The sequence below is a fragment of the Clostridium sp. AM22-11AC genome (assembly GCF_003473545.1).
Classification (GTDB): domain Bacteria; phylum Bacillota; class Clostridia; order Lachnospirales; family Lachnospiraceae; genus Enterocloster.
Window position 1 is genome coordinate 1 of the sequence record NZ_QUCM01000012.1, and the last position, 57,671, is coordinate 57,671.

Annotated in this window: 46 protein-coding genes; 12 read left to right on the plus strand and 34 right to left on the minus strand. The window is 44.4% G+C overall.

Translation table 11 applies throughout. The features are described 5' to 3' along the window. Positions 1-419: FGGY-family carbohydrate kinase (locus DW251_RS11205; RefSeq protein ID WP_243034933.1), on the plus strand; the 419-nt coding region annotated here is incomplete at its 5' end. 65 nt (positions 420-484) lie between these two features. Here DW251_RS11205 and DW251_RS11210 read toward each other — a convergent pair. Continuing rightward, positions 485-1,294 carry a hypothetical protein gene (locus DW251_RS11210; protein ID WP_021868867.1) on the minus strand — a complete coding sequence of 270 codons (810 nt, stop codon included), beginning with the start codon at positions 1,292-1,294 and terminating at the stop codon, positions 485-487. 11 nt (positions 1,295-1,305) lie between these two features. Beyond that, the gene (locus tag DW251_RS11215) at positions 1,306-1,854 is read right to left on the minus strand and encodes a helix-turn-helix domain-containing protein (RefSeq protein ID WP_021868868.1); all 549 of its coding nucleotides are present in this window, start codon (positions 1,852-1,854) and stop codon (positions 1,306-1,308) included. Positions 1,855-2,138: 284 nt separating this feature from the next. On the opposite strand from DW251_RS11215, the gene DW251_RS11220 reads away from it, so the two are divergent. The 3 genes from DW251_RS11220 to DW251_RS11230 all read left to right on the plus strand — a co-directional run bounded on the left by DW251_RS11220 (position 2,139) and on the right by DW251_RS11230 (position 4,520). Then, positions 2,139-2,714 carry a VTT domain-containing protein gene (locus DW251_RS11220; protein ID WP_243034934.1) on the plus strand — a complete coding sequence of 192 codons (576 nt, stop codon included), beginning with the start codon at positions 2,139-2,141 and terminating at the stop codon, positions 2,712-2,714. A gap of 151 nt (positions 2,715-2,865) precedes the next feature. Beyond that, on the plus strand, positions 2,866-3,504 hold the full coding sequence (locus DW251_RS11225; RefSeq protein ID WP_021868870.1) for a metal-dependent hydrolase: 639 nt from the start codon (positions 2,866-2,868) through the stop codon (positions 3,502-3,504). A 155-nt stretch (positions 3,505-3,659) separates the two neighbouring features. Further along, positions 3,660-4,520, plus strand: a complete 861-nt coding sequence (locus DW251_RS11230; protein WP_021868871.1) for a phosphoribosylaminoimidazolesuccinocarboxamide synthase — start codon at positions 3,660-3,662, stop codon at positions 4,518-4,520. Positions 4,521-4,640: 120 nt separating this feature from the next. Here DW251_RS11230 and DW251_RS11235 read toward each other — a convergent pair whose 3' ends face one another. From DW251_RS11235 to DW251_RS11280, 11 genes are all read right to left on the minus strand, one after another. Continuing rightward, positions 4,641-5,726 carry a hypothetical protein gene (locus tag DW251_RS11235; protein WP_021868872.1) on the minus strand — a complete coding sequence of 362 codons (1,086 nt, stop codon included), beginning with the start codon at positions 5,724-5,726 and terminating at the stop codon, positions 4,641-4,643. Positions 5,727-5,756: 30 nt separating this feature from the next. Beyond that, positions 5,757-7,400, minus strand: coding sequence for an AAA family ATPase (locus DW251_RS11240; RefSeq protein ID WP_021868873.1), 1,644 nt, complete (start codon positions 7,398-7,400; stop codon positions 5,757-5,759). 8 nt (positions 7,401-7,408) lie between these two features. After that, entirely contained in the window at positions 7,409-8,695 is a 1,287-nt protein-coding gene (locus tag DW251_RS11245) for a restriction endonuclease subunit S (RefSeq protein ID WP_118301184.1), read from the minus strand. Positions 8,696-8,697: 2 nt separating this feature from the next. Continuing rightward, positions 8,698-10,086, minus strand: a complete 1,389-nt coding sequence (locus tag DW251_RS11250; protein WP_118301186.1) for an N-6 DNA methylase — start codon at positions 10,084-10,086, stop codon at positions 8,698-8,700. A gap of 277 nt (positions 10,087-10,363) precedes the next feature. Next, positions 10,364-11,434 (minus strand): BMP family protein, encoded by a 1,071-nt coding sequence (locus tag DW251_RS11255; RefSeq protein WP_118301188.1) that lies wholly within the window; start codon positions 11,432-11,434, stop codon positions 10,364-10,366. Between the two features lie 50 nt (positions 11,435-11,484). After that, entirely contained in the window at positions 11,485-12,426 is a 942-nt protein-coding gene (locus DW251_RS11260; protein ID WP_021868636.1) for an ABC transporter permease, read from the minus strand. Beyond that, the gene (locus DW251_RS11265; protein WP_118301190.1) at positions 12,426-13,487 is read right to left on the minus strand and encodes an ABC transporter permease; all 1,062 of its coding nucleotides are present in this window, start codon (positions 13,485-13,487) and stop codon (positions 12,426-12,428) included. The genes DW251_RS11260 and DW251_RS11265 overlap by 1 nt, the downstream gene beginning before the upstream one ends. Before the next feature lie 4 nt (positions 13,488-13,491). Next, the gene (locus DW251_RS18315) at positions 13,492-13,959 is read right to left on the minus strand and encodes a hypothetical protein (protein ID WP_243034936.1); all 468 of its coding nucleotides are present in this window, start codon (positions 13,957-13,959) and stop codon (positions 13,492-13,494) included. Further along, positions 13,956-15,008 (minus strand): ATP-binding cassette domain-containing protein, encoded by a 1,053-nt coding sequence (locus DW251_RS11270; RefSeq protein ID WP_243034937.1) that lies wholly within the window; start codon positions 15,006-15,008, stop codon positions 13,956-13,958. Before DW251_RS11270 ends, DW251_RS18315 begins: the two co-directional genes overlap by 4 nt. 241 nt (positions 15,009-15,249) lie before the next feature. Next, positions 15,250-17,172, minus strand: a complete 1,923-nt coding sequence (locus tag DW251_RS11275; RefSeq protein WP_118301191.1) for a diguanylate cyclase — start codon at positions 17,170-17,172, stop codon at positions 15,250-15,252. A gap of 172 nt (positions 17,173-17,344) precedes the next feature. Further along, a complete protein-coding gene (locus DW251_RS11280; RefSeq protein WP_118301192.1) occupies positions 17,345-18,217 on the minus strand; it encodes a LysR family transcriptional regulator in 873 nt (290 codons plus the stop codon). Between the two features lie 140 nt (positions 18,218-18,357). On the opposite strand from DW251_RS11280, the gene DW251_RS11285 reads away from it, so the two are divergent. Further along, positions 18,358-19,746, plus strand: coding sequence for a sodium-dependent transporter (locus tag DW251_RS11285; RefSeq protein WP_118301193.1), 1,389 nt, complete (start codon positions 18,358-18,360; stop codon positions 19,744-19,746). A 92-nt stretch (positions 19,747-19,838) separates the two neighbouring features. On the opposite strand, the gene DW251_RS11290 is transcribed toward DW251_RS11285, so the two are convergent. Continuing rightward, positions 19,839-20,663, minus strand: a complete 825-nt coding sequence (locus DW251_RS11290; protein WP_182433609.1) for a Cof-type HAD-IIB family hydrolase — start codon at positions 20,661-20,663, stop codon at positions 19,839-19,841. Between the two features lie 561 nt (positions 20,664-21,224). Here DW251_RS11290 and DW251_RS11295 point away from each other — a divergent pair. The 7 genes from DW251_RS11295 (at position 21,225) to DW251_RS11325 (ending at position 28,668) form a co-directional block, all read left to right on the plus strand. Next, complete coding sequence (locus DW251_RS11295) at positions 21,225-23,732, plus strand: PRD domain-containing protein (protein ID WP_118301195.1); 2,508 nt, start codon at positions 21,225-21,227, stop codon at positions 23,730-23,732. A gap of 9 nt (positions 23,733-23,741) precedes the next feature. Beyond that, a complete protein-coding gene (locus DW251_RS11300) occupies positions 23,742-24,227 on the plus strand; it encodes a PTS sugar transporter subunit IIB (protein WP_021868644.1) in 486 nt (161 codons plus the stop codon). 17 nt (positions 24,228-24,244) lie between these two features. Next, positions 24,245-25,015 (plus strand): PTS sugar transporter subunit IIC, encoded by a 771-nt coding sequence (locus tag DW251_RS11305; RefSeq protein ID WP_021868645.1) that lies wholly within the window; start codon positions 24,245-24,247, stop codon positions 25,013-25,015. Further along, positions 25,008-25,829 carry a PTS system mannose/fructose/sorbose family transporter subunit IID gene (locus tag DW251_RS11310; protein ID WP_021868646.1) on the plus strand — a complete coding sequence of 274 codons (822 nt, stop codon included), beginning with the start codon at positions 25,008-25,010 and terminating at the stop codon, positions 25,827-25,829. Before DW251_RS11305 ends, DW251_RS11310 begins: the two co-directional genes overlap by 8 nt. Before the next feature lie 124 nt (positions 25,830-25,953). Then, complete coding sequence (locus DW251_RS11315; RefSeq protein ID WP_021868647.1) at positions 25,954-27,177, plus strand: hypothetical protein; 1,224 nt, start codon at positions 25,954-25,956, stop codon at positions 27,175-27,177. Positions 27,178-27,241: 64 nt separating this feature from the next. Continuing rightward, complete coding sequence (locus tag DW251_RS11320) at positions 27,242-27,649, plus strand: hypothetical protein (RefSeq protein WP_021868648.1); 408 nt, start codon at positions 27,242-27,244, stop codon at positions 27,647-27,649. A 176-nt stretch (positions 27,650-27,825) separates the two neighbouring features. Then, entirely contained in the window at positions 27,826-28,668 is an 843-nt protein-coding gene (locus DW251_RS11325) for a YoaK family protein (RefSeq protein ID WP_021868649.1), read from the plus strand. Positions 28,669-28,751: 83 nt separating this feature from the next. Here the strand turns inward: DW251_RS11325 and DW251_RS11330 are convergent, their stop codons facing one another. The 20 genes from DW251_RS11330 to metK all read right to left on the minus strand — a co-directional run bounded on the left by DW251_RS11330 (position 28,752) and on the right by metK (position 57,505). Then, positions 28,752-30,644, minus strand: coding sequence for a proline-rich domain-containing protein (locus DW251_RS11330; protein ID WP_147352229.1), 1,893 nt, complete (start codon positions 30,642-30,644; stop codon positions 28,752-28,754). A 53-nt stretch (positions 30,645-30,697) separates the two neighbouring features. After that, complete coding sequence (locus DW251_RS11335; RefSeq protein ID WP_118301197.1) at positions 30,698-31,702, minus strand: hypothetical protein; 1,005 nt, start codon at positions 31,700-31,702, stop codon at positions 30,698-30,700. 350 nt (positions 31,703-32,052) lie between these two features. Continuing rightward, positions 32,053-33,453 (minus strand): sucrose phosphorylase, encoded by a 1,401-nt coding sequence (gene gtfA / locus DW251_RS11340; protein WP_118301198.1) that lies wholly within the window; start codon positions 33,451-33,453, stop codon positions 32,053-32,055. Between the two features lie 33 nt (positions 33,454-33,486). Further along, positions 33,487-34,992 carry a serine hydrolase gene (locus DW251_RS11345; RefSeq protein ID WP_182433610.1) on the minus strand — a complete coding sequence of 502 codons (1,506 nt, stop codon included), beginning with the start codon at positions 34,990-34,992 and terminating at the stop codon, positions 33,487-33,489. 47 nt (positions 34,993-35,039) lie between these two features. Further along, positions 35,040-35,936, minus strand: a complete 897-nt coding sequence (locus tag DW251_RS11350) for a carbohydrate ABC transporter permease (protein WP_118301200.1) — start codon at positions 35,934-35,936, stop codon at positions 35,040-35,042. Between the two features lie 17 nt (positions 35,937-35,953). Then, the gene (locus DW251_RS11355; protein ID WP_347474659.1) at positions 35,954-36,658 is read right to left on the minus strand and encodes an ABC transporter permease subunit; all 705 of its coding nucleotides are present in this window, start codon (positions 36,656-36,658) and stop codon (positions 35,954-35,956) included. Positions 36,659-36,887: 229 nt separating this feature from the next. Beyond that, on the minus strand, positions 36,888-38,441 hold the full coding sequence (locus DW251_RS11360; RefSeq protein WP_118301201.1) for an ABC transporter substrate-binding protein: 1,554 nt from the start codon (positions 38,439-38,441) through the stop codon (positions 36,888-36,890). Between the two features lie 94 nt (positions 38,442-38,535). Beyond that, complete coding sequence (locus DW251_RS11365) at positions 38,536-40,128, minus strand: helix-turn-helix domain-containing protein (RefSeq protein WP_118301202.1); 1,593 nt, start codon at positions 40,126-40,128, stop codon at positions 38,536-38,538. Beyond that, a complete protein-coding gene (locus tag DW251_RS11370) occupies positions 40,106-41,845 on the minus strand; it encodes a histidine kinase (protein WP_118301203.1) in 1,740 nt (579 codons plus the stop codon). Before DW251_RS11370 ends, DW251_RS11365 begins: the two co-directional genes overlap by 23 nt. Before the next feature lie 143 nt (positions 41,846-41,988). Then, positions 41,989-42,828, minus strand: coding sequence for a formate/nitrite transporter family protein (locus DW251_RS11375; protein WP_118301204.1), 840 nt, complete (start codon positions 42,826-42,828; stop codon positions 41,989-41,991). Between the two features lie 423 nt (positions 42,829-43,251). Next, positions 43,252-43,953, minus strand: a complete 702-nt coding sequence (locus DW251_RS11380; RefSeq protein ID WP_021870194.1) for a response regulator transcription factor — start codon at positions 43,951-43,953, stop codon at positions 43,252-43,254. Then, complete coding sequence (locus DW251_RS11385; RefSeq protein ID WP_118301205.1) at positions 43,946-45,919, minus strand: DUF4118 domain-containing protein; 1,974 nt, start codon at positions 45,917-45,919, stop codon at positions 43,946-43,948. Before DW251_RS11385 ends, DW251_RS11380 begins: the two co-directional genes overlap by 8 nt. A gap of 86 nt (positions 45,920-46,005) precedes the next feature. Beyond that, a complete protein-coding gene (locus tag DW251_RS11390) occupies positions 46,006-46,653 on the minus strand; it encodes a TrkA family potassium uptake protein (RefSeq protein WP_021870192.1) in 648 nt (215 codons plus the stop codon). Between the two features lie 78 nt (positions 46,654-46,731). Next, complete coding sequence (locus DW251_RS11395; RefSeq protein ID WP_021870191.1) at positions 46,732-48,075, minus strand: potassium transporter TrkG; 1,344 nt, start codon at positions 48,073-48,075, stop codon at positions 46,732-46,734. Positions 48,076-48,200: 125 nt separating this feature from the next. Next, positions 48,201-49,031, minus strand: a complete 831-nt coding sequence (locus DW251_RS11400) for an AraC family transcriptional regulator (RefSeq protein ID WP_118301206.1) — start codon at positions 49,029-49,031, stop codon at positions 48,201-48,203. Positions 49,032-49,334: 303 nt separating this feature from the next. Continuing rightward, a complete protein-coding gene (locus DW251_RS11405) occupies positions 49,335-50,264 on the minus strand; it encodes an AEC family transporter (protein WP_118301207.1) in 930 nt (309 codons plus the stop codon). 102 nt (positions 50,265-50,366) lie between these two features. Continuing rightward, the gene (gene gdhA, locus DW251_RS11410) at positions 50,367-51,701 is read right to left on the minus strand and encodes an NADP-specific glutamate dehydrogenase (protein WP_021870188.1); all 1,335 of its coding nucleotides are present in this window, start codon (positions 51,699-51,701) and stop codon (positions 50,367-50,369) included. A gap of 191 nt (positions 51,702-51,892) precedes the next feature. Further along, positions 51,893-52,894, minus strand: coding sequence for an adenosine deaminase (gene add, locus DW251_RS11415; protein WP_118301208.1), 1,002 nt, complete (start codon positions 52,892-52,894; stop codon positions 51,893-51,895). A 251-nt stretch (positions 52,895-53,145) separates the two neighbouring features. Continuing rightward, positions 53,146-55,758: a bifunctional acetaldehyde-CoA/alcohol dehydrogenase gene (gene adhE / locus DW251_RS11420; protein WP_021870186.1), complete on the minus strand. Its 2,613-nt coding sequence runs from the start codon at positions 55,756-55,758 to the stop codon at positions 53,146-53,148. A gap of 550 nt (positions 55,759-56,308) precedes the next feature. Then, entirely contained in the window at positions 56,309-57,505 is a 1,197-nt protein-coding gene (gene metK, locus DW251_RS11430; RefSeq protein ID WP_021870185.1) for a methionine adenosyltransferase, read from the minus strand. Positions 57,506-57,671: the final 166 nt, after the last annotated feature.

Genomic DNA, 57,671 nt, shown 5'->3' on the forward strand with positions numbered 1-57,671 from the left:
CTTTCCTTGGCTTAAGCCAGGATACCTCTGCCACAGACATGGCTGGAAGCGTATTAGAGGGGGTGGCATTTTCCATCCGACACGGCTTAGAGCTGTTTAACGCTCCGGCGGTAAAGCTTTCCATCATCGGCGGCGGAGCCAGAGAACTTGCCTGGTGCCAGATCTTAAGCAATGTAATGGGCCTTCCCGTCCACGTCTACAAAGACCCGGACCTACTGCCCGCACTTGCCATTGCATCAAGCGTTTTCCTGGCCGAAAACATTATCCCGGATTACCAGTCCTTTATCCATGTATTAGAGGAAAAAGGCGGCTGCACCGTACTGGAACCGGACCCGGATGCTGTAAAAGCCTATAAACCTGTTTATGAGAAATATAAGACCATTTATCCTATGATACGTGAGTTTTATCATGAGGTGTAATCAAACCTCCCGGTATATCTTAATTTAGAAGATATGCCGGGAGATTTTTAGTCAGTTGCGATTTACTACATTTTTAAATATGCGTATTTATCAATCTGTCGATGCAGGATCGTCTGTACACGTTCCCGCACCTCATCTGAATATCCCTTTGCCTGTTCCAACAACTGATCCACATCCCGCTTTGTAAAGAAAAACTTTAAATTGCATCCATACAAGTGTTCCGAAACATCTAACTGCTCATCAAAATCAGTACTCACCGTTTTTGCCCAAACAGTTTCCATAAGATCAAAAGTATCTTCTCCTAATGGATAATCCAGTATTGTATCCGACAGCAGCCCGCCTCCATTATCAAAGATCGGGCAATATTTAAACATTCCTGCTCCATTCATTAAAACAGCAATATTATGGGTATGTCTGTCCTCATTTAGGAAAATTGCATCGATTGTAAGTAATTTATTCAGATAAATGCCAAATCCTCTTAAACCAGTCATCCGCTCTACCTGTTCTTCCAGAAACCGCAACCTCTGCTCTGCATCATCCATCTTCCAAAGCATTTGGTTCAAACTATTTCCATACATTTTTTGAAACAACCGCTCCAAAGTTATGATCTGCCAGTCCTCTGATAAAAAAGTACGGCTTTTTACTCCCTGATAGACCTGACGCTTATACTTAATTTCTTCCAGATCATATCGCACAAACTCTTCTGGTTTTAATGTAGATTTTATCAGTAAATGAGAGATCATATACTCTGCCAACCCTTCATATCCAGTATAATCCGCTTTATACCAAATTCCTGCATTTTCCCATTTCAACTGATTTCCTTTTGAGGACTGACGGTCCTGCATTCGTTCATTTTGTTCAAATAACTCAATCATCGCCATTCCTCCTATCGCTCGATCCTGATCCAAAAATCGTCCTCTGCCATTCTTCCCTCTGTTTTCTGAATGATCAGGTATGGATCATAAAATGGGATTCCAAGATCTCTTAACACCAGTTTCATCTTATCTCTCGTTCTAGGGAAGCATCTTGATTCCAAAAATTCATTATAATCCTCAATGGTTGGATTTTCCTTGATCCCAAATGCCCTAAACTGGATATTATCTACATAATTACGAATGTGAACAATTTTTTGCATTTCATCCACATCAATCAGGGTACATGGCGTATCCTTATACATGTACCATATACGAACCGGCAGTTCTCTGGGTGGGATCATAAGTGTCTGTATATATTCCGCATCCCGGTCCAATAACTTCATCAAAAGCGCCATAGGACCTTTCGTAACAGTCCCTTCACGCTCCAGACGTTCCACAGTCGGCTTGGAGCAACCCAACAGTCCCGCAAAATCTCTCTGGGTCAAGCCTAATTTTTTGCGCAGCATTTTTACCTCTTCTGCGCTCACTGTTTCTTTTATTGCAAACTTTTTTTCATCCATATTCGCCCTTCTCCACACCTTTATCTCTATTTTTATTATAGTATTATTTTTCCTTGTTTCAATAAAAATAATCATTTTGATGATTTTTTATTGGTATTTTGTCATCAATATGATGACTTTTAATTTTGTAATACGGGATTATACCATTTTTAAGCTTATGTTCAAACTTCCTTCACAATTATTCTATATTGTGATTTAATAGCCACTGAACGAACCGCCTGCAAAAGCAGGCAGTGGAACGCGTAAGCACGGGGTTCGTGGGTAATACAAAGGAGGTCTTAACAGTGAAAGCATCTGTTTTATATAAATGGCTGACTTACAGCGCTATTGCCATCAGCATCCTTTTGTGTCTGTTTATGCTCCAGGCAGGGCTTAAAGGCAATTTCCGGTCTGTTGATGCATTTCAGGCTTACATACGTGGGTTTGGGCTGTTTGCGCCTTTTGTGTTTGTGTTTATACAGGCGTTTCAGGTAGTTGTGCCGGTGCTGCCGGGATTTATCGGCTGCGTAGCCGGTGCTTTGCTTTTTGGCAGTGTATGCGGATTTGTTTATAATTATGTGGGGATCTGCGCCGGCTCGATCATCGCATTTTTCCTTGCAAAACATTTTGGTATCCCCCTGGTGCAGGCCATGTTTCCATCCAAAAAATATAATGTATGGACAGAGCGGATCAAGAGAGCCAGAAGCTATGATGTGCTTTTCGCTCTTTCCATTCTTTTGCCATTGGCACCGGATGACTACTTATGCTACTTTTCCGGCCTTATTAATATGTCAGTGAAGAAATTTGTCCTTATCATCCTTCTGGCAAAACCATGGTGTATCCTGTTTTACAGTTTCGGCACAGGAATGCTCATACAATAAATATTGATTATGATAACAACACATTACTTACATAATGATTCTTAAGAGAAATGTCATTTGATTTTCAGGCATAGATAGGATACAATCGAAGATATCCCAAAAATTGGGGATAATTGTAAATAAAACACTTAGATAAGGATCCTATTTTAACATGCTTGGAAGAACACATTTTTTCATTGGTATATCTGCTGCTTTGGCAGTGATGCAGCCCTCCTCCATGCCTACTTTAGTAGCTGGTGCGGGGGCTGCTGCTATTGGCGGCATGATCAGCGATATCGACTCCGGAACCTCTCAGGCCCACAGAGAGGCTGACAAGATCATGACAGCAGCCATTGCTGTTACCGCCATCGTCATTTTGGCAGATTATAAATTTCATGTGGGCATTTATGAACGCCTGATGCGAAACAGCAGTATTGCCAGACTTCTCACCGGCGCCATGGCATTTATCATCATCTGCACCTACGGCTCGTCGCAGCCCCACCGCTCCTTTATGCATTCCTTTTTATCCCTGTTCATGCTCACGGCATGCATAGATGTGATCTACCCGGATGCCGCCCCTTATTTTGCCGTTGCCTACGCTTCCCATCTGGCACTGGATCTGTTAAATTACAGGCGTCTGCGACTGATCTGGCCTATGAAGCGTGGCTTTTCCCTGGGGTTCTGTTCTTCCCAAGGGCTCATCAACCACCTGCTCATGTCCGCCGGAATGGTCTGTGTCGTCCTGGAACTGGTCACTTCTATCCCCGCAAGACGGCTGGCAGAGCGGATTTTTTCTTTTTTACCTTTTTGAATAATGATTTTTAATTAGTATTACTTATATATCATACGTCATTTTTCACAAAAATTAATTATACTATTGATTTTTGAAAATTTTTACGTATATTCTATAGGTAGATAACAAAAAAATCCCATTTAATTAAAATTCAAACATTGTGAGGTAGAAAGATGAAGCCAGTTAAAGAAGGAAAAGTACGTGAGATCTATGACAACGGCGATAGCCTGATCATGGTCGCTACCGACCGCATCAGCTGCTTTGATGTGATTCTCCATAATACTGTTACCAAGAAAGGTACGGTTCTGACCCAGATGTCTAAATTCTGGTTTGACTACACAAAGGACATTCTTCCAAACCACATGATCTCTACTGACGTAAAAGATATGCCTGAATTTTTCCAGACTCCTGAATACGAAGGCAAGAGCATGATGTGCCGCAAGCTGAACATGCTTCCTCTGGAGTGCATCGTCCGCGGTTATATCACAGGAAGCGGCTGGAAGAGCTACAAGGAAAACGGTACTGTATGCGGCATCAAGCTTCCTGAAGGCTTAAAGGAATCTGATAAACTGCCTGAACCGATCTTCACACCTTCTACCAAGGCTGAGATCGGTGATCACGATGAAAATATCTCCTACGAGCAGAGCATTGACCACCTGGAGAAACACTTCCCGGGAAAGGGAAAAGAATACGCTACCAAACTGCGCGACTACACCATCGCTCTTTACAAGAAATGTGCTGACTACGCTTTAAGTAAGGGCATCATCATTGCTGATACCAAGTTTGAGTTTGGTCTGGATGAAGAAGGAAATATCGTTTTAGGCGATGAAATGCTTACTCCTGACAGCTCCCGTTTCTGGCCGGCAGAAGGCTACGAACCAGGTCATTCCCAGCCATCCTTTGACAAGCAGTTTGCCCGCGACTGGCTGACTTCCCATCCGGGAAATGACTGGACACTGCCGGAAGAGATCGTTCAGAAGACCATTGATAAATATCTGCAGAGCTACAAGATGCTGACTGGCAAAGAATTATAAAAACAAAAGCCCCCATAACAGAACGCCTGGTTTTCCTATTCTCCAAAGTTTCCTCCTTGGAACTATTATAGGAACGCCAGGCGTTCTTTTTATTGGTTATCATGATGATCAAAATAGATCCTATTTTTTCAGTTCCTCATAAAAAGCTTTAAGCTGTTTATTTGCGATCCATTTCATATACTCCCCTTCCAGGTATCTTCCCGGCTGCCAGTTCTGGATGATCTGGTTCCTCTTTATATCTTCTTCCAGGTATTCTTTCAGTTTCTCCAGGCTCATTTCCCCATCCCCATATTTTTCCTGATACCGCTGATAAAGGGACATATAATAACATTCCAGCTGTCCGCTCCAGCGCTCCTCCAGGGCAAATAAGCGGTCAAATTCCCGGATCTTCTCTTTCGTCTCCGGCACAGTATCTCCCTTTGGAAGCATTTTTACCACTTCGCTGTCCTTATCCCCGGGATTTTCAAATTTCAGCTGCACGGCATCTTTTACTGTATCCAAATACGGCAGAAAGATCCGTCCAATATCCCTTGTTTTTCCCTTTAACGGGCTTTTCGTACCCTTAAAACGGGTATTGCAGGTGGTACAGCAAAAATACAGATTATAGGGATGGAGACTTAAGCAGGGATACTTGGATTTTGGAAAATAATGTTCCACATCCTCGTCTGTTTCCCCATTCGTTACCGGCTGTAAGCACACAGGACAGATCCTGCGGATCTTTTCATTCTTTCCCTTAAAATAGTCCTTTGCCAGCTCTTTCCTGCTGTAAAAAGGCCGTGACATCCCTTCTAAACGAAAATGGGTGGTACACAGGACCACATCATAAAAATACCCGAAAAAATCCCGGAGTATCTTCTGAGCCGCTTCAGGAAGCTGGTCACTTTCCAGGTTGAATTTTCCCTTTTCCCAGGCCTTTTTGTCCATGAATTCCATATCATGTTTCACTGCTTCGTAAATTTCTTCCCGCTTTTCCTGGTCCATGCGAAAGAGCCGGTCCACAGCACGGCGCATATTCTTTCCATTATCTGTATCACGCTCATACAACCGGTAAAACCAGGTGCCGTTCTCCGGTGAAAAGTCCAGCCAGTCCTCTTTTTGAAACACATTTCCCGGCTGGTTTTTCGCAAACTCAAAAACGGATAAAAGAAAATGGCTGATCTCCATCAGATCCTGTTCCTGTTCTCCTACGTCCATATTCCAAAACATCTTCTGTCACCTCTTTCGTTCCAAAAGTACCTAACCTTTTATCCTGTCATTTTTCTCTAACAAGGCATACAGCTGTTCCTGCAGGCGAAATCTCTGGTAACCGGGACCGATCTTTGAAATAGCCTGGGCCAGCTGTTCCGGATCCGTTTCTGCCATTAGTTCTTTAATCGTGTCCGATGCGAAACCACCAATAGAAGAAGCCTTAAACACCTGCTTTGAAATGCTGTCGCGGCCTGCTGCAAAGGTGGAGATCTCCAGCTCTTTTACTTCTGTCCTGGAACCTGTAGGATTTTCAAACAAATGGATCTGCGACCGCATGGCATCTGTTAAGATCAGGTCTGAATGTGTGGCTACCAGAAACTCATTTCCGCTGGTCCCATCCATACTGCACATGGCATATACAAAGCGGACAAAATCCCGGCTCCAGTCATCATTAAAATGCACATCCGGCTCATCATAAAGGAACAATGTATTTTCCCCACAGTGATTTTGTGCCATAAGGATCAGGCCGATCCGGGCCAGCCACATTAACTCACCGTCGCTTAAGTCCTCCATTTCATATAAGCCACGTTCATCCCCGTTACGGTAGGAAAAATGGATCTCCCGGATCACACCTTCCCTCCAGGCAGTAAGGAGGGTTGAGATAAGAGCAAATGGGTTTCCGTCAAAGTAGCGCTGAAGCATGGGATGATAAAATACTTTCTCCCCTTCTGCTTCCCAGGACTCAAACAGGAATACAGCTGCCGTTTCACCGGCAAGGCTTCCGTCCTCTTCCAGCCGGTCTGTAGAAGTCCGGTGGATCACACAGTTGCTTAAGGCTTTTCCCTTTACATCCTGGCTTAAAAGCCGCCGCAAAATACTCATCTGGGGCCGGTCTGCTGCCTCTTCCAGCCTGGTATCATCAATACGAAGGGAAAATGCCGCAGGGATCAGACGGATGTTTAACCGTTTCAGAAGTTTTTTCCGGAGTGTGGCATATCGCAGAGCCTTTTCACTGATACGGTCATCCTGCATATCAAAAGGCATCACTGCAAACAATGCAGGTAAGATAAATTTAGATGTAACCGCATCCAGAAACAGCACTCGCGGATTTACATCTAACCGCTCATAAAAGGATAATATCTCTTCTGCCGCCTCCCCTCTTGCAACACTGCTTTCTCCCGGGTGTTCCTCTTTTCCAGATACCGGACCTTCTCCATTTTCAACATCCATAGCCAGAGACAGATCATACAGATCACTGGCAAGAGAAGCCCTTGGGGAACGGATCAGGATATCTTCCATAGAGCTGTTGGCTCCGGAGCAATACGAAATGATCCGGTCCGGCAGATACTCATCCGGTATGGAATATAGCTGCTGGGTTTTCCCATTTTTTTCCAGTTCTACATATAATTTTCTCCGCCGCCCGGAAGCATCGCAAAAGCCCTTTTTCTGGGGCTTTACATAAATTCCTGTCCCATCCGGCATCCGGTATTTTAACTCAAAGATAAATCCCGGCAGTTCATTTTGCATGATACGGGTAAAAATAAGCCCCACAGCCTCCAACACACTGGACTTTCCGGAGCCATTACAGCCGATGAGGAAATCCACAGGCACAACCCCTGTCTGTTCCTTAAACTGCAGCTTCAGGCGTTTCAATCCTTTGTAACCATCTATGTATAAGTATTCCAGTTTCATGTTTTATCTCAGACCTCCCTGATATCAGCACCGTATTCCGGGATCTGATATTTCTGTATGGTAATGGGATGACCTGCACTGTCCCGTACCTCTTTTTCTCCCATATAAAGTTTCTGGGGAACCGTCTTTTCCAGAAAGCCCAAAGCTTCCAACAGCCTTGCAGAAGCAAGGGCATCCTGTACTGAGTATCCCTTTTTGTGGATCTGCTTAAACACCGTATGTACCGGTATTGCCTCCTGTGACTGGGCATAGATACGCAGGATCTCCATCTGGAAATCAGACAGCATGGTAAAAAGAGACTGCAATTCCTGTGGAATACGGCTCTGCCAGTCTGTAATGCCTTCTGTTGGCTGGCTGACATTTCGCACATTTCCGATTCCGTAGCTCTCCCTGAATAAAGCAGGCTCCGGGTCTGAAAGGTCTTCCTGTTTTCTAAAGCCTTCTGTTAAACCGGCTGTGAAAGCCAGTGACAGCATGGATTTAAAATAGCGTATCTCCAGTTGCTGTATTTTATGTAACCGTTTTCTTATTCCTTTTGTTCTTTCTACTATTTTTATAAAAGAGACCTGCTCTGTTTGTGAAAGGACCGGTACAAACATATCTGTTTCGTGTTCTGCAGGCAGTACCCGTGTTTTTAAAGAAACCCATATAGGCCGGAGCACAGGAGAAAGAAATTCCTCGTCCCGGCTTATTTTTCCTTCTTTTAAAGCAGACCGGGCTATTTTTCCAAAAGCATTTTCCAGGATCCTGTTCAACGTATCTTCCGATCTCCTGCTTCTTTGCATCAGTCTTCTGGCCCGTTTTAATTGATCCACAATGACCTGCTGCTCCTCTAAGCAAGGGAATACCACAGGAATACCCGACAGCTGTTCCTTCGTCAGATTTGGAACAGTCACCGCATTGGCCCGCTCTATAAGCCATGGGCGGTAAAATTCCAGATAAAAGCAGGCATATTCCGGCAGGATCTGTCCTTCATCAAAGATCATGGCCTGGATCGCCTGGTTCACTACCAGATCGCAGCCTGCAATAGCACTTTTTCCAATAGTTCCTGATACAGAAAGTAACACAGCGCCCTCTGGCACGATGAGCCACGGGATCTGGTCTACTCCTTCTTTGGTAAGATAATTTTCTGTTTCACAAAGAAGTCCTTCTTTCATATCTCCCACTCTTGCCCACGGAAGGCTTTCCGGTCCAGGAGTTTTCGTATAATAATCAGCCCTTGAACGGTTTAAGGTGGTTCCTCTGATCCATCTGGATACCACCTGGCTCAGAGGTTTCTGCTTCCAGTTTTCCACTTTTACATTACCTCCTTAAGAAGTTCATTTAACTCCTTTGTAATCTCTTCCTGTTCCTTAAGCATCTCCTGCAAAAGAAGAGCCGGGTCCTCTATTTCCAGATTGATCTGCTCTTCCGGTCTGTAATTTTCCGGCAGAAGGTTCCATTTTCCCGCCTCGATCTGATCCACATCTGCAAACCAGAAACTGTTGTACTGCCAGTTTGCAGGAACCTTTATACCGTTGCGGTTTTCCACCGTTTTTTCCCTGCGGGAGCGCTCCCATTTTCCATAATAACTGTCTCTCTGGCTCCATACCTCTTCCAGACGTTCATATTCTTTCTGCTGCTTTTCCTTATCTTCCTGCTTTTCCAGATTATAATACAGTACTCTCTGGGTATGTCCTTCCCAACCGCCGGACATAAAAGGCTTACTGAATACCATGACACCGGAGCGGACACCGCTGTACATGAAAGTATCCTCCGGCAGTGAAATGATTGCTTCCAGGGAATAGGACTGAAGAAGCCATTTGCGTACCTTCATACTTTCTGTGCGGTTTGCAAATAAAAAGCTGTTGGGAACGATCAGCATTGCTTTTCCATCGAAATTTAACGCCTGCATGCTGCGGATCAGCTCCATGTGATAACGTCCCCTGACTGTTTTCAATTCTCCCGGAAGCTGATCGATCAGTTCTTCGTCTTTTATGGTATCGGTTCCATAAACAGGATTGCTGATCACCAGATCACAGGACTCATACAGATCCGCCCGTGCCCCGTCTTCTAAATGCAGTTCCATCTCAAGACCGGAAAGCTGTGACATGATCACGGCTGCCGCCCACATTTCTTCATCCTTCTCGTAGCCCATAAGCCGGAGATTTTTTAAGTACCGGGAAGCTGCCATTAAAGCACTCCCTGCACCGCACTGGGTATCTAAAACCACCAGGCCTTCATTTCCCGCCATCATCCCTTCCGGAAATGTGAGCAGACGAAGAAGCGGCTTTGCTGTTTCTTCCGGAAGGAGATACCTGTTTTTACCGCCTTTGCTGTAAAGGCAGAAATGAAAGATCTCTTCAAGAGCCGTCTGAAACATTTCCCAAACATTTTGGGAACCTTCATATTCCCCGGTATCCCCAGATCCATCCTGTTCGCCCGGTTCCCACAGCTGCGCCAGTTCCTCTGATACAGTCATAAGCTGACGTTTTACCGTTCCTTTTAGCTTATGACGGCCTTCCAAAAGGCGCTCCAGATCCGCCTTTCCTTCTGTATCCACCTTACACTTCAAAAGCAGCATACACCCAAAATCCCGAAACATCCCCATAAGGTCTTCGGAATACTCCATACGGTAAAAATCAGCCGCTTCCTTAAATTCCTCAACGATTTCATTTATCTTTCTATTCTGGTCTGATGTCAGCATAGTTTTATCGCTCCTTTATCCGAAGTGAATTTAACAACTCACCCAAGTCCACTTACAGCCCTGCGTCAACGCGCTCTACTGTTCTGCGCTCATTATATCCCACTTCGCCCTAACTTGAAAGTAAAAAGAATGTGCCCCAACATAAAAAAGCACCTGGCAGTCTTATTTTTCCAACTACCGGGTGCTCTGCTTCACAGCTCAGCTATTATTTCTTCATTCATTTTCATTTATGGTCCTATCAAAGGCAGGTGCAGGAAAGACACCGAGAGGACATCGTTTAGTTAAGGAAGGTTCCAGCCTTGATCTGATCAACTACCTCTAAGTACTGTTTCTGGATGTCTTCCGGAACGATGGAAGAGAAGGTACCTACACTTAAGCAGCCATTGCTCAGATCGCCATAAACTGTCTTATTTCCGAAAGTTCCGTCTTCAATATCCTTCATACAGGTCTTTACCAGTGCTGCATTGTCTGTTACAACAGAGCATGCGATCACCGGATCATCAGCAGAACCTAAATCTCCAGGCTGTCCAATATCATATCTGCCTTCCTGGCCCGCCAGCGCTTCTCTTGCACCGGTATCTACTGCAGACGCATCACCAAACATGACATCTACATCATAAGTTGTCACCATAGATGCTGCGATCTCTTTGCCCTTTGCAGTATCACTGAAAGAGCCTGCATAAGCGGAAGATACCTTGATGTCAGGATTGATCTTCTGGGCTGCTTTTTCATAGCATTCTACCTTTGCTTTTGTGGTATCCAGCTCCATGCCGCCGATAAATCCGATATTGTTGGTCTTGGACATCAGTCCTGCCAGAGCACCTGCCATGTAACCGATCTGCTCTGCATCTGGAAGGATAGACTGGATATTGTCAGTCTCAACAGTACCATTTAACAGTGCAAATTTAATCTCCGGGTATTCCTCTGCCACCTGCTTTACTGCATCTGTATACTGGTTGCCTGGCGCAAAGATCAGGTCATATCCCAGTTCTGCATAATCAGTCATAACAGTGGCATAATCAGAGGTTGCCACATTGTCTGTATAAACGGTTTCCCAGCCTTTTTCAGCTGCTGCATCTACCATTGCCTGGTAGCAGCTTGCACCCCATCCACCATCTGATACAGAGGTGTCAGAGATCATAGCTACCTTGTAGCCGCCTTCCTTTGTTTCCCCGCCTGCTGCTTCGCTGCTTTCAGCTTCAGAACCAGTTTCTGCCGCTGTTGTGTCTGCGGATCCTGCAGCTGCTGTTGTCTCTGTTTTTCCAGAACCGCCACAGCCTGCAAGGCTTACTGCAGCAAGAGCTGCTGCTAAAACTGCAGACGTCATTTTCATGTTGCGTTTTTTCATAATCTATTCCTCCTATATATAAAATAATTTTTACTTTTTCATCGTTTTTCTTATCGTTCTTCCCTGTAATACGGCTGTCCATTTGCCTTCGGACCGCTCTTTTTAATGCCGAAAAATGCAAGTACAAACAGGGTACACAGATACGGGATCATCTGAAGGATCTGATAAGGAGTGGACGGGCTTAACAGCTGTAAGCGGATCTGCAGCGCATCACAGAAGCCAAAAAGCAGACATGCAAACATAACTCCTGTTGGCATCCACCGTCCAAAGATAACTGCTGATAAGGCAATAAATCCGCGGCCTGCCACAATGCCTTCTGAATAGGTACTTGTATAACAGATGGTCAGATATGCACCGCCGATACCGGCCAGGGCACCGCATATGATGCAGGCAATGTATTTCTGGAGAACTACGTTAATTCCCAGTGTTTCCGCTGCCTTTGGGAACTCACCTACAGCCTTGAAATTCAGTCCCGCCTTTGTACGGTTTAAAAATACCGCTGTCACGGCAACCAGAAGATATGCCCCATACACAAGAGGACTCTGCTGGAAGAAGATACTTCCGATCACCGGGATCTTGCTGAGTACCGGGATGGGCATGATCCCCATAGACACGCCCTGGATCAGTGTAGACGTATCAGAAAAGGAAAGCCGGTAAATAAAAGATGCCAGCGCCGGAGCAAAAATATTGATCGCCATACCATAAACGGTCTGTTCCGCGCAAAGGGTAATGGTGCAGAAAGCGTAGATCATATTGGTAGCAATACCGGAAAGAGCGCCTGCTAAAACTCCCGCCCAGGGACTTCCTGTTTCATATCCCACCAGAAAGCCCACCAAAGCACCAATGGCCATAATGCCGTCCAGACCGATATTGACCATTCCGGCACGCTCTGAATAGGTTTCCGCAAGAGCCACCAAGAGGATGGGCGTTGCCATGCGCACCGTTGAGAGCAGAAGCTCTGTGAGAAAATTCATTGTAAAAAATGATGCCATCAGCCCTGCGCCTCCTTTCTCTTTCCATGGTTTATAAGGAACTGCTTGATCGCCGGAAGTTTTAATAATGCGGTTCCGGCTACTGCAAAGATAATGACCAGAGCCTGAATGATATCCACCACAGAGCTTGGTACCTGCGTGGCTGTCTGCAAGGTACTTGCGCCCTTTCGCAGCACTGCGAAAATGCAGGCCACAATAGCCGTTCCCAATGGATTTAGCTGGGCGATCAGTGCAATTGCCACGCCATCGAAACCAAAGCCGGAGCCAAAACCGCTCATAAGCCGGAACTGTTTTCCATGAAGTTCTATGCTTCCTCCAAGTCCTGCAATAGCGCCTGAAGTGATAAAAGAAAACAGGATGTATTTATTAACGGGAAAACCATTGAAAAATGCCGCTGTTGCGTTCATTCCCACTGCCCGCAGCTTAAATCCTTTGGACGTATAAAAAATGAAATAGTATAAAACCGCTGCAAGCAAAAACGCCGCCAGAACACCCCAATGGGCTGGAAATCCTTTTGAAATACCGGCAATCTTCATACTGTCTGCCACTGCAACAGTCTGTGGAACACTGCCGTCACGCAAAAGGGTTGTATACACATATCCCATAAACAGCGTTGCCACATAGTTGAGCATGATGCTGACGATCATTTCATTTAAGCCTCTGGTGATCTTTAAAATACCAGGAATAGCGCCCCAGATGCCCCCTGCAACGGTTCCTGCAAGAAGGCTTACAAGAAGTCCGCCCATTCCTGCGTCACCCAGTTTTGCAGAGACAAAGATACTGGTAACGGCGCCCATGATAAACTGTCCTTCACCGCCCAGGTTAAAAACGCCGCACTTATAAGCAAAGGCTGCTGCAAGTCCGGTAAAGATCAGCGGACATGCAATTACTAAAGTCTGCCCCATCTTACGTCCGCTTCCAAATGCTCCGGAAAACAGGTATCCATAAGCTTCCACCGGATTTTTCCCCAGACACAGGATAATGATCCCTCCTGCTATAAATGCGATCAGGATCGACAGAATGGGGATCAGGATCTTTGCCAGATTATCTTTTACTTTCATTTCCCTATTCCTCCTTTCCTGCCATTGCCAGGGATATTTCTTCTACCGGCGGATTTTCACCGGGATAAATGCCCATAACCTGTCCTTCAAACATGACCATGATCCGGTCTGAAAGTTTTAGGACTTCATCAAAATCCGCACTGATCAATAAGATCCCACAGCCCTTGTCCCTTGCTTCGATCATGGTATCGTGTACATACTGGGACGCCCCAATATCCAGACCTCTGGTTGGATGGACCGCCACCAACAGCTCCGGATGATTTTCCATTTCCCGGGCTAAAATGATCTTCTGCTGATTGCCGCCGGATAAGTTTCTTGCTTCCTGCTCAATAGAAGCACAGCGGATATCATTCTTTTTCTGAAGTTCCAGGGCAAACTTCCGGATCGCTTTTTTCTTTAATAAAGCGCCGTGTGCATAGGAAAAACGAGGTTCTTCCGTGGCCTTTAAAACCAGATTTTCTTCTACTGTCATATTTCCCCTACCAGCCCCATTTTGTTCCGGTCCTCCGGAACATGGGACACGTTGGAAAGGATAAAGCCATTTGGCGCAAACTGGGCAACCTTGCGGGAATTTAAGTCTACTTCTCCGCCGTCCGGCGCAATAACGCCGGTTACCAGCCGGGCAAGCTGTGACTGTCCGTTGCCGTCTACTCCGGCCACTCCCAGGATTTCTCCCTTTCCTATGGAGAAGCTTACGTTATTTAAACCGCTGTGTTTATGGTCCTTCTGATAATCCACATGGAGCAGACGCAGCACATCTTCTCCCGGTTCTGTCACTTTTTTATAAGCACTGACTGTCATCTCATGGCCGATCATCAGATTTGCAAGCTGTGCCCCATCTGTGTCCTTTTTATCCACTGTAGTAATAGTCCGGCCGGCCCGAAGGATGGTTACCCGGTCACTGACCGCCATTACCTCACGCATTTTGTGGGAAATGAAAATAACGGATTTATTTTCTGCTGTCAGCCTTCCCATAATAGCGAAAAGTCCTTCTACTTCCTGGTCGGTCAGTGCCGCCGTGGGTTCATCCAGGATCAGCAGTTCCGCGCCACGGTAGAGCGCCTTCAATATTTCCACTCTCTGCTGCTCACCTACGGAGATCTCATTTACCTGTTTGTCCAGATCTACTTCCAGCCCATATTTTTGTGAAAGCTCCAGGATTTCCTTTTTCCGTTCTTCTTTTTTAATGAAAATGGAACTGTCCTTTTTCGTTCCAAGGATAATATTTTCAAATACTGTCATGGCATCCACCAGCATAAAATGCTGATGCACCATTCCGATCCCCAGTTTTACCGCTGTTTTTGGTGAATCGATCTTTACCTTTTTGCCTTTTAACCAGATCGTACCGGAAGTAGGCTGATACAGCCCGATGAGAATATTCATCAGGGTACTTTTTCCTGCACCATTTTCACCCAGAAGTGTATGGATTTCGCCTTCTTCAATAGACAGATTGATATCCTTATTGGCATAGACTGCACCAAACTGCTTGGTGATCCCTTCCATTCTTAAAAGCTCCGCCATATTCATCCCCCTCCTTTTCAATTTCAATGCTTATAAATAAAAAAAGGAAATGAACATGCTGAAAGAACATGTCTTTCAGCGATTCACTCCCTTGTAAATCCTATGACCTGTAAACTGACCTACATTATAAACAGACAGATTCCTGATGTCAATTATTCCCTCTTTTTCTTAATAAAATTATCCCATCATGGTTTTCAGGGTTACCATGATGGGATAATTCTTTCATTTTTTCTGAATTTTCCTAAGATTCTATTGTATTTGTCTCTTCTGCCAGCTTTTTCCGCATTCTTTTATCTTCATACATTTTTTCATCTGCTTCACGGTACATTTTATCATAATCTACTGCGCCGTAAGCCATGCTGCTTCCCATAGAGAACCTCAGATCAACGGTAAGTCCGTCCCGCAGCCGGACCTTCTGTCCGCTCTGAAGCGCCTTCAGGGCTTCTATTTTCTGCACAAGCGCTTCTTTCCCATACTTATAATAGAACAATGTAAATTCATCACCGCCCTGACGGCAGAGAATGCTGTTTTCACCTGCTTCCTGTTTCAGCATTTCTGCAATCCTTTTAAGGTACTCATCACCATTTTCATGTCCGTAAGTGTCATTAACCATTTTCAGACCGTCAGCATCTACCATAACAGCAGCGCAGTAATATGGTTCCCTACATTCTTCCAGTATTTTGGAAAGCCTGGTATCTCTGCCAGTCCGGTTAAACAGCCCCGTCAGCTGGTCATGATCTCTCTGGTATTCGATCTCCCTGCGCTTGCGGATCTCCTCTGTAACGTCCGTAATAACACCGAAGATCTCTTCGCCCTCCTGGATCTCTTCAATTTTTAAATATTTACCATTTCCTACAGCAAATATCTCATTTTCACCTGCAACCGGCTCTTTTTGCATGGTTCTAATATATTTCTTGAAATCTTCCCAGTCAGAAGGCAGCTTCCAGGCAGCTTCTGTGCCGGTCTTTAAGATCTGAAGAACATCACCTGTAAAACGGACTCTCTTCATTTGCCGGTTGTACTCATATACACCAATGTGCATATCCGTCTTTCCAAGCACATAGCTCATTTTCCTGTCATTGGCTAACAGGCTCTGAAGCATTTCATTAATATAACGGCTCAGTTCAAAAAATTCCCTGCTGCTGTGGACATCTATCTTGATGTTTAAGTCACCCATAGTTATCTTATGCAGCTTTCCATTTACTTCCCCGATCTTCTGGACTACCTCCCGGTCCAGATACCGGGTCACTGCCTTAAACAATGCCAGCGCAATGAGCATAAGACATACCGCCAGATACAGCATATTTAACGGTATGCGTTCATAAAGTGCCTTACTGGTCACTGCCACACCGATATAATTATCTGCTACCTTCTTAAATACGATATAGGAACGTTTTCCATTGATCATACCGGAAAAACCTTTTGTACTATGGATCTTTTCCGTATTTAAACCAATTTCCTTTATGTCCATTCCCACTAATTCTGTGTCCGTAGCACCTACGATCTTTTCTGTTTCTGCATTTACCGCAAAGTAGCTGGTATCCGGGTTGACACAAAGCTGGGAAAAAATATAAGGCAGTTCATTTTTTTCTGTTACTTTGGATACATTTACCGGTTCAATTCCCACTTCCACGATAAATTCCCCGGTGCTGTTCCACATAGCTGAATACTGCATCAGCTTATGTTCTGCTGTATTCGGCTCAATATCCTGGACCATTTTCATGGATTTGTCCTTAAGCATAGGCTTAAAATAATTCATCTGCTTCCCAGAGTCAAAGCTATAACCATAATACTGGGGATGAGTTCCAGAAATGATCTCTCCTGCTGCATCAATAATGTGGATCTCATCTACTTCCATAAATTCTGCGATCTTACACAGTTCATACAGATCATTTCCCACCCCGGTGTTCTTCTCCAGAATATAGGCAATGGCCTCTGTATTATGAAGACATTTCGCAGCATATTCCTGACGCAGCCTGGTAAGTTCTTTCTGATTCTCCTCCAGCATCTTATTCATCTGCTCAAAGATCTTATCCGCCGACCCCTGCGCCCGGCTCTGCTCATTTGCTATATTCAATGCCATAATGCTAATAAGGATCACACTTACCAGCGCAAATGTGACCTTATACATGTAACTCCATATGGATTTCTTTAAAGTACGCACAACTTCTCCTTACTGCTATATGCACACCTAAGCCCGTGTACACATACTTACTTCTTCCCTTTTTTTGAGAAAGATCATCACACCTTCGGTTACAAGAATTATAGCAACTTTAGAGAAGTTAGGCAAGTTTTCATCGGTTTTAATTGGCTGAATTTTCAATCTGGCTTATGATTTATCCCGTCATTTTCTTTAAATACTCCAACATTATCCCCGACACCACGGAATTGGCTGTCTTTGAAAATGCCAGTCCCAGGGTCCGGTGTGAAGCTGGTTCTAAGGGCCTGGATTCTACATCGTCTCTGGCAAAGGCTTTTAGTACCATTTTCTGGGAAATGGTGACGCCTAATCCGCTTTTTACAAAGGCCATGATCAGTGTATCGTCCCGGAAGCTGTAGGTGATCTTCGGCTTTACGGAACATTTTGCTAATAAATGCTGGATATCATTGTCGCAGCCAGGTGTTTCTATAATTAAGGGATACGAAAACAGTTCTGACACTGTGACCCGTTCTTTTTCTGTAAGTGGATGCCCCTTAGGCATCACTGCACACAGCGGGTCATCCATCAGTGGATAAAATTTCAGGTCGTCTGCCACAATAGATGACAGGAAACCGCAGTCCACCTGTCCGTGGATGATCCAGTCACGGATCTCATCGTAATTGCCGTCAAAGATCTCTACCTGCACCTTTGGATAATGCTCTTTGAAGAAATGGATCACTCCCGGTATCCACAACGCTGTAATACTGGAAAAGCTTCCTACCCGCAGCTTTCCTTCGATCTTATGATTAATATTAAAGGCCGCCTGGCGCAGCTTTGCCTTCTGGTTTACCATTTCCTGGATATAAGGGATCAGTCTGGCTCCGTTGTCTGTAAGTATGACTCCCTTTTTTACTCTGGCAAACAGCCGTACTTCCAGTTCTTCTTCCAGTCCAGCCATCATCTGGCTGATGCCGGACTGCGTGTAATTTAATGCCTCTGCCGCCCCGGAAAAGCTGCCGGTCTCACACACCTTTAAAAATATCTCATATCTGTCTTTCTGTTCTTTCATAAATTTATCTATAGCCCCATATCCATTACAAAAAATTATATATAGTCATAAAAACATTTATTTTACTGATATTATAACATGTGCTATTCTGGTATGACAAGCAAGTTCAGCTATAGATAATTTTAGGGGGATTCTTTTTCATGAATAAGAAGAAAAGTAATTTTTCCGGCCAGTTAGGTTTTGTTTTAGCTGCTGCCGGCAGTGCCGTAGGCGTGGGAAACCTGTGGCGTTTTCCGTATCTGGCTGCAAAGGACGGCGGAGGACTGTTCTTAGTCATTTATCTGGCACTGGTTTTAACATTTGGATTCACACTGCTGGCATCTGACATTGCCATTGGCCGCAGAACAAAAGAAAGCGCCATCGGTGCTTATACCCAGATGTCGCCTAAATGGAAATTTTTAGGAGTTTTAACCTTTCTTGTTCCAGTCCTGATCATGACCTACTATGCTGTTATCGGCGGCTGGGTCACAAAATACGCTGTTGTCTATCTCACCGGACAGACTGCCGCTGCTGCCCAGGACAATTATTTTACCTCATTTATCACTTCACCTGTATCACCAGTCCTGTTTGCCCTTTTATTTATGGGTGTAACAGCATTTATTGTATACAATGGTGTGGAAGGTGGTATTGAGCGTGTTTCCCGTTGCATGATGCCCATCCTTCTGGTTCTGGTGGTTGTGATCGCAGGCTATTCCCTGACACTGCACCATGTAGACGAAAGCGGACAGATGCGTACCGGTATGGACGGCCTTCTTTATTATATAACCCCTCATTTTGAGGGACTGACCTTTAGCCGCTTCCTTCAGATCTTACTTGATGCCATGAGCCAGCTGTTCTTTTCCTTAAGTGTTTCCATGGGTATCATGATCACCTATGGCTCTTATGTGAAACCGGAAGTTAACTTAAATAAAGCTGTTAATCAGATTGAGATCTTCGACACAGGCGTTGCCCTTTTAGCAGGCGCCATGATCATCCCGGCAGTTTTTGTTTTCTCCGGCACCGACGGAATGAGCGCAGGTCCAAGTTTAATGTTCATTTCCCTTCCTAAGGTATTTGCCGCCATGGGAAAAGCAGGTACCTTTGTTGGTCTTTTGTTCTTTGTAACAACTATTTTCGCTACTCTTACGTCCTGTATCTCTGTGCTGGAATCTATCACTGCCAACTGCATGGAGATCTTCCACACAGGCCGCAAGAAAACAGTCCTTGTGCTGACTGTGATCTACCTGGCTGCCTCTGGTGTTATTGCCCTTGGCTACAGTATCTTCTATATTGAAGTAAAACTGCCAAACGGCTCTGTGGGACAGTTATTAGACATCATGGACTATATCAGCAACAGCGTTATGATGCCGTTTATCGCACTGCTCTCTGCCTTTCTGATCGGCTGGATCAAAACACCGGACTATGTGATCGAAGAAATGGAAAGCACCGGCGATACTTTCCGCCGTAAAAAGCTGTACCGCGTCATGATCCGCTATGTGGTCCCGGTTATGATGTTTGTACTGTTTTTACAGTCTACAGGAATACTCTGACAACCGCCTGCGTCAGCAGGCAGTGGATCACAAGTTTACAAAGCAAACGGACGCGTCAGCCGGCGCGTCCATTTTTTGTTCTCTGTTTTATTTTACAGCACCCATTCCTCCAGGAAATGAGCTGCCCCGTCCTCTTCATTATGCCCGGCCACAAATTTCGCAGCCTGTTTTACATCATCTTCTGCGTTTTCCATTGCTACGGAGATGCCTGCAGCCTGAAGCATGGAAATATCGTTTTCGTTATCCCCAATAGCCAGAACATTTTCCATACTTATCCCCAATTTTTTACAAAGTGTACACAGTGCATTTCCCTTTGAGGCATCCACAGAGTTTAATTCTATGATCCCATCTCCGGTGCGCAAAAATACGATACCCGGTATAGGGCTTCCTTTTTCCAGAAGTTCCTGTGCCAGTCCATCTTTTAAGACAAAAGCACCCATTTTCATCACTTTTACTCCGCTGGTCCTTAAAAACGCTCCCAGATCTTTTACATTTCCTTCGCTGAACCTGATATAAGGATATTTCTCAGAAAGCCCTGTTTTCTCCCAGCCCTCTGCCCGGAAAGTACCTTTGTCTGTATGGGCATATACAGCCACTGGGAATTGTTCCAGATACGCAATGGCTTCCACTGCTTTTTCTGTGGGGATCCCTGTTTCACAGATACTTTTTTCCTCCGGTACATCCATAAGCATGGCACCATTGGAGCAGATAGCATACTGAATGCCGTCTACATTATTTAATACTGCTTCTTTCATTCCTCCGATGGGTCTTCCTGAGGCAGGTACCAGGATCACACCTTTTTTTACGATCCTTCTTAAAACATCTAATGTATAATCTGATATGCTCTTGTCATCATGAAGAAGAGTTCCGTCCATATCTACTGCTACCAGCCGGATAGTTGTTTTTTCACTATGCATATTGATTCCCTCCTGTAATAAATCTTCCTGTGCCTGATCTTGATCCTGACATCTGATTTTAAGTATAGCACATATTTCCCCCATAAAAGTGTCAATCCTAGTGTCGAACCCCATCCCCCCGCTCTGAACGTCTCCCAATTTTTCTCACCTCTACTGCCGAAACCCTTTTCAAACTGGCGAAATCATTCAAAACATCTTTCTTTTCAGACTATTTTTTGTATAATTACACTTGTGATCAGGTAGACATAAAACACGCGCGAAAAGAATTAAAGTTAAATCAACAAACAGGAGAATCATGTACATGCTCAGCACAAAAGAAGAACTCTATCTTTACCTGGAAAAATAAGCCGGGGCTATGCCCTGAAAGATCTGAAATATTTTACGGCGAACCATATCAGCGAATCACTGAATATTTCCCGTAATCTGGCCAGTCAGTATCTGAACGAGCTGGTAAAAGAAGAGCGGGCTATTAAGGTCAACTCCCGTCCTGTTTATTTCTTCCATAAGAAAAATGTTGAACGTGAGGCCCAGGTTGCCCTGGAAACCTGCGTATTCTCCGGTATGGACGATTTTCAGCGGAAATGCCGAAGCGATGAAAATAAAAGAGATTTTCAGAAAGCTATCGGTTATTACCTGAGTTTAAGTTCCTGCATAGAGCAGTGTAAAGCAGCTGTTAAATACCCGCCAAATGGTCTTCCGGCCTTGTTTAACGGATCCGGCGGAACAGGAAAGGCTTTTCTTTCCAGGCTGATGTATGAATATGCTGTAAATGAACGGGTAATTGGAACTGCAGGCGCAGCTTCTCTCCCGCCTTACATCACAGTAGACTGCTCCGAATATGCCCAGAATGAAGAAAAATTTGCTATTTCCCTTTGCGGCAGCGAAGACGGAAAAGGCTGGCTTGCAAAGGCAAACGGCGGCATCCTTTTCTTTGATGAAATTGACAGGCTTCCATTTTCAGGACAGGAACTGATCTATTCCTACTTAATTTCGGGACAATATAAAGGATATCATGATGACGAACATGTTTTTGAGTCCAATGCAAGACTGGTATTTTCCACCACAAAAGTACCGGCGGAAACACTTTATAAGCCACTTGCAAGGATGATCCCCATTGTGATCCCGGTCCCAACATTACATGAACGCACAGCCGATGAAAAAGAGGAAATGTTAGTCTCCTTCTTAAAAGCAGAAGGACGGCGCATGGGCGTAGATGTAAGCATCAGCCAGAACGCCTTCCACTGTATGTTGGAATTTTCCTACGAAAACAACATCGACGAATTAAAAACCTGCGTTACCAGCAGCTGTGCCGGAGCTTATCTGGAAAAAAACAGCGATGGTATCGCTATCCACAGTTATCACCTTCCGGAATATATGCTCTCCTCCTTAAAACTGGAGGTTGAAGACAAAGACAAACGGATGATCCACTTAAACAGTTACAGCCGTGACACCTCTTTGGGACAGACGGTACAGTATTTCCAGATCATGTTAGATGTCTTTGAAGATTACCGTCAGGATATGCTCAGTTTTGACGGCCTGATGATGGAATTCCGGAAACAATTAAATGATTATTACGACTATCTGATCTACGGACAGAAGCTTGTAAACATCAAGATTTCCACTTACGAACAGCTGATCAATCAGATTTTTGAAAATGTAGGTGAAATGTATGGCATCAGCCTTTCCAAAAAATACAGCCACTTACTTGCCCGCCGCTTATATATACAGCTTCAGGGCGACCATCTGATCGACAACTGGATGAAACAAAACCATGACGAGATTGAAGAAATGTTTCAGGCTGTAAGCGCTGTTCTTGAAAAAGAATCAGTCATCTGTTCTAGGATCGTAAACCTGATCAAACTGAATCTGGACATTGAAGCAGACAGTTTAAACCAGCTGTTTTTGCTTTTAGATATAAAAAACCAGAACCAGAAGATCCAGGGACTTTCCGCAGCCGGTATTATCTTAAGCCACGGCTATGCAACAGCTTCCAGTATTGCAGATGCCGCAAACCAGATCATCGGGCGAAAGGTATTTGATGCCATTGATATGCCTCTTGACATGCAGATGAGCGACATCACCGGGCTGCTGGAAAAACACATTGAACGATTTATCACCTGTCAGGACGTAGTACTTCTGGTGGATATGGGTTCTTTAGAGCAGATCCACAGCCAGATGGGCGGCCTGCGAAACTTAAACATCGGCATCATCAACAATATTTCCACTGCCTTAGCTGTTGATATCGGCCTTGGCATCTGTGGGAACCAGAAGCTGGAAGACATCCTGAAACGGGCCAGCGAAAGCAATGTCTGCACCTACCGTATCATCCACAATGTACAGAAGGAAGACGCCGTGATCTTCAGCGGAGAAAACGGCATTGACACAACGGAAAAGCTAAAAGAGCTGATCTTAAAGACTTCCGCCACTTCCATTCCTGTAAAATTTGTGGCTTACGATTATTACCGGCTGATGAAAAACGGCAGCCATGATGAGATTTTCCAGCAATACCATGTAAAATGCATCATCGGACTTTTCAATCCGGAGATCGAGGGAATTCCTTTTATCTCACTGGAGGACATTATTTCCATGAATTCCGCAGAAAAGCTGACAAACATTTTCTCAGAGTACCTGGATGAAGAACAAATGGAAATATTTAACCAGAACCTGGTAAAGAATTTCTCCCTGCAGAATGTAGTTGAATCTATTACCATTTTAAATCCTGACAAGCTTTTAGATGAAGTAGAACAGGCAGTGGGACGGCTTCAGAAGATCACAGGAAGAAAGATCGCAGGACGTATCATGATCGGGCTTTATGTCCACCTGTGTTGTCTGGTGGAACGACTGGTCACAAAAACACCTATTGATAATTATCAGGATCTGGAAGAATTTGAACAAAAACATGCCGACTTTATCAGGCAGGTAAGGGACAGCTTTCAGGATATCTCCCGGCATTACCGGGTGGCTCTGCCTGTAAGTGAGATTGCTTACATTTATGATTACATGCATTTGAATTCAAAAAATAAGCTTTCCGGGCAGGCAGAAAGCCCGGCCGTCCGTGAGGACGAATAGGAGGTAAATATGGGTATTGTACTTGCAAGAATTGATAACCGTCTTCTTCATGGTATCGTGGCTACACAGTGGGCCGGACGTTCCGGTGCACAGCGTATCATGATCATTGATGACACTGTTGCCAATAATGAACTGACCAAAGCCAGCATGAAGCTTGCCAGACCTACCGGAATGGCTATTTCCATCATTACCGAGGAAACAGCTTTAAATAACTTCAAAGCCGGAAAATACAATGACCACACTGTATTTGTCCTGGTTAAGAAGCCGGAAACACTGGTTAAGCTGTCTGATATCGGCGTAAAGATCCCGGAACTGGTCATTGGCGGAACTGTAAAGCCTGCTGAAGGCGAAGAAGCTGTAAAGCTTTCCCAGAGAGCTTACGCAAAGCCGGATGACATTGAGGCTTACAAGAAATTAAAGGCTGCGGGAACCAAACTCTATGCACAGTATGTACCTGCAGACGCAGAAGTTTCTATTGACGAATTTCTGAAATAACAAAGGGGGAAATTGTTATGCAATTAAGTGCTTTACAAATTGTACTGCTTGTCCTGGTGGCTGCTGAGATCAACGTTGACCGCCGCGGATTATCACTGACACATGCAAGACCTGTTATCGTAGGTTTCCTGTGCGGACTGATCTTAGGCGACATGAACAGCGGTCTTTACATCGGCGGTACTTTCACACTGATGTCCTTAGGTGTTGCCGCTCTTGGCGGTTCTTCTGTACCTGATTATGGCGTTGCAACCATTATTGCATGCGCATTTGCAAAAACAACCGGACAAGGACCGGAAGTTGGTATGACCATCGGTCTTCCTGTTGGTATGCTGGGCGTACAGATGGACGTTTTATACAAGATCTGCAACTCCTTCATTGCCCAGAAATCCCAGAAATATGCCAATGAAAAACAGTTTGGCAAAATGTATGCTATCCTTTACCTTTGCCCTGTTATGGTAGCTGTATTCATGGCATTCCCAACCGCTGTTGCATTAACAGCAGGCGCTCCTTTAGTTCAGGCTATCCTGGATGTGCTTCCTTCCTGGGTAACAGGCGGTCTGTCTGTAGCAGGAAAGCTCCTTCCTGGTCTTGGTATTGCCATGCTGCTCCACTACATGCCGGCAAAGAAGTACTTCAACTACATTCTGATCGGCTTTGTACTCAGCGCATACATGGGCGTACCGATCCTTGGTATCGCATTCCTTGGTGTAGCTTTAGCTTACAAGTTCTATATGGATGAAGAAGCAAAGGAAAATGTAGGATTTGCAGGAGGTCTTGAAGATGAATAATGAGAATGAAGTAATGGAAAAAGCTCCCGTTTTAACAAAAAAAGACTGTGTGAAAGGTGCCATCCGCTGGTCTTTAATGGCAGTAACAACCTTTAACTACGATACCCAGCTTGCTCCAGCCGTTGTTTTCGGTATTGGACCTCTGCTGCGTAAGATCTATAAAGATGATGACGAATACGTTGAAGCATTAAACAACCATTATAAATACTTCAACACCATGCCATGGCTGGCAAATATCGTTCTTGGTGCTACTCTGGCTCTGGAAGACAAAGAAGGGATCACTTCCCTGGATGCTGTACAGAATATCAAGGTCAGCTTAATGGGACCTTTAGCTGGTATTGGTGATACCTTATTCTGGACACTGCTTCCTACTATCATGGGCTCCATCGCAGGATATATGGCTCTGGAAGGCAACCCTATCGGTGTTATCCTGTGGCTCATTGTAAACCTTATCTTCATCTGCATCCGTACCCAGTTAATGTGGATTGGATACCGTGAAGGTACCAAACTGATCACCAAAGTGGGCAGTAAGCTTGCCCGCATCACAGATGCTGCTTCTGTTCTGGGTCTTACTGTTGTAGGTGCTCTGTCCGCAACTGTTGTAACTGCAAAAACACCTCTGGCATTCCAGATGGGTGAAGTTAATCTGGCAGTTGCAGATCTGTTAGACAAGATCATGCCTTCTATGATCTCTGTAGCTACTGTCCTGGTACTGTATAAGCTCCTTGGAAAGAAGGGCATGAAGATCACTACCCTGATCCTCATTGTTATCATCTTCTCCATGATCTGCTCTGCACTGGGAATCCTGGCTTGATCATTTATAACTAACATAAGTAAACGGACATGTCGCCTGATGGTGACATCACCATAATGACGGTTCTGCCTGTCTTATTTGGCAGGCAGAGCCCTTTTTTATTCAACTAAGGGGAGATTATCATATGGTTGAAGTAAGCGCAGCAAAACGTAATATCACACCTCCATTTCCTATGTACATGCGCGGTTATGCCATGAGAACAGGAAAATCTATTGGTGTTTTAGATGAACTTTACTGCAGGACTTTAGTCCTGCGCATTGACGGGGAGATTTTTATATGGTCCACCCTGGATCTGTGCCGGTTAGAAGAACCGATCTCTGATTATGCCCGCACAGTCCTTGCCGGAAAATATTCTGTTCCAAAGGAAAATATCATTATCGGAACCATTCATACACACTCTGGCCCTGATATCAGCTTTGAAGATGAAGGGGAAGACAGAAATCATCGCAAGGCAGTTTACAGGGAGCTGGTAATGAAACAGCTTTTTGACGCTGTAGACGAATGCTTTGACCGTGGTTTCTTAGAAGTAACACCTTATATGGTAAAGGGAACCATAGAAGGTGTATACGGAAACCGCAATTATATTGACAAACCAAGCGATAAAGATATCAACATGATCCTGTTCCGCAATGAAAACCATGTAGTTGCAGGTATGTTCCAGTTTACCTGCCATCCAACTGTCCTTGGCATCCACAACATGAAGATCAGCTCTGATCTTTTAGGAAATGTGGGAAAGGCCCTGGATGAAAAATACAATACCATTTTCATTACCATGCAGGGAGCCTGCGGTGATATGGGCAACCGCCAGTACCGTCAGGGAAATGACGAAAACGAGCTGTGGCGCGTACGTGATGAAGTAATGAAGCAGGTAAATGTTTTCGCAGAAGCAGAAACTCCTATGGAGTTAAAAGCTGGCTCTGTAAAAACTGCAGAATACACCATCCACCAGACTTATGATCTGGATGCTATGAAGGCACAGTTAGCTGAAGATGAAAAGAAGCTGGCTGCTGCTGTTACAGAGGATGATAAAAAGCTTCTCTGGTCCGGTGTCCGCCATATGAGAAGAAAGATCCAGTCAGGCGGCATCAATGTTACTCTCCGCTCTGTTATCTTCCATTTAGGTGACCTGGAGATGATCACCATCCCCGGAGAACTGTTCTCCACCTTCGGAATGGAGATCAAAAAGAACTTTAATGCTCCTATGCGCATCGTATGGGGCTATGCAAACTACAGCGCAGGCTATATCGTAGAGAAAGATGAATTCGGAAAAGGCTATGAAAGCATGCAGACTCCTTTCCTCCAGGGAGAAGCAGAACTTTACGTAGATCATCTGATCAAATCCCTGTAGTATCTGATCCCCGCCACACTATTATAAATATAACTATAACTATAAAACTATAAGGAGAAGCGTTATGAGAAGATATATTATCGCCTCCCATCATTTACTGGCCCACGGCCTGAAAGACACATTAAATTTTCTTACTTCCATGGACGGCATCATTGATATCAGTGCCTATATGGATGACACCGATCTTCCTACCCAGATCAAAGAATTATTTGATTCCTTTGACCCGGAGGATGAAGTAGTCATGATGACTGATATGTTAGGTGGCAGTGTAAACCAGCAGTTCTGCCCATATGTAAACGATCATCGTCACCTGATCTGCGGTATTAATCTTCCATGTGCCTTAAGCCTGGTATTACAGCCTCAGGATATGCCTCTTACTGCAGAGACCATCCGGACTATTGTAGAAGAGTCCAGAAGCCATCTGATCTATGTAAATGAGTATAATGATGGGGCTAATGAGGATGACGAGTAAAAAATCGTGAAAATCCACTTCATTGAACAGACATAAAAGAAGCAGCTGACTGGTTTTTTCCAACAGCTGCTTTTTTCGTAGAAAAAGCAGGAATATATAAAGTCAGAAGTGTGAAAAACGCAAATTGATTTTATTTGAAAAAAATGATAAAACAGGGAATGAAAGAAGGGATATACATGAAACAAAAAACCGGCCTGCAAATGTCCAGTTCGCTGCCTGTTATGATACTTTTAAATCTGTCCGGCGGAACGCAGGATGCCTGTTCCTATTTTTTACGTGATCACGTCTTTGCCAATGCACAGACAGGAAATATTGTTTTAATGGGATGCTACCTGATCTCCGAGGATCTACGAAATTCCATCCGTTATTTCCTTCCCGTTGCTTTTTTCGCACTGGGTGTATTAATGGCCTGCCTGATCCACTCCCGGTTCCGTCACACAGGAAAGATCCACTGGCGCCATCTGGTCCTGACTCTGGAGATTATCCTACTGTTTATCGTCGGTTTTATCCCGGGACAGTTAAACTGGCTTGCAAATGGACTTACTTCCTTTGCCTGCGCTATGCAGGTTCAGTCCTTCCGTACTGTACGCGGCAGTGCTTATGCCAGCACCATGTGTATCGGAAATCTGCGAAGCGGCATGGACCATTTTTATAAAGCTATTACCGAGAAACGAAAAGATGAGCTGAAAACAGCTGCCATTTATCTTACTGCGATCGGTTCCTTTACCATTGGTGCCGCCTGCGGTGGTCATCTTACCAATCATTTCTCCTACCGCACCATCTGGATCTCCTGCGGGCTTTTGATCCTCTGCTTTTTACTGATGCTGATCGAAGAAGAGGACGATCTGGAGGCAATAGAAAAGGAAGAACGCCAGGAACTGAAAAGAGAGCAGGACGAATTAAAAGAAGAAAAGAAAGAGCTTCAGAAAGAACAAAAAGAGCTCCAGAAAGAACAGAACGAATTAAAAGAAGACCAGAAGATCATCCGGGAAATGGATGAAAAAACACAACATCAATAAGTATACAAAATGACTCTGCGAGAACATAATGGGCACTGGGAGAAAAACACCATCTCCACAGTACCCATTTTTATTTCCGTTTATTATGCAGTATAAGAATCTACTGTCACTGTATAAGCACTGTCTCCCTGTACATACACTGTTCCGTTACTTCCCTTAATGGTTACAGCCTTACCATCTGCATCTTTGATCGTTCCTTTATTTGTGAGTCCTGATAACCGGCTGTCTTTTGTGACGATCCATGTGGATTCGGCATCAATGGACAGATCTGCCGTTCCGCTGCCTCCATTTCCGGCGCAGGACTCATCCTGGATGAAGCCGCCTGTAAGGATGCTTCCCTCTGTCATCTTAAATTTCAGGTTGCTGATACTGTCCCAAACCACATCTCCTTCCATTTTCTGGTTTTCTGCTGTAAAGGAACAATCCGCTCCGTTTGCACCACTCTGTCCCCAGCCTCTCTTATTGGCATTTCCCGTACATTTTAAGAAAAATTCATTATTAGAAGACGGGGTAATATTTACATTGTTTAAATAAAAAGTGCTTTCTGTATTTGTAGTGTAAAACAGACCGCCATTTTCAGAAGTCAGGCTGCCGCCGGTCATATTTAATACAGCATTTCCCACCTCAGAGTCACCGGACATGCTCTGGTATAAGATCACGGTCCAGTCGCAATCATTCTGCTCATTTTCCTGGATATGGCCGGACAGGTCGCAGTTTGTCAGTGACAGGGAATTTAAGCCTTCAATGCACACTGCTTCGGAATTTTCCGCCGTCAATTTGGCATCTTCCACCTCAATATCTGCTGTACAGTAAACCGCCGGTGAGCCAGTTCCTGAAGAAGTATAACTGCCGCCCTTTACACGCATGGTGCCGCCGCCTCTGTCGCTTCGGATCGCCGCGGAAGACTCACCGGAAGTATGTACCGTCAGATTTTCTGCATTGACTGTACCGCCGCCTGCTGCGTGGATACCGCCTGCTGTATTTCCAGTTGTGGTAATGGCAGTATCAGAGATATTTACAGTGCCTTTGTCATAGGCAAACGCACCTGCAGCGCCATCTGCATCAGAAGTAATCGTTCCACCCTTTAGATCAACAGTTCCGTCTGTTACAAGGATTGATGCACCTACGCCGTAAAAGCTGGAGCTGTCGCCGCCTTTGCTGTCTTCGGATGTTCTGTTTACGGTAAAATCTTTTAGAGTAACATTAGCTCCGTTAGATACAAGAACTGCGCTTTCATCTGTGCCTTCTGAGGTATAGCTCTGTCCGGACTCTTCTGTATCACTGGTAAATTCCTTTACAGAGGAATAAGATGTGGGTGCGGACTGTGCCCCGCCTCCAGGACCGCCAGCTCCCGGTGCCCCATTTCCAGGGCCACCCTGAGGACCATCCGGACCGCCTGGCATATCAGCTAAAGATATCTGTACTGCGGTTCCATTGCTGTCTGTAGTAATCTTAACAAAGTCACCTTCCTTGATATCAGAAACCTGGATGGATGCACCGTCTGCATCGGTGAAGGTTGTGGATGTTGTGATCTTATAGGTTGTGGTTTCGCCCTGGGGTGGCTGGCCTTTTCCCTCTGGAACTCCCCCCTGTGGTGGCTGGTTCTGGCCGTCTGGCGCTCCACTTGGCTGCTGGTTGTCGCCGTCCTGACCTGGTGCTCCGCCTGGCTGTTGGCCGTCACTGTTCTGGCCTGGTGCTCCACCAGGTCCCTGCTCAACTGTGATCTCTGTATCAGAAACCAACTTCACACGCCCCATTACCTCATTCTGGCTGTCCTGTACACCGCCCTCTGCTGCTGCCTCTGTGGTCTGCGCTGCTGTGGTATTCTTGCTGCTGCTGTTTCCGCCGCTGCAAGCTGACAACAACATGGCACTGGTGATCATCATACACATCATCACACCGCCCTTTCGCAGCCTTCTTCCGATCTCTCTTCTGGCCTTTCTGTCATTTCCCATTCTGCTTCTATATCTGCTCATAATCGCATTGCCTCAACTTTCATCTTTTAAAATCATTTTCTATCTATTTTCCCTTACTGTACCCAGACGCCGTCACCATTTACATAATAACCATCCAGTGTCGTTGCATTCACCAACATAGCACCACTTTCACCACAGTAATACCATGCATCTTTATATAAGATCCAACCAGTTTTCATGTAACCGTTTTCATCAAAATAGTACCAAAGATTGTCAATATACTGCCAGCCGTTTGTAGTATAACTGCGGTCTGCATTGCAGTACCACCAGCCCGCATCATCTTTTAACCACGCGCCAGTTCCGGAAGAGGCGGTATTATTGGAAGGAGTACTTTTGCTTGAAGAACTGATCTCCTGTGCTTCGCTGGATGAAACATACCATGAATCCGATTCTTCCCAGCTTCCCTTATTAGAAGTGTTGTACACGCCTCTTACTTTAAATGTATAGTAACCGCTTTTTGTTATATAGCCTGAAAAATCATAACTGGTGCTGGTAGTCGTCAGCACGCTGGTCACTGCGCTGCTTCCCCGGTAAAGCCGTACTTCATACTTTTTTGCATCATCACTTTCTTCCCAGGAAGCCGTCCCGTCTGACTCATCCCATTCCAGCCCGCTTACATCCAGATCATGATCACTGTCATCATCATCCAGGGCATCCAGTGTTACATATACGACCAAAGTATCACTGGAGCTTCTGCTGACTGATGTAACCGTACCGTCAGAACCGCTTAAGCTAACACTGCTTTTTGAAAATCCGGAAGCAAAATAATAATCATCATCTGCATATAAAGTGATCTTGAATTTCGGTTTGTCGCCATCATCCCACTCGTCGCTTGGCTCATTGGTGATCACCACATCATCTATATCAAATTCAGAAGAGGATGTGGAAACGGTTACATCGCCATCTGTATCCCAAGCCTCGATTTCTGACTCAATAGAAAGAGGAACAGAGTTTATTTTTGTTCCAGTAGCAGCCAAAACCGTTGTATTCGGTACAGACAGCATGCAGATCGCAGAAGTAAGTGCAGTAAGTTCTTTTATTTTACCCTTAAGTTTCATAGAATTGCTCCTTTCAACCCGTATCAAATATATACGGGCATTTAGCTTTTTTATTTTTCTCTTATCTTTTTCTCCTGTTAAGAAAACAACACTGGCGTTTGCCCATTTATATATTCTTTTATGTATTTTTATGTGTTCTTTATATCTGCACTTACATCCTTTTCCTTTTGTTTATTTCTCCTTTAATCTCTTCCATTTTCTCTTGCCTATTTTTTTACTTATCTTTCATTGACCTAAACTATAACGGGAGTTTTTGATAAGAGTGTGAAAAAATGTGAGGAGTTTAAAATTTCAAACACGTTAAAAAGGAACAGGACTGATTCAAATAAATCAGCCCTGCTCCTTTGGTTTTAAATAATTTCAAAGGATTTCTTCCCCAGATCTCCATGCAGCTCAATCCTGCTGTCTCCGTTTTTCCACCCAAGGATCAATTGCTCCTTCTCGCATGGAAGCATATAAAACTCACCATCAAATGCAGGATGCGTATTTCTGAGTTTCATAAGTTCCAACAATTGCTTTACTACCGGGCGTTCAACTTCCCGTCCTATCTCTTCTTCCGTATAATAATGACGATTGATATTTCGTCCTTCCTTCGTCTCCTCCAAAAGAGAAATATCATTTTTTCCAGCCAGTAGTCCCACATAATAAACCTGAGGCGTACCTGGCGCAAAGAACTGGATCGCTCTGGCTAAAAGATAAGCATTATCATCATCCCCAAGAGCCGAATAATAGGTGCAATTAATCTGATAAATATCCAGATTATTGTATTTCTCCGTATTGTAAACACGCTTTACATTAGCGCCATACTCAAACAAATGCTCTTTCGCAGCTTCAATCTCCTCGTCTGGCAAAAGCCCCCGGACATCTACTACGCCAATTCCGTCATGGGTATCCAGCGTTGTAAACTGCTTTCTCGGACATATTTCAAACCAGTGCTTCAGATATTCACTGTTTTTAAAATAAATGGCATGTAAAAGCAGCATTGGCAGCGCAAAGTCATACACATAATAATCCCGGCATGCCAGTTTTTGCTGGATTGAAAAATGTTCATGGATCTCCGGAAGGATCTGGGCACCTTCTTCAGCTGCAATTTTCGCACATCTTCCAAGAAGTTCCCAGATGTCCGGTTCTACAAAAAAGCAGGAAGTTCCCGGTCGTTTTACAGCATAGGCAAAAGCATCCAGGCGGATAAGAGATGCACCGTGTCTGGCCAGCCAGCGAAGATTTTCTTCCAAAAAGCGCTTTCCTTCCTCTGTCTCCATGTTAAGGTCGATCTGTTCCTCTCCAAAAGTACACCAGACTGCCTCCTGGGTCTGATTCCCAAACTCTGCCATAACATAAGGTGCTCTGGGCTTCCGCTTATAAATAGCATCCGTTTCTGCCTGGGTTGGCATTCCATTTTCCCAAAAATCCTTATAGCGGATAAACAATCCTCTGTATGGCGACTGATCCTTTTTCTCTAAAAAATCCTGGTAATAAGGACTGTGTGCGGAGATATGATTGATCATATAGTCAAACATCAATGGATATTCTTCGGAAAGCATACGGATATCTTCCCAGTCTCCGAACTCTTCTGATACCTTTTCATATCCTAACGGGGCAAAACCACGGTCCCCACTGGAAGGAAAAAACGGCAGGATATGCACCATTTTTACCGCATCTTTAAAATACAGGTTCAAAATATGATGCAGATCTTTTAAATCATGTCCCATGGAATCAGGATATGTGATCAGCATGATCTTATTCAGCATTTATGAAATCACCTCTTTTTGTCCTTTTTATTTTCAGGCTTTCTGCGCCGTCGCTGTAAGCGGTTGCGATGTCATATATCGTCCTACTTTATTCATTCTACTCATATGCACCTGATCTTTTTCAAAGCAGAACTTCAGTTCATTTTCATAGCAGGTTTCTATCCATCTTGCATGGACTACAAAACAGTTTTTATCTTCCCAATATCCACTTAAACACAACTCACTATTTACCCTTCCATCTAGTTTAAGCCGGTTCCATCTCCAGGATCCATCTGTAGCAATCAGAACTTCATGTTCTTTTCCCTGCTGGCAAAACTTCATTTCGCAGGTTCCAGGTACAAATCTCATGGTAAATTCTGTTATTCCCTCAAGTGGTTTCAATCCTGCATGGGAATTCTGGATCTCTGTTTCAAAGCCCATACGCCCTTCTGACACAAAATAGCATTTTCCATTTATTTCAGACTCTTTTTCTCTGTTGCGACTGCACTGCCGACAAGGTGCTTCCAGGGATAAATGAGACAGCTTCTCTTTCAGATGCGTAGATGCAGCTTCATCCTCCGGCAGTGTTTCTTCCCGGACTTCCCTGGCAAACTTCCATATTTCATCCAATGTGTTCTGCGCCCAATGAGCATTAGAAGCCGTTTCATTCACGGAAATTATCATATCCTGATCTGGAAATACAATGGAAAACTGGCCCATTGCCCCGTCAGCCCGGTATACATTTTCCGGCTGGCACACCCAGATTTGAAATCCATAGCCAAGGAAATTGTCTGTAGCCTCTGGATTGCCATTTTTTTCTGTGGCAGTATCGATCTGCTTTGATATTGCCATTTTCACATATTCTTCGGATAAGATACGCTCACCATCCCAGACTCCGCCGTCTTTATAAAGCTTCATCAGCCTTAAATTATCCTCTGTTGTGGCATAAAATCCCCCGCCGCCAAAAACTGTACCGTCTGGCATGCGTTCAAACAAAAAATTATCACTGTCAATGCCAATCTTATCAAACAGCCTGCTTTTTAAATATTCCTCTGTGGGAATTCCCGTTTTTCTCTCTACGATGGCGCAAAGAAGAGTGGACCCCACACTGTTGTATTGAAACGCAGTTCCTGGACGATGCTTAATAGGAACTTCCAGATATGCCTGCAGCCAGTTCTCTGTCACCTCAGGAAGCCTTTCCATTCCACTTCCCATGCAGAGGATGTCCTTTACCGTCAGCTGCTTCAGATATTCATCTGGATTCTCTGGTGCCTTCTCTGAGAAAATAGAAAGAATCTTCTCATCTAAAGAAACTTTTCCTTCCGTTACTGCAATTCCTACTGCAGTAGCAGAATAGGTTTTGCTCAAAGAATGGAGACTATGCCGAATCCCTGGCGCATAAGGCGCCCACCATCCCTCTGCACATATTTTTTCATGTCGCATGATCATAATGCCATGCATTTCTGTTACCCGCTCCAGATTTTCAATCAGCTGTTCCAGACTCTTGCTGGAAATTCCCACTGCTTCCGGAGTAGTTCTCTCAAATTTCTTCCCTGTCATCATTTTTCTCCCAAACTATAAACGTTGCAAATAGTCGCTAATCTTTTTTAGCCTTTTACTGCGCCTACAACTACACCTTTGATAAAATATTTCTGTACAAATGGATAAATTAAAATAATTGGCAAAATTCCTACAACTGCCATTGCCATGCGCACGGAAGTGCCTGGAAGATCTACCATAGCCGCGCCTGCAATTTCACCGGCTCCTCCTGATTTTAAGAACTGGATATTATCCATAATGCGAAGCAGCAGGTTCTGAATTCCGTAAAGTTGCGGTTTTGTAATGTAATACAGAGCATTTACCCAGTCATTCCAGTATTTCAGCGCTGTAAAAAGACTGATCGTAGCGATCACGGGCGTAGATAATGGAAAGACGATCTTCCAGAAGATCGTAAGTTCCGAAGCTCCGTCAATTTCTGCAGCTTCGATCAAGGCATCTGGAATACTGTTCTGATAATAATTCTTAACCAGCATAATGTTAAAAGCTGTGATCAGATAATTTGGCAGGATCAGCGCCCAGATCGTGTTCTTCAAGTGAAAAAACTGAGACCACATCATGTAGGACGGAACAACGCCTCCATTAAACAGCATGGTAAAAAACACCAGAAATGTAAGGATCTTTGAAAATTTAAAATCCTTTCTGGACATAGGATATGCCAATGTGGTAGTAAAAAGCACACTTAAGAGCGTTCCTGTGATTGTTACAAAAAAGGAGATCCCATAAGCCCTTGTGATCAGTTTTGCCTGCTTTATCATATAAAAATAAGCATCCAGACTCCATTTTGCAGGAAAATAAGAATATCCATTTGCGATCAGACTGTTTTCATCTGTAAATGACGCAATAACGATCAGAATAACCGGAAGCAATGATAAAATGGTCATGATACCTAATGTTATCAGAGCAAAACGGCGAAAGCTGCGTTCCCCGCCTAATCTCGTTTTCATTTTATTGCCTCCTTCCATTAAAACAGCGCATTTTCAGGGTTCATCTTACGGACCAGTGCATTAGCAGTGATAACCAGGACAAATCCAACACATGACTGGAACAATCCTGCTGCTGATGACATTCCCACATCATTTAATTCCATTAATCCTCTGTATACAAAGGTATCAATGGTCTGGGTTACACCATAAAGAGCGCCTGAATTCATAGGTACCTGATAAAACAGTCCAAAATCAGAAAAGAATATCTTTCCGATCGCCATAAGAACCATGATCGTGATCGTTGGCCTTAAGAGTGGCAGTGTGATGTAAAAGATCTGCTTGATCTTACCTGCCCCGTCGATCTTGGCAGCTTCATAAATACCTTTATCAATACCTGCAATGCTGGCCATGTAAATGATCGACGTATGGCCCACTGTCTGCCATAAAAATACCAGAATCAGGATAAACGGCCAGATATTACTTTTTGTATACCAGGATACCGGAGCCATTCCCAACACTTTCAACACAGTATTGTTGATAAATCCACTATCTGAATTTAAAAACGCAAAAACCATGTAGGAGATCACCACCCAGGAAAGCAGGTATGGTAAAAGCAGCGCTGACTGATAAAACTTTGCCCAGACGCTTTTTACGATCTCTGTCAGCAGGATCGCCACAAAAATACCAAGAGCTGTACCAATCACAATAAAAGCGAAATTATATAAGATCGTATTTCTTGTCATGATCAGCGCGTCTTTTGTCTTAAACAGAAACTTGAAATTATCGAACCCGCACCAGGGGCTCCCAAATACTCCCTTTGAAAAATCATAACTTTTAAAAGCCAGGAAGATCCCGAACATTGGGATATAATTGTTTATCAGAAGATAAGCAAGGCCTGGCAATGCGATCAATAGCAGGGGGACGTTTTTTGTCCCCCGCCCCTTTCTTTTTCTCCCTGTCATAATAGCTCACCTAGTTCGCGTTTTCTGCAGCCCATGCATCCAGCTGTTTCTGCTTTTCCGCAATGATCTCATCAATTCCGGCATCCTTTAAACTCTGCTGGAACTTTGGAAGTTCAGTTTCCGGATCAAGGCTTCCGCAGCGCAGTCCTGGAAGATACTGATTGATCACGTTATTTACTGCTGTATACTGTGTTTTCACAGTTGAACTGTCAAAGGTAAATCCAAATGCCTTTGATCTTCCCGCATTCTGATTATCCTCTTTCATAACTTTCTGTGTATCTTCGCTGGCACCTTCCAGGATATACTGGTTAAACTGGCTTCCGCATACGCCGCAGCTAAGCTGGGCTGTATATGGAACAGTGCTTGCGTCCTGACCGTCCGGGTATTTCACTACATTGTCGCTGACCTTTACATAATCTTTTCCTTCAATTCCGTAAATAATCAGGTTGATAACATCTTTATCTGTATAAGTTAAATTCAGGAATTCCAATGCCTTTTCCGGGTTTTTACAGGTAGATGCAACTGCCCATGATACTCTGTTTACATCAGAAGTTCCAAGATACGGCTGGCTCAAACGAAGAGCCCCTATTTTCTGGCCTGTCTGAGAGGAGATCTGGGTTGCGGCGTCATTTCCACCATAGTTGGAGATGTAAGAAAATCCTTTTCCTGCGCTTAACAGCTCAATGGATGTACTGGTAGTCGTTGCTGCGTCACCCATAATATAGCCTTTGTTATACCAGTCTCTTGCCAGTGTCAGGATATCCTTAAATCCATCTGTTTCATAGAAATTCTCAACCTGCATATCATCGCCATTTAAAATTCCAGTTGGAGATAAATAGCGGTCTCCCAGATAATCAAATCCATAAATGGTATTGATCATACCTGAATCACCTGGATTGACCGGTACCAGCGGGATCATATCAGGATAAGCCTCTTTTACCTTTGCGTATACATCAGTCAGATCATTAATATTTTTAATGTCTGCCGGATCTACGCCGATCTCTTCCATGATATCTTCTCTGTACAGAAGTGTCGGCGCAAGAGCAACACCCTTATCAGCCGGAATACCATAAACCTTTCCGTCTACTACTTCTGTTTTCATAAAGTCCTCACCTACCGCGTCAATGGCGCCGGCAGCATGTTCCTTTACAATATCTGTAATGTCATAAAGCTGATGATTGGCAAGGCAGGTAGATAACTCCAGACCGCTTCCTGTATGGAACAGGTCCAGCTGTTCCCCGCCCTGCATTGCAAGACTTACCTGCTGGCCATATGCAGAAGAAGCAATCGGCATTAATTCTACTTCCACACCGATCTTCTCTCTTGTGATCTCACTGATCGCTTCATTTACGTCGGACAGATCTTCAGGAATATTGTTAAATGATTTAAAGGCATATACGATCTTTGTATATTCTTCATTTCCTTCCGTTTTCTGATCTGTGGCAGTCTGCTGACCGGCTGTATTATCCGAACTGCTGCCGCATCCAGTCATGGAAAATGCCATTGAACCGGCAAGAAGAACGGCCGCCGCGCCTGCAACTCTGTTTTTCATACTTTTTTTCATATCAAGTAACCTCCTTTATTTTGCCTTTCTGGGCTTTATTATAAAGGAGGTCCATGATACATTTCTTTAAAAAATAAGTGATATTTTTTTGATTTTAAGATTTTTTTGATCTGCGGTATTCTCCCGGTGTGATCCCGGTATACTTTTTAAATACAGTAGAAAAATAAGAAAAATTGTCAAAACCCACTTCTGCTGAAATATCACTGATGCTCTTTATATCATCAGCCAGAAGCTGCTTTGCCATTTCAATGCGATAACCGATGATATAATCCTTTAAATTATGTCCTGTCTGCCTTTTATAGACCTTGGCAAGATATTCCGGAGTCAGAAAAAACACATCTGCAATGGTATCTCTGGAAATATCCTCTTTATAATGTTCTTTCACATAGCTTTCGATCTTATCTGCCAGAGAAAGGGACCGGTTGATCTCATCTTCGTACTCCAAAGTACGTGATATTGCGTAATTCACCCATTTTATCATGTCAAACACAGAGCGGACCGACTGCCGCTGGATTTTCCGGGAGACTTCATCCCCGAATAACTCCGCAGCCTGGATCCCATTCTGATAAAGATTGGTATAGATCAGCTGCAGGATCTCCTGCTGTATGACCAGTAACGTTTCTACCGATACGCTCTTTTCACGGGAAAGCTTTCCCAAAACGGTTTTTACCGTATTTAAGATCTTCATCCGGTCCTTGTTTCGCAGATCATTTTCCATTTGCTTCAGATCAAGAAGCCTTGTATTGAACCCCGATGTAACTGCCGCTTCTCCTTCACGAAATACCTGGTCAGACTCCAAGACATTTCGCAGCAACAGATTGACCACCTCATCTGCTTTATCAGGAAGCTGTTCCATGCTGCATGGAGTTCCAATACAACAGGTAAAGCAGCAGCCCACATAATCCTGTCCCGTTTTTATCAGCATATGGCATCTTTCCATGAGTACTTCTTCCAGTGTCCGTTTCCAGTCGATCACCAGAAAGAACAACGCCTCATTTACGATCTTTTTTATAACCGACGTATTTTCAACAGACTCATCTACAATCTCTGAAACCATTTTTTCCAGAGTAAATTCCAACAGGTTCTCTCCCAGTGCTTCTTTGGCCTGTTCCTCTCTGGCAACTCTTACTCCGATCAGGCATACCGGCTGATCGGCCAAAACAGGAAGACGGCGTTTTTTTATCTCACGGTCAATAAATTCCGGCTCTGCTCTTAATTCCCGCTCTGTCAAAGCCCTCCAGAAATTATTCATCAGCTGCTCCTGATTATTTCTCATCCATTTTCCATAATGGCTTTCTTCTTCTATTTTCCGCTTCTCCATGATCCTCTGGACCAGGCGCAAAAGTTCTGCTTCTACCTGCTCTACACGGAATGGTTTTACCAGATAACCAGCCGCCTGATAGCGGATCGCCACAGACGCGTACTGAAATTCTGTATGGCAGGTGAGAAACAGAAATTCCGAAGACATATCATTTTCCCGGATCCACTTAAGCAGTTCTGTTCCATTTCCCATAGGCATTTCAATGTCACAAACCACAATATCCGCAGGTGTATCTGCTAATATCTCCTTTGCCTTTTCAATGTTATAAGCGGTCATGACCTTATCAATGTGCAAAGCGCTCCAGTTTACGGATTTACAGATCACATCTACTGTTGCCATATCATCATCCACGATCAATACGTTCATTTTTTATCTCCTGTTCCTCACCCACTGCTGTTGTTTTGGGGATCCATATCTCGATCAGACATCCCCCTGTTTCCAAATTTGACAGGTGGATCAATTCCCTTTTCTGATACAAAACTTCCATGGTTCTTTTTATGTTCCACAGCCCTACATGATGTCCCTCCCTCGAAGGATCTTCGCTCTCAAAATTCATATACTGCATAACCTGTTCAGGAAAACCTACGCCGTCATCCTCCATACGAATATAAAGCATTTCTTCCCCCTCTTTTAAAAGGACTTTTGCCTGTATCAGTATCGAAAGGCCGCTGTCAATTTTTACTGCATATTTGTATTCATTTTCCACAAATGTATGTAACAGCATCTGGGGGATCTTCCACGACATTGCAGCTTCTTCCATATCAAAATACCAGAATACACAGTCCGGATACCGGAGCTGCTGCATTTCAAAATAATTTTCCAGATGCTGGGTTTCTTCCTTAAGAAGGACCAGACGAAGACCGCCTTTAAACATATAACGGACCGTTTTTGTTAATGCGTCAATATATGTCCGTATATCCTCATTCCGCTTCTGATAACTCATACTGTAGATCGTTGTCAGGGCATTTAAAAAGAAATGGGGTTTTAACTGCATCTGAAAATATTTCATCTGCGTATCCATTAACTGGATCTTTTCATCATAGGCCCTGATCCGAAGATTAACGATCACATTCATCATCCGGTTAAATGCCTGTGTAAGACGCTGAAGTTCTTCCGTATGATAATCTTCCTCTGCCCTCTGCTTGTAATCTCCGTCTTCAATCTCCTGGATCGTCTGCATCAGATGATCCAGGGGCCTGTGGATCTCACGGTGAATATAATGTAAAAGGATCATATCACAGCCAATAGCCAGAACCATGATCAAAAGGATCAGAATACTATTTGTACTGAATTTTCCCAGAAAATGATTACTGCCGATCATTCCTGTAATATAAAGTCCTGCACGATCACTTTTAAGAGAGATCATCCGCTTTTTATGATCATTCTTCCAGGAATCTTCTATTTCCAAAGTCTCTCCCAGATACATGCTGTTTCCTTCTTCCAGATTTTCCACGCATACACCATTTGCGTCCGTAAGAAGAAAACTCTGACCGTCTGGATATTCTTTTGCCCGGATATCGGAAAGAAAAGTATTTTCCTTTGAAAATGCCGCCACACTCCAGTTGCTTCCCCTGTATATTTTCGCAATATAGGCATGAGTACCGATCTTTGTATAATACCATTGCGGCCTTCCCCGGTCTTCCTTTTCCATGAGATTCCAGATATAAGAGGCAATTGCCTCTTTCTCCCCATAAGAAACTCCCGGAGTGGACGCCGCGATCAGGTTTTTATTTAAGGACTCTGCGATCAGAACGTAATCCAGCTCCGCATTGCTGATCACATCTCTTTTCATGCTCTTTTGAAGCTCCACAGCCGCATAATACCGGTCAGCCGGACTTCCGTAACATATCTGACCGATCAGATCCTGATTACCGGCGATTCCCTCCACACACTGATCCATAGCAATAAATTTACTGTCGATCTGTTTCATGTAGATCTGGATCGTAGACCATACCGATGACTCCTCACTTTCTTTTAAGAGAAGAAAGCTGCTCACAGTGTAAGCAGTCAGCAGCCATATAAGAAGAACCAACGTCACTCCAATATAAATGCTGATCTTATTTACAAAGGACTCCTTCTTCACTTTTGCTCCCTCCTAACCGGATTTTTATTATTCTATAGTATAACATTTCCGTCTATTCTCCGCAATTTTCTCCCAGATCTCTTTATACTAAAAAATCTCCTTTACCAGCGATCTTCCCGCCAGTAAAGGAGATTTTCCATTTATTATCCCTCTGCCTTCCCATGCAGATAAAAGCACACGCCGCCAACCATAACAGCGCCGCCAATGATATTTCCAATAGTAACCGGCAGCAGATTAACAGTCACAAAACTGCCCCAGTTAAGTCCTGTCAGTTTTTCTGCTCCCAGCCCATATAATTCCTGGGCTTTCTGCACATATGCCGGGTTTCCTGCTGCAAAAATGCCTGCCGGAATATAATACATATTTGCAACACAGTGCTCAAAGCCAGATACTACAAAGGCCAGGATCGGGAAGAAGATCGCCAGCACTTTTCCGCCAATATCTTTTGCTGCCGCTGCCATTAACACAGCTGCGCACACCAGGATATTGCATAAAATGCCGGAAAACAGCGCCCGCATAAAACTTAAACCAGTCTTTCCCACTGCCGTTTTAATGGTATAAGCTCCTAAAGCCCCGGCAGAATAATCATACTGGCCGCTGTGAGCCACCAGAAAGGCGATCAGCACCGCTCCTGCAAAATTCCCCAGATAAACGATCAAAAGGGTCCTTAAAAGGCTTCCAAAGCCAATACGGCCTTTCATACATGCCATGGACATCATACAGTCCCCTGTAAACAGTTCTCCGCCTACAAACACGATCATCATAAGTCCCACTGGGAAAATACATCCTGCAAGGGTCCTTGCAATTCCCACATCCGTAATATTATGGACTGCCAGACTGCTTGACTGGGCTCCCATTGCAATAAAGGCACCCGCCATGATCCCCAGGACAAAAATACGCCTTTTCTTTGCTGCTGCTTTTGCAACAGCCGCATTAATATTGGCCGACACCACTTCCGCCGGCACATTCAGCAATGACTGCATCTCTTTCCCCTCCGTTTTCTTTTGTCATTTTGTTTACTTCTGTCATTTCATTTCCGCTTTGCTTTCTGACATCTGCCATTTTGCAAAAACGCCGGGGATAATCATAACACAGCCCATTTTATGGAACAATCGGCTTTTCTCCTATTGAGAAAAAACAATCATTTATGCTTTTATGTGTTCTTTATACCTGTGCTTACATCCTTTCCCTTTCTTTATCCCTTTTCCCTTATAATAAAAATATCCTCAATAAACAAAGGTCTTATACCTTACATTCACTGAGGACATCATTTATATAATTTCATTTATATGGGAGGGGTTTTTATGTTAACACTTTTTGCATTTGCGATCATTTTTATTCTGTTCACTCTTGGTTATTTGGGCATCGATAAGCTGGAGCATTACTTTAAAACCCTGAATAAATGATCACTCTACTTTGATCATGCGGTACCCGATCCCTATATGGGTCTGTATATACTGAGGGGCATCCGGTTCGCTTTCCAGTTTTTTACGCAAAGTTGCCATAAATACACGTAAAGAAGCAATATCATTTTCCCAGCTGCTCCCCCACACTTTCTGGGTGATATAAGTATGCGTCAGCACTTTACCTGTATTTTTAGCCATGAGGCACAGCAGTTTATACTCTGTAGACGTAAGATGCAGCTCCTTATCCCCCATATAGGCACAGCCCGCTGCAAAATCGATCCGCAGTCTGCCATTTGTATAAACAGACTCTGCTGTCTGGGCTTCGCCGTTCATGAGCGCCATTCTCCGTTCCACAACACGCAGCCGCGCCAGCAACTCTTCTACAGAAAAAGGCTTTGTGAGATAATCATCAGCACCTGCGTCCAGTGCGTCTATTTTATCTGTATCTTCGCTTCTTGCACTGATCACAATGATTGGCAAGTTGGACCAGGTACGTATTTTCCGGATCACATCTACGCCGTCCATATCCGGCAGTCCCAGATCCAAAAGGACCACATCCGGATTGTGGGAAGAAGCTTCTACAACTGCTCCATCCCCGGTCCCGGCAGTCAGATACCTGTATCCATGGGTCTTTAATGTAATAGTGATCAGATTTCTTACAGGAATATCATCCTCCACAACCAATATCAAAGGTTTATTCATTTAATGCCACCTCCTCTGCAGGTAATGTAAACGTAACTACCGCCCCATGAGGGATATTATCAGATATCCATATTTTTCCTCCATGGGCATTAATAATAGATCTGCAAAGCCCAAGCCCCAATCCTAAACTCCTGCGGCTGTCTGCCACCTGGTCGCTGCCTGTATAAAACATGTCAAATACTCTTTCTTTCCTGTCATCAGGGATCCCGTTCCCCAGATCGCATACAGAAATGATGACCTGGGATCTTTCAGCGTTTTCTGCTTTTTCTTTCTTCACCCTGACCGTAATATCTGTTCCCTGAGGCGTATATTTTACCGCATTGCCAATCAGATTGATCAGCACCTGGACGATCAGCCTTGCGTCCATCTTTGCAAGGATCAGTTCATCTTCCTCTTCTACCTTTATGGTCCTTCCTGTCCGGCTCTGTCCCGTATGCTTTAATGCCTCTTTGATCACCTCATCCACCAGCTCTGCTGACTGGCGGATCTGCATCCTGCCTTCCTCGATCCGGGTCACGGAAAGCAGGTTTTCCACCAGATCGATCAGCCACATGGAATCATCATAAATATCCCCATAGATCTGCCGGCGCATCTGTGCATCCAGACAGCTTTCATTGTAAAGGAGATTATTTGCATTACCAGAAATAGATGTGAGAGGCGTTCTCAGGTCATGGGAGATCGTTCTTAACAAATTCGCTCTTAACTGTTCATTCTTTGCCAGGATCGCTGCCTCTTCTTTTTCCCGCACGTTTTTATCATTCTCCAGTGCAAGGGCACATTCTCCCAATATGGACAATAATACACTGTTTTCAAAGGCATCTAACGGCTGTTTCTGGATCATAATCCCCACCACTCCATAAACGGTGCTGTTTACGCGGATCGCCAGATACTGCCTTTTTGCCTGCTTAAAATGGTCTGTTCCTGTTCCGGCATGGCGGTTATTCTCTAAAGCCCATGCAGCTGCCTGTTCCTCACAGGCTTCATCTTCAATGGTGATATCCTCTTCCCCCTGGGGAACCCGGCGCAAAGGATGCTCCAGTTTTCCATCCTTTACATCATAGATCACCGTTTCTCTCTTTAAAAGTTTAACGATCTGCTGTGCCGCCCCTTCCAGGATCTCTGTCTTTCCTTTGGCCTGCTGTAAAAGCTGGTTCGTATCAAGCAGCACTTTCAGCCTGTATGCATCCCTGGCAGCCTGTCCTGCATGCTGTTTCAGCCTGGAGGCCAGAGAGCCTGTGATCAAAGCCGCAAGAAACATGACGGCAAATGTAAACGGGTAACTGCGATCATAAGCCCGAAGCGTAAAACGTGGTGCCGTAAACAGAAAATTAAAAATCAGAACACTGGCTATGGTAGACGAAAAACTGTAAAACCAGCCTTCTGTTACTATAGAGATCAGAAGCACTCCTAAAATATAAACAGTAATAATATTGGCATCTGTCAGCTTCAGCTTTTCAAACAGCCATCCTACTGCTGTTGCTGCAAATAAAATGCCTGCGCTTTTGACTGCTGCCTTAAAGGAAAATGCATTCTTTTGCGCCAGCCTGTTCCATTTACGGATCACCTCAGGTCCCATCTGGCTGTCAGGTATGATATAGATTTCCATTTCAGGCGCATGATCGATCAGCTTTTCCACAAGAGATGTTCCTGCAAAAACCCCTTTTTTCTTTGCAGCGCTGCGCCCGATCACGATCCTGGTGATCCCTGAAAGTCTGGCAAACTCCGCGATCTGAAAAGAAATATCATCACCGTAAACTGTTTCTATTTCTGCACCAGATTGTTTTGCCAGCTTAATATTCCCTTTCAGGCGCTCCTGGTCCTCTTTTCCCATTTTTCCGGCCAAAGGTGTTTCTACAAATAATGCGGTTAATGTCCCATTAAAAGCCTCTGCCATCTGGGCAGCTGTGCGTATGATCTTTCCATTAGACGGTGAAGATGATAAACATACAAGTATCCGTTCTTCCATTTTTCTTTTCCCCAGGTTTTCTGATGCTCTTCTGAAATCTTCTTAGGATCCACAAGGCCTGCAAATGACCAGATTGCAGTATTATGTTAAATATGAAAACACTTCTGGATATCCCTGCTTGCTCCCAGCACCAGCATAGTAACATCTTTGTCCAGTACTGTATCCGGAGTAATGGACATTTCCAGCTTGCCATCGCGTTTTAAAGCCATGATAGTGATGTTGTATTTCTTTCTGATGTCAATATTTCCAACAGTCTTTCCCACCCAGTTTTCCGGAATGCTGATCTCAAAGATCGCATGGTCATCAGATAACTGGATATAATCAAAAATATGCTCCGAGCTATAACGGATCGCTGTCCAGTTTGCCAGCTGTTTCTCCGGATACACGACCTCATCTGCGCCATTGCGCAGCAGAAATCTTGCCTGAACATCCCTTGCGGCCCTTGAAACTACCAGCTTTGCACCCAGATCCTTTAAATAGGCCGTTGTTTCCAAAGAGCTTTGGAAATCCCCACCGATCGCCACGATGCACACATCAAAATTTCCAATTCCCAAAGACTGTAAAAATTCAATATTGGTGCTGTCCCCGATCTGTCCGCTGGTGACAAAAGGAAGCACTGCCTCTACACGGTCCTCCTGTTTGTCTACCGCTAATACCTGATGATTTAATTCGTTTAATTTCTCCGCAATATGTCTTCCAAATCGTCCAAGTCCTATTAATAATATTGATTTCAATATGATTTTCCTCCTTATTTTTCCATTGCACATATCCGATACCCGCCGCATACGCGGCGGTATATTAATATTCCCATATTATCCCACTGTGATCTTCTCCTGGGGGAATTTTGTCATACTCGGCCGCATACCGGACAGTGCTGCAAATACCAGCGTCAGGCCGCCTACGCGTCCACAGTACATTAAAACAATCAATACCAGTCTTGCAGCCGCTCCCAGGGTCGGTGTCACACCCAGTGTCAAACCTACGGTTGCAATAGCAGAACCGGCCTCAAACAAACTTGTGAGCACAGGCAGTCCTTCTGCATAGCATAAAAACAGTCCGCCCACTGTACAAAGCACCATATACATCAGCATAACTACTGCCGCATACCGCACGGTTTCCGTTGGAATACGTCTGCCAAAACACTGGGCGTCTTCTTTTCTGCGAAATACAGCCGCCGTTGAAAGCAGTAAAACTGCAATGGTAGTCATTTTCATACCGCCTGCGGTAGATCCCGGCGCACCGCCGATCAGCATTAACATGACCATTAAAAACAGTCCGCCTTCGCTCATCTGCCCGAAATCTGCTGTATTAAACCCGGCAGTTCTTGGTGTTACCGCCTGAAACAGGGATAACCAGAACCGTTCCAGTCCATTTCCCCACTGGGATCCGTGAAACTCCCCAAAATAGAAAATAACCGTAGGTACGATCACCAGTATCAGATCTGTTACCAGTATTACCTTGCTCTGCATCCTGTATTTTTTAAACTGCAGCTTATTTGTCTTTATATCTTCCCAGGTGAGAAATCCCAGACCGCCGATCAGTATGAGCAATACAATAACTGCATTTACAAGCCCGTTTCCAGCATAATAAGTCAGTGACGAGTACTGCTGTCTGACTCCCATCAGATCAAAGCCTGCGTTGCAGAAAGCAGAAATGGAATGAAAAACACCATACCAGATCCCTTTTCCCACTCCAAAGTCCTTTATAAACACAGGTGCCAGCAAAATAGCTCCTAGCAGTTCGATCAGCGCGATACCTTTCAGGAAAAAGCCTGTAAAACGGACAATGCCGCCTACCTGTGGTGCTGAGATCGACTCCTGCATCAGGCTTCTCTGCATCAGACCGATCTTCTTCCCTGAAACCATGGCTACTGCAATGGTAATGGTCACAACGCCCATTCCTCCGATCTGGATCAGCAGCAGGATCACCACCTGTCCAAAACAGCTCCAGTACGTAGCTGTATCATGGACGATCAGCCCTGTCACACAGGTAGCCGATGTAGCTGTAAATAACGCATCCAGAAATGGCGCGCTTCCCGGCTCCCTGGATGCAAAAGGCAGCATTAAAAGCAGTGTTCCCACTAATATAACTGCCAAAAAGCCAAATATAATGATCTGAAAAGAAGATAAGCTCTTCTTTTTTTGAAATAATTCCATTTTCCCTCCTGTAACAGCCCTTTTACCAGCAATGTCATTTCATTATGACATAATCCCCTCAAAGTTTCTATTAAAAATACAACGCTTCGTATAAAGATTGTATAAAGAATTTATCTTAGATTTTTCTAAAAGTCCCCGCTCTTATCCATATCCGGCAGTTCCATTGCCTGTTGGTCTGAAGGCGCACAGCCAAACATCTTCCGGTACGCCCGGAAGAAGCTGGAATAATCTCCAAATCCGGCTTTAAGTGCTGCCTCTGCAGCCGGTGTTCCCCCGGCCAGTTCTTTTCTTGCAATCGTCATCCTTTTATATAAAATGTATCTGGCTACCGTAGTGCCTGCCGCACGCTTAAAGATAGCAGTCAGATGATTTTTACTCATATAAAATTTTTCTGCCAGTCCTTCTAATGTGAGATGCTCCGTCAGGTGCTCATTAATGTAACGCAGGATCTCCTGGGCTACATCTTCCTTCCCCGGTCCGCGACCTACCCCCTTTTCATACATTGCAGATAGATAGGTCAAAAACGATACGATCCGTGCGCGAATTGCAATATCCTGCAGTTCCCTGCTATAAGATCCACATTCTTCCAAGGAATTAAAATACCATTCTGCCCGGAACTGTTCTTCCATATACCACCAGCTTTTTCCAAGAATTCCCAAAAGCAGCTGTTTTTCCTTTTCCGTCAGAAGTTCCGGCACAAAGTGCAGCCGGATCCTGTGGTACTCGCTTCCGTCCAGCACCCGCAGCCCATGAAAGCAGTTTGGCGGAATGATCAGGAGACTTCCAGGCTTTGGTACATAAGAAGTCCCCTCCAGAAAGTACTCCACATTCCCTTTTACCATGTAATAGATCTCATAACTGTTGTGGCAGTGCATCTTATACTCCATATCCGCCTCATCACTGCGGGTATGGGCATACACCACCTGACTTGTTTTAAAACTGTCTTCCTGATACATGATCTCCCTCTTTTTATTGCATGATACCGGGTCCCAGGTTCAAAAATCCTCCTGCAAACAGGCTTGCACCGGATTTCCAGCCTTTTGCCCCTAGTATCCATTGTATCAAAGTTTGTTCGATTTGCAATATTCTTTACGCACATTACAATGGTTTTTACAATGTATCGGATATATAATAGGCAACGTAAACAAGAGAAAACCGAAAGGGCCCTCCCCCTTTCACACAAACATTTTATCCCCCCTTTATACACATATGTATACAGAAAAGACCAGGTATCCCCAGTACCTGGTCTTTTCGTTTTGTTAAAGTATCATCTGGAACAAAAGCACCATAAGCGGCATCGTCACAATAGAAAACAATGTAGTCATAACATTGATAGCGCTGGCATATTGGGAGTCGTTTCCATATACCTGGCACATCTGGGTGATCGTTGAAGCAGAGGGTGTGATCACTGCCAGAAATACGATCAGCAGCAATTTCTTTCCGTCAGGACTTCCATTTACAAGACCACTGACCTTTAAAAGGAGCAACGCCACCGCCGGTACTGCGATCAGCCTTAAAAATGTAATAAAATAAACTCTTCCATTTGTAAAAATATCTTTCAGGCTCATCTCTGCGATCAGCATTCCCGTTACCATCATACTGGCCGGTCCGATCATGCTTCCCACAGAGCCAAAAGTCTGGTTTAAGATCTGGGGCAGGCGGATCTTTGTGAAAAACAGGAACACGCCTGCAAATACAGCGACCATATTAATATTTAACAATATCTTTTTCCAGTCGATCTTACTCTGCCTGCTTAAGACCCATTTTCCATGACTCCACACAAACACGATCTGCACACTCATAAACACGCAGCCATACAGTACCCATTCCTGCCCCAGGACAAAGGTCACGATGGGCATGATCAGATTTCCTGCATTGGAATAATACACAGATGCCTTTTCAACCTCATTTAAGCCCATTCGACCTGCGCCCCATACAATGATAAGTAATAGCACCTGAAGCATTACAGAGGCTGCGAAGGCCAGTAAAAGGCCCTGTACCTTCTCACTGGTATAATCCACCTGGAACGCATTGATGATAACGCAGGGAATGATCAGATACAGCACGATCTTTGAAATAACCTTGCTGTCCTCTCCCTTCAAAAGCCTTGCCTTTACGATCACATAGCCCATAAATATCATTAAAAACAACTCTGTGATCTGCTGCATCAAAAGTAAACTGATCTCCATAGTAAAACCTTTCCGAAAACATATGCATGATAACAAAAAGATCCTGCACACAGACTGTTTATAGCCATGTGCAGGATCTGGAATTTTAAATTACTTTATTTTTTAGACAATACCCTGAGCGATCATAGCTTCTACTACCTTCTCAAATCCGGCAATATTTGCACCTGCTACATAGTTTCCAGGTACTCCGTATCTTTCAGCTGCATCTGCTGCCTTTGCGAAGATGTCGATCATGATCTTGTGCAGTCTCTCATCAACTTCTTCAAAGGTCCAGGACAGTCTTAAGGAGTTCTGGCTCTGCTCCAGACCGGAAGTAGCAACGCCACCAGCGTTAGCTGCCTTACCAGGCATGAACAAGATCTTCTTCTCAACGAACAGGTCAGTAGCTTCTCTTGTGGAAGGCATGTTAGCACCTTCAGCAACTGCGAAGCAGCCATTTGCTAAAAGAGCCTTAGCATCATCTAAGTTCAGCTCGTTCTGGGTTGCGCATGGAAGTGCGATATCGCAAGGAATGGTCCAGATGCCCTTGCCTTCTGTATAAACAGCGGTAGGAACAGCATCTGCGTACTCTTTGATACGTCCTCTGCGTACTTCCTTGATCTCCTTAACAACATCTAACTTGATGCCGTCTGCATCGTAGATATAGCCGTTGGAATCGCTCATTGCTACAACCTTTGCACCATACTGCTGAGCCTTCTCAACTGCGTAGATAGCAACATTACCGGAACCGGAAACCAGAACAGTCTTTCCTGCGATCTCCTTGCCGTTGTGCTTTAACATCTCGTCTAACATGTATACAAGGCCATATCCTGTTGCCTGGGTTCTTGCTAAAGAACCACCGAAGGTTAAGCCCTTACCAGTTAAAACGCCTTCATATAAACCAGTCATTCTCTTGTACTGGCCAAACAGGTAGCCGATCTCTCTGCCGCCTACACCAATATCACCTGCTGGAACGTCTGTATCCTTTCCAATGTGACGGTACAGCTCTGTCATAAAGCTCTGGCAGAATGCCATAACTTCGCGGTCAGATTTGCCCTTAGGATCAAAGTTGGAACCGCCTTTGCCACCGCCCATAGGAAGACCAGTCAGAGAGTTCTTCAAAGTCTGCTCGAAACCTAAGAACTTTAAGATGCCCTGGTTTACAGATGGATGGAAACGAAGTCCGCCCTTGTACGGTCCGATTGCACTGTTGAACTGTACACGGTAACCCTTGTTTACCTGAACCTTTCCATTGTCATCTACCCACGGTACGCGGAAAGAAACAATACGTTCTGGCTCAGTGAAACGCTCCAGGATACCAGCTTTGCGGTACTTCTCCTCATTTGCATCAATAACCAGTCTTAAAGAATCCAGAACCTCTTTTACGGCCTGGTGGAATTCAGGTTCACCTGGATTCTGTGCAACTACTCTCTCGTAAATTTCATCAACGTAAGACATTTGAATACCCTCCTTGGTTTTTATTAAATTTTTTTGGAATATCGGCTCTATGGGGGGACCGGCTTCCCAGGGGATACTTGCTTTATTAAGCAGGCACTTTAGGAAAAGTATAGCAAGTTAATTTGCTAAAGTCAAGAAACAATTACATATTAAACCTATACGAAAATGCTTATTAAATATATAACTCCAAGTTATAAAAAAGCACCCTCCTTTGTATTCTTAAGAATCTGCACTTTTTCTTCTTCTGTCAGCCCAACCAGTTTCTTAAGATATTCAAACTCCTTCTTAAGCTCTGTACGGCAAATGGCCATATCATCGGTGCACACAGCTACCCTGATCCCCTGGCTTAAATATTCTCTTAAAGGATAAACTTTCATATCCGGGATCGCCTTGGTAATCCGGTTGCTGGTTGGACACATTTCCAAGAAAATGCCCTTTTCACGGATCATGCGCACAACAGCCGGATCCTCATAGCTTCTCACTCCATGTCCGATCCTTGCTGCACCCATTTCAATGGCACAGGCTACCTCTGCTGCTCCGCCGGCCTCACCTGCATGGATGGTAAATGGAATGTTCCTGTCAGCAGCCTTCTTAAACAGCTCTTTATATTTATAAGTAGGATAAAGAGCCTCTGCTCCCGCTAAGTCCATGGCTGCCACACCATAACCTTTCCTTCCGTCTGCCAGAATACGCTTCTTTACATACTCCCCGGTCAGCTCCATGGTTTCTTCGTTTGCCCTTTCATTTCCATTGCCACGCATACAGCAAAGGATCAGATTACATGGCAGTGTGGAGCGTTTAAGACCGTCCAGAGCCGCTTCTATGACCTGTGCCTGAGATAATCCACCCTGACAGTGCAGCTGAGGTGCAAAACGCAGTTCTGCGTAGGAAAGGCCTTCTGCCTTTAACTCTTCCTGTACCAGATATATCGCCTCACTAATACCTTCCTTTGTCTGCAAAAGTTTCAACGGCAGATCAAAACACTGCAAAAATTCATTTAAGCTCTGGCAGTCTTCCCCTACAGACAATGCATTGTTTAACTGCTCTCCCTCATATGGCAGTTCTATCCCCTGAAGTGCCGCCAGCTTTTTGGCGATCCGGGGTGTAATGGCACCGTCTAAATGAAGATGCAGTTCCCCATAGCCTGTTTCCTGATCTTCCATTTCCATCGTTTCCTTTAAATCTATTTCCATCTGTAATCCCCTTTCGCAGAATGTTTCACGTGAAACATTTCTTACCCTTCTTGTTTTTTACCAACAGTATAGCTGATTTTTCCGGAAAACACCAGATTTCGTTTGTATGATCCAGTCCCCAATACTCACAAACACAATTTCTCATAAACTCCCAAACGCGAACAGACCGCCTGCCCCGAAAGGCCGACGGTCTGCTCCAAACACAAAGGATAAAGGTTTTACCCACAATGGGTTCGATTTATATTTAATGATTATTTTCCGTAGTAAGCTCTTAAGTACATTTCCTTGATCTCGCTCATCAGAGGATATCTTGGGTTAGCACCGGTGCACTGGTCATCGAATGCCTGCTCTACCATGTCATCCAGTCTGTCTAAGAAATCTTTCTCATCAATTCCGTATGCCTGGATAGAGGACTTAACACCAACCTGCTTCTTCAGATCTTCGATCTTCTCCATCAGCTTCTTAACTGCCTCAGCATCATCCTTCGCCTGGATGCCTACGAAACGAGCGCACTCTGCGTATCTTGCCTGGGTATGTGGATACTGATACTGGGAGAAGGTTCCCATCTTGCGTGGGTTCTCAGCAGCGTTAAACTCAATTACCAGGTTTAATAACAGTGCATTTGCAAGTCCATGTGGCAGGTGATGGAATGCACCTAATTTATGTGCCATAGAGTGGCAAACACCTAAGAATGCATTTGCAAATGCCATACCAGCCATGCAGGAAGCGTCTGCCATCTTCTGACGTGCTTCTACATTTCCAGGCTCATTGTAAGCAGTTGGAAGATATTCAAATACATTCTTCATAGCCTTTAATGCAAGACCGTCTGTATAGTCTGTAGCCATAACAGAAGCATATGCTTCCAGAGCGTGTACCAGAACGTCCAGACCGGATGCGCTGGTCAGTCCCTTAGGCTGGCTCATCATATTGTCAGTATCTACAATTGCCATCTTAGGCAGCAGCTGGTAGTCAGCTAACGGATACTTAACACCGGTGTTCTGATCAGTGATAACTGCGAATGGTGTAACCTCAGAACCAGTACCGGAAGAGGTAGGAACTGCTACAAAGTATGCCTTCTCGCCCATGGTTGGGAAGGTATATACACGCTTACGGATATCAATGAAACGCATTGCCATATCCATGAAGTCTGCTTCTGGATGCTCATAGAGAACCCACATGATCTTGCCGGCATCCATTGCGGAACCGCCGCCCATTGCGATGATCACATCCGGCTCAAATTCTCTCATCAGCTTTGCGCCAGCCTGTGCATTTGCCAGGGTTGGGTCTGGCTGTACATCAGAGAATACAGTGTAAGTAATTCCCATTTCATTTAAACGGTCAGTGATAACATGTGTATATCCATTCTTGTACAGGAAAGAGTCTGTTACGATGAAGGCTCTCTTCTTGCCCATAACGTCCTTTAATTCCTTCAGTGCTACAGGCAGACAGCCCTTCTTAAAGTAAACCTTCTCAGGTGCTCTGAACCACAGCATGTTCTCTCTCCTCTCAGCAACAGTCTTGATATTTAACAGGTGCTTTACACCAACGTTCTCAGATACGGAGTTTCCGCCCCAGGAACCGCAGCCTAATGTCAGGGATGGTGTCAGCTTGAAGTTGTATAAGTCACCGATACCGCCGTGGGAAGAAGGTGTATTGATCAGGATACGGCAGGTCTTCATGCGCTCTGCATGCTTCATGATCTTCTCAGTTTCATTTACATTGATGTACAGAGAAGAAGTATGGCCGTAACCGCCGTCAGCCACCAGACGCTCTGCCTTATCCAGTGCCTCGTCAAAGGTCTTTGCCTTGTACATTGCAAGTACTGGGGACAGTTTCTCATGTGCGAACTCTTCGCTGATATCTACGGACTCAACTTCGCCGATAAGGATCTTGGTATCTACAGGAACTTCTACACCAGCCAGCTTTGCAATGGTGTATGCAGACTGTCCAACGATCTTTGCATTTAAGGCACCGTTGATCAGGATGGTCTTTCTTACCTTTTCGATCTCACCTGGTTTTAAGAAATAGCAACCTCTGTATTCAAATTCTTTCTTGGCAGCTTCATATACAGGCTCCAGAATGGTTACAGACTGTTCAGAAGCACAGATCATACCATTATCAAAGGTCTTAGAATGGATAATGGAGTTAACTGCCATACGTACATCTGCAGTGTCATCAATGATAACCGGTGTATTTCCGGCACCTACGCCAAGTGCAGGTTTTCCGGAAGAATAAGCTGCTTTAACCATTCCAGGACCACCGGTTGCCAGGATAATGTCTGCATCTCTCATAACTTCGTTTGTTAAGTCAAGAGATGGAACATCGATCCAGCCGATGATGCCTTCTGGTGCTCCAGCTGCAACTGCTGCATCCAGAACTACCTTTGCTGCTGCAATGGTGCTCTTTTTAGCTCTTGGATGTGGGGAAATGATGATCGCATTTCTGGTCTTTAAGGAGATCAATGTCTTAAAAATCGCAGTTGATGTTGGATTGGTAGTTGGGATAACTGCTGCAACCAGACCGATCGGCTCTGCGATCTTCTTAATTCCATATTCCTTATCTTCTTCGATCACACCAACTGTTTTAGTGTTCTTGTATGCATTGTAAATGTACTCTGCTGCGTAGTTGTTTTTGATGACCTTATCTTCTACGATACCCATTCCGGTCTCTTCTACTGCCATTTTTGCCAGCGGGATACGCATCTTGTTTGCTGCGCTTGCTGCTGCGAAGAAGATCTTATCAACCTGCTCCTGTGTGTAGGTTGCAAATACTTTCTGAGCTTCACGCATTGCTGCCATTTTTGCATTTAAGCCTTCTACGCTGTCAATGATCTCCGGAACAACCTGTTCTGCTTTCTTTGCCATTTCCATTTCCTCCATAATTCCCTTTGTGTTTGTGTTACTTTGTAATGCCTTGTGTTTGTTATCGTTTTAATGTGTTTGTTTTCATGTTATGTTGTGTCGATTGCTTTATTTCTTTCGTTAATTAATTATCAATCTCACATTAGGCATTATATCGTATTGTTAAAAAAATGTCAACTATGTTTTTTAATAAAAACAAGGAAGTTCCTTCCTCATTTTTACGAGATCATCCATAAATGAATAGGAACTTGCTTGTATCAGGTGGGTGAAAACCCGCCTGATAAGCTGCAGAGCAGCTTTTTTATTATGAGCAGGTAGCGAAAGCGGATTGCGAATATCCTTTGATACAATACTTACAGAACCTGCCACTGGCAGCTTCTTCCAGATGCATGGCAACAAAAAAACGCCTGGAACAAGGGATTGCATAATGCATTTCCTGTTTTTGTCCAGACGTTTCTCTGTTTTAACCTTCTTTTATCCGGTTATTTATTGTTTTTATTTTAACACAATCTGCATTTCTGTCCTGTTTTATCACAGATAACAGAACATTTTCCTACAGATATTTCTTCAGATCTTCTACTCTGTCTAACTTCTCCCACGGAAGATCTACATCATGACGGCCAAAATGACCATAAGCAGCGGTCTGCTTGTAGATCGGGCGGCGCAGATCAAGCATCTTGATGATGCCAGCTGGACGCAGGTCAAAGTTTTCACGGATGATCTCAACTAACTTCTCGTTGCTTACCTTTCCCGTTCCGAAGGTATCTACCATGATGGAAGTTGGATGAGCAACACCGATGGCATAAGACAGCTGGATCTCGCACTTGTCAGCAAGTCCTGCTGCTACGATATTCTTTGCAACGTAACGTGCTGCGTATGCTGCGGAACGGTCTACCTTGGTGCAGTCCTTTCCGGAGAATGCGCCGCCGCCGTGACGAGCGTAACCACCGTAGGTGTCTACGATGATCTTACGGCCGGTCAGACCACTGTCTCCGTGAGGTCCGCCAATAACGAAACGGCCGGTTGGGTTGATAAAGAACTTGGTATTCTCGTCTACCATATCAGCCGGGATGATCTCGTCAAATACATACTTCTTAATATCCTCATGGATCTGCTCCTGGGATACATTCTCATCATGCTGAGTAGAAAGAACAACTGCATCCAGACGTACTGGCTTGTCATTCTCATCATATTCTACAGTAACCTGGGTCTTTCCATCTGGACGAAGGTACTTTAAGGTACCGTTCTTTCTTACTTCTGTAAGGCGTCTTGCCAGCTTGTGAGCCATAGAAATAGGATAAGGCATATATTCTTCTGTCTCATTGCTTGCAAAACCGAACATCATACCCTGGTCACCAGCACCGATCGCGTCTAACTCTTCCTCAGTCATGTGCTTTTCACCAGCCTGCTTTGCCTCTAATGCCTTGTCAACGCCAAGAGCAATATCAGCAGACTGCTCATCAATTGCAGTTAAAACACCGCAGGTATCGCAGTCAAAACCATATTTTGCACGATCATATCCGATCTCACGGATAGTCTCACGAACGATCTTCTGGATATCTACATAAGCCTTGGTAGTGATCTCACCCATTACCATTACAAGTCCTGTAGTGGTAGCTGTTTCACATGCAACACGGCTCATTGGATCCTGTTCCATTAATGCATCAAGAATGGCATCGGAAATGGCATCGCACATTTTGTCTGGATGGCCTTCAGTTACAGATTCGGAAGTAAATAATCTTCTTTCCATTTGTTCTCCTTTTTCGTTTTTGTTATATTGTTATCTTAGTTTGCTTTGTTGACCCGTTACCCGCTAAAGCGGGCACTGCATTTCGTGAACAGCGAACGACCTCTGGCGCGCTCCCATATGCAATGGCAAGAAAAAAGTCCGCAGCAATTGCGGACTTGAAAATAGC

Bases quoted from the DNA above. Each gene is read 5' to 3' on its own strand.
- DW251_RS11210 (WP_021868867.1), bottom strand. From the start codon at position 1,294: ATGATTGAGTTATTTGAACAAAATGAACGAATGCAGGACCGTCAGTCC.
- DW251_RS11215 (WP_021868868.1), bottom strand. From the start codon at position 1,854: ATGGATGAAAAAAAGTTTGCAATAAAAGAAACAGTGAGCGCAGAAGAG.
- DW251_RS11225 (WP_021868870.1), top strand. From the start codon at position 2,866: ATGCTTGGAAGAACACATTTTTTCATTGGTATATCTGCTGCTTTGGCA.
- DW251_RS11230 (WP_021868871.1), top strand. From the start codon at position 3,660: ATGAAGCCAGTTAAAGAAGGAAAAGTACGTGAGATCTATGACAACGGC.
- DW251_RS11235 (WP_021868872.1), bottom strand. From the start codon at position 5,726: ATGTTTTGGAATATGGACGTAGGAGAACAGGAACAGGATCTGATGGAG.
- DW251_RS11240 (WP_021868873.1), bottom strand. From the start codon at position 7,400: ATGAAACTGGAATACTTATACATAGATGGTTACAAAGGATTGAAACGC.
- DW251_RS11250 (WP_118301186.1), bottom strand. From the start codon at position 10,086: ATGCTGACATCAGACCAGAATAGAAAGATAAATGAAATCGTTGAGGAA.
- DW251_RS11255 (WP_118301188.1), bottom strand. From the start codon at position 11,434: ATGAAAAAACGCAACATGAAAATGACGTCTGCAGTTTTAGCAGCAGCT.
- DW251_RS11260 (WP_021868636.1), bottom strand. From the start codon at position 12,426: ATGGCATCATTTTTTACAATGAATTTTCTCACAGAGCTTCTGCTCTCA.
- DW251_RS11265 (WP_118301190.1), bottom strand. From the start codon at position 13,487: ATGAAAGTAAAAGATAATCTGGCAAAGATCCTGATCCCCATTCTGTCG.
- DW251_RS18315 (WP_243034936.1), bottom strand. From the start codon at position 13,959: ATGACAGTAGAAGAAAATCTGGTTTTAAAGGCCACGGAAGAACCTCGT.
- DW251_RS11270 (WP_243034937.1), bottom strand. From the start codon at position 15,008: ATGGCGGAGCTTTTAAGAATGGAAGGGATCACCAAGCAGTTTGGTGCA.
- DW251_RS11280 (WP_118301192.1), bottom strand. From the start codon at position 18,217: ATGAAAGAACAGAAAGACAGATATGAGATATTTTTAAAGGTGTGTGAG.
- DW251_RS11285 (WP_118301193.1), top strand. From the start codon at position 18,358: ATGAATAAGAAGAAAAGTAATTTTTCCGGCCAGTTAGGTTTTGTTTTA.
- DW251_RS11290 (WP_182433609.1), bottom strand. From the start codon at position 20,663: ATGCATAGTGAAAAAACAACTATCCGGCTGGTAGCAGTAGATATGGAC.
- DW251_RS11295 (WP_118301195.1), top strand. From the start codon at position 21,225: ATGGACGATTTTCAGCGGAAATGCCGAAGCGATGAAAATAAAAGAGAT.
- DW251_RS11300 (WP_021868644.1), top strand. From the start codon at position 23,742: ATGGGTATTGTACTTGCAAGAATTGATAACCGTCTTCTTCATGGTATC.
- DW251_RS11305 (WP_021868645.1), top strand. From the start codon at position 24,245: ATGCAATTAAGTGCTTTACAAATTGTACTGCTTGTCCTGGTGGCTGCT.
- DW251_RS11310 (WP_021868646.1), top strand. From the start codon at position 25,008: ATGAATAATGAGAATGAAGTAATGGAAAAAGCTCCCGTTTTAACAAAA.
- DW251_RS11315 (WP_021868647.1), top strand. From the start codon at position 25,954: ATGGTTGAAGTAAGCGCAGCAAAACGTAATATCACACCTCCATTTCCT.
- DW251_RS11320 (WP_021868648.1), top strand. From the start codon at position 27,242: ATGAGAAGATATATTATCGCCTCCCATCATTTACTGGCCCACGGCCTG.
- DW251_RS11325 (WP_021868649.1), top strand. From the start codon at position 27,826: ATGAAACAAAAAACCGGCCTGCAAATGTCCAGTTCGCTGCCTGTTATG.
- DW251_RS11330 (WP_147352229.1), bottom strand. From the start codon at position 30,644: ATGAGCAGATATAGAAGCAGAATGGGAAATGACAGAAAGGCCAGAAGA.
- DW251_RS11335 (WP_118301197.1), bottom strand. From the start codon at position 31,702: ATGAAACTTAAGGGTAAAATAAAAGAACTTACTGCACTTACTTCTGCG.
- gtfA (WP_118301198.1), bottom strand. From the start codon at position 33,453: ATGCTGAATAAGATCATGCTGATCACATATCCTGATTCCATGGGACAT.
- DW251_RS11345 (WP_182433610.1), bottom strand. From the start codon at position 34,992: ATGACAGGGAAGAAATTTGAGAGAACTACTCCGGAAGCAGTGGGAATT.
- DW251_RS11350 (WP_118301200.1), bottom strand. From the start codon at position 35,936: ATGAAAACGAGATTAGGCGGGGAACGCAGCTTTCGCCGTTTTGCTCTG.
- DW251_RS11355 (WP_347474659.1), bottom strand. From the start codon at position 36,658: ATGACAAGAAATACGATCTTATATAATTTCGCTTTTATTGTGATTGGT.
- DW251_RS11360 (WP_118301201.1), bottom strand. From the start codon at position 38,441: ATGAAAAAAAGTATGAAAAACAGAGTTGCAGGCGCGGCGGCCGTTCTT.
- DW251_RS11365 (WP_118301202.1), bottom strand. From the start codon at position 40,128: ATGAACGTATTGATCGTGGATGATGATATGGCAACAGTAGATGTGATC.
- DW251_RS11375 (WP_118301204.1), bottom strand. From the start codon at position 42,828: ATGCAGTCATTGCTGAATGTGCCGGCGGAAGTGGTGTCGGCCAATATT.
- DW251_RS11380 (WP_021870194.1), bottom strand. From the start codon at position 43,953: ATGAATAAACCTTTGATATTGGTTGTGGAGGATGATATTCCTGTAAGA.
- DW251_RS11385 (WP_118301205.1), bottom strand. From the start codon at position 45,919: ATGGAAGAACGGATACTTGTATGTTTATCATCTTCACCGTCTAATGGA.
- DW251_RS11395 (WP_021870191.1), bottom strand. From the start codon at position 48,075: ATGGAATTATTTCAAAAAAAGAAGAGCTTATCTTCTTTTCAGATCATT.
- DW251_RS11400 (WP_118301206.1), bottom strand. From the start codon at position 49,031: ATGTATCAGGAAGACAGTTTTAAAACAAGTCAGGTGGTGTATGCCCAT.
- DW251_RS11405 (WP_118301207.1), bottom strand. From the start codon at position 50,264: ATGGAGATCAGTTTACTTTTGATGCAGCAGATCACAGAGTTGTTTTTA.
- gdhA (WP_021870188.1), bottom strand. From the start codon at position 51,701: ATGTCTTACGTTGATGAAATTTACGAGAGAGTAGTTGCACAGAATCCA.
- add (WP_118301208.1), bottom strand. From the start codon at position 52,894: ATGGAAATAGATTTAAAGGAAACGATGGAAATGGAAGATCAGGAAACA.
- adhE (WP_021870186.1), bottom strand. From the start codon at position 55,758: ATGGCAAAGAAAGCAGAACAGGTTGTTCCGGAGATCATTGACAGCGTA.
- metK (WP_021870185.1), bottom strand. From the start codon at position 57,505: ATGGAAAGAAGATTATTTACTTCCGAATCTGTAACTGAAGGCCATCCA.